Raw genomic sequence first — 56,728 nt, 5'->3', positions numbered from 1 at the left:
CGGGTCGGCGTCGACCACGGCCGCCGTGTAGAAGCCGGAGACCGCCCGCGCGGCCTCCACCTCACGAGTGAAGCGGACCCGGAACAACTGGTCCTCGGCGAGCTCCGTCCTGACCGTCTTGATCGCCACGCGCCGGCCCGAAGCCGAGCGCGCGAGATAGACCAGCCCCATGCCGCCGGCACCCAGCCGTCCCAGCACCTCGAACGGCCCGATCCGCCGCGGATCGTGCTGCGTCAGCTGATCCACCACTTGCCTGCCACCTCCCCGTACGAACCACGTCATCCACATATGAACGCGGCCCCGTGCAGCGTCTCACCACCGCACCGCCATGGCGGCACGCACCCCGATTCTTCCTGTCCGCGCCACAGGTTGCGAACCCGGGGGCGGATCGGGGTGTCTCCGGACAAACCGGAGTGTCAGTTCGGCGAGTCACCAGCGATTCACCATGGAAATACGACGATCCGCCCTCGGAAATGCGGCGATTCGCCCTTGAAGCACGGCCATTCACCGCTGGAGTACGGCGAACGACGCCCCTTGATTGTCCGTGACGACGGCCACTCTTCCGTACGAGGTGTCGAAGGGGGGCACCTGGACACGGCCGCCGAGCCGGTTCACCGTCCCGAGTACCGCCCCGCAGTCCTCGACGCCGAAGTGGACGAGGAAGTGCGGCGGCATCTCGGCCGGGAAGACATCGGAGACCGGCGCGCGGCCGAAGTCGGGGGCCGCGTCGGGGCCGAAGAGGGCGTCGTGGAAGAGGCTGCCGTAGAAACGGTCGACGGCCGCCGGGTCCCGCGCGTACAGCTCGGCCCAGCAGAAGGAGCCCGGCTCGTGCCGCTTGCCGAAACCGGCGTGGGTACCGGGCTGCCAGAGACCAAAAACCGCCCCCTCGGGGTCCGCCGCGAGGGCCGCCGTACCGAAGAGGCCGATCCGGGTGGGCGCAGAGATCATCTGGCCGCCCGCCACCTCGATCCGGCCCGCGAGCGCGGCGGCGTCCGGGGTCGCGAAGGACACCGTCCAGACGGTGGGCATCCGGCCGTCCCACTTGGCGGCGAGGGCGGCGACGGGCTCCCCGTGATGGCGCGCGCAGACCCCCGCCTCCCGCGGCCCGAAGCCCTCGCCGAAGGTCCAGCCGAAGAGCTCGCCGTAGAAGCGCTTGCCCGCGTCCAGGTCGGGAAGCTGCGCGTCGACCCAGCAGGGGACGCCCTCTGGGTAGGTACGGGGCGCATCGGATGCGTCAGATGCCCGGGATGCGGCCATGCAGCCAAGTTAATGCCCTTTAACCCATCTCGCGCGGCGACCCAGGGCGCCACGCGGCGCACGCACACCCCATTTGCAGTCGGCCGAATCGCGCTCCGATCACCCCTCGGTAAGCTGACGGCATGACAGGACAAGTACGCACCGTCGACGGCCGCGTGGCCGGACGGCGAGGGCAGGCGACCAGGCAGAAACTGCTCGACTGCCTCAGTGAAATGCTCAGCTCGTCGCCCTACCGGGACGTCAAAGTCATTGATGTCGCCCGGAAGGCGGGCACGTCCCCGGCGACTTTCTACCAGTACTTTCCGGACGTCGAAGGCGCCGTCCTGGAGATCGCCGAGCAAATGGCCATAGAGGGCGCCGGGTTGACCCAGCTCCTCGAAGGCCGCTCCTGGGTCGGCAAGGCCGGCTGGGGGACCGCGCAGGAACTCGTGGACGGTTTCCTGGAGTTCTGGCGCAAGAACGAGGCGATCCTCCGGGTCGTCGACCTGGGTGCCGCCGAGGGCGACAAACGGTTCTACAAGATCCGTATGAAGATCCTGAACTCGGTGAACAACTCCCTCGCGGACTCGGTCGCCGAGCTGCAGTCCAAGGGCAAGGTCGACAAGGACGTGAACCCCGCGGCGATCGCCGGTTCCCTCGTCGCGATGCTCGCCGCGGTGGCCTCGCACCAGAAGGGCTTCCAGACCTGGGGTGTCAAACAGGCTGAACTCAAGCCGAACCTGGCGCTGTTGGTCCATCTCGGTGTAACCGGGAAGAAGCCGACGAAGTAGCGCATCCGCGCGCCACGCCCCTTGGGGGCCACTCGGCCCAACTCCTGTCATGCAGGCGGTAGTTCACTCCGGCAACCGATCGATCACACAGATGGTCGATCACCCCGGTGGGCTGCCGCCCGCCGCGCTATGTATGGCGCTGTACGATCCGGAACAGCCGGATCTCGCGATCGATCCGCGCCTGGTACGTGGCGTACGGCGGCCAGAACGCCAGCACCGCCTTCCAGGCCGCGTCCCGCTCCTCCCCCGCCAGCAGATGAGCCGTTACGGGGATGTCCTCGCCCTTCCAGTTGATCTGGGCGTCCGGATGAGCGAGGAGATTGGCGGTCCAGGCCGGGTGATCGGTGCGCCCGAAGTTGGACCCGATGAGAATCCAGCTGCCCGCCCCCTCCGCCCCCTCCGGTCCCTCGGGCATGCAGGCCAGTGGCGTACGCCGCTCCAGCCCGCTGCGGGCGCCCCGCACGGTCAGCACGATCCCTGGCAGCAGCTGCGCACTGAGCAGCACCTTGCCGCGCGTCAGCCGGTGCACCGCGCGGTCCAGGCCGGGAATGAGGTGCGGGGCGACGCGGGCGAAGACCCGTGTCGAGGACACCTTCTGCACGCCCCGCACAACGGCTCGCGAGCGGATTCCCGGGGCCATCAGACCGCCACCTCCACACCGTCGAAGAGCCGGGCCGCGTCGGCCGCGTACGCCCGCAGCCGGTGCACGGGACCGAAGAGCAGTTCGTCGCCGGAGGCCCGCTTGAAGTACAGATGGGCCTCGTGCTCCCAGGTGAAGCCTATGCCGCCGTGCAGCTGGATCGCCTCGGCCGCGGCGGTCCGCAGCGCCTCCAGGCCCTGCGCGAGCGCGAGCCCCCCGACCCGCTCGCCACCGCCGGACCCGGCGGTGGCCCAGGCCGCGTAGTACGCCGCGGACCGCGCCGCCTGAATCTGCACATACACATCCGCGAGCCGGTGCTTCACGGCCTGGAAGGACCCGATCGCCCGCCCGAACTGCTCGCGCTGCCGCACGTAGGCGACGGTCCGCTCCAGCGCCCGGTCGGCCGCGCCGACGGCTTCGACGGCGAGCACGGCGGCGGCGGTGTCCCCGACGGAGGCAAGCGCGCCGAGCACGTCATCGTCTTCCCCGCCGAGCAACGCCGCCTGTACGTGGCGCAGTTGAATGCGCCCCTGCGCCCGAGTCTCGTCCAACGACGTCTGCCGCGCTCGCATGAGCCCCCGCGCGCCCTCCGCCACGAGGAAGATCCGTGTCCGCGACCGGGCGAACCCGCCGGTGTGCGCGGCCACCAGCAGGAGCCCCGCGCTGTGCCCGTCGAGAACCCGTTCCACCTCCCCGTAGAGGCGCCACCCGCCCTCCTCACCCCGGCGGGCCTGCACGCCTCCGGCGCGCCCGCCACCCGCCCAGTCCCCGCCGTTGTCGCCGACCAGGCCGAGGGCGGTGGGGAGCCCGGCGCCCGGTACGGCGAGGGCTGCGGTCAGTTCGCCGGCCGCGATCCGGGGCAGCAGTGCGGCGCGCTGGGCTTCGGTGCCGAGGGCGAGGATCAGCGGGGCGGCGAGTACGGCGGTGGCGAGGAGGGGGGAGGGCGTAAGGGCCCGCCCCGACTCCTCGCAGGCGAGGGCGAGCTCGGCGGTCGAGCAGCCGACCCCGCCGTACGCCTCGGGGAGGGCGAGCCCCGGCAGCCCGAGCCGCTGCGCGAGCGTGTCCCAGAGCCCGGTGTCGTATCCGACGCCGGTCCGCACGGCCGCCCGCACCTCCTCCGGACCGCAGCGCTTGAGCAGGAGTTCCCGCAGGGTGCGGCGGATCTCGTCCTGTTCGGCGGTGAAACGGGCGTCCATGGGCGGGCCAACCCTTCTCCCAGATCTGACGGTCCGTCATATTAGGCCGGGGCGAGGGAGATGCACAGAGCGGTGATGCACAGAGCGGTGATGCACAGAGCGGTGATGCGCAGAGCCATGACGGCCTCCCCGGGCCACACCCATCTGATGTACCGTCAGATTCATGATGCCGGGGAAACGCAAGGTGGCCGTCGTGGGTGTCTCCCTCTCCGACTGCGGCCGGGTGGACGACGCGACCCCCTACGCCCTGCACGCCCAGGCCGCCCGCCGCGCACTGGCCGACGCGGGGATCGACCGTTCACTGGTCGACGGCTTCGCCTCGGCGGGCCTGGGCACGCTGGCACCGATCGAGGTCGCCGAATACCTCGGCCTGCGTCCCACCTGGGTCGACTCCACCGCCGTCGGAGGCTCCACCTGGGAGGTCATGGCCGCCCACGCGACGGACGCGATCACGGCGGGCCACGCCGAGGCCGTCCTCCTCGTCTACGGCTCGACGGCCCGCGCGGACATCAAGGCGGGCCGCCGCACCGGCAACCTCTCCTTCGGCGCCCGGGGCCCGCTGCAGTTCGAGGTCCCGTACGGCCACACGCTGATCGCCAAGTACGCGATGGCGGCGCGCCGCCACATGCACCAGTACGGCACGACGCTGGAACAGCTCGCCTCGGTGGCCGTCCAGGCGCGTGCGAACGCGGCACTGAACCCGGAGGCGATGTTCCGCTCCCCCATCACCGCCGACGACGTCCTGTCCGGCCCGATGATCGCCGACCCCTTCACCAAGCTGCACTGCTGTCTGCGCTCCGACGGCGGCGCGGCGGTGCTGCTGGCGGCCGAGGAGTACGTACGGGACTGCCGTACGGCCCCGGTCTGGGTCCTCGGCACCGGGGAGCACGTCTCGCACACCACCATGTCCGAGTGGGCCGACTTCACGGTGTCCCCGGCGGCTGTGAGCGGACGTCTGGCCTTCGAGCGGGCGGGGGTGCGGCCCGACGAGATCGACGTGGCCGAGATCTACGACGCCTTCACGTACATGACACTCGTGACCCTGGAGGATCTCGGCTTCTGCGCGAAGGGGGAGGGCGGGCCGTTCGTGGACGCCGGAAAGGGGCGGCTGACGGTGGGCGGCGAACTGCCGGTGAACACCGACGGCGGCGGGCTGTCGGCCCAGCATCCCGGGATGCGCGGCCTGTTTCTGCTGGTGGAGGCGGTGCGGCAGCTGCGCGGGGAGGCGGGGGAACGGCAGGTGAGGAAGGCGGGCGGAAGGCTCCCGGAGCTGGCGGTGGCCTCCGGCACGGGCGGGTGGTTCTGCTCTTCGGGGACGGTGGTGCTGGGACGGTAGGGCCCCGGCGGGGGTTCAGACGCTGTCGGCGAATCCCGGTCGGCGTGGCGGGCGGTCTGGCCGGTGGCCCAAGGACCACGGTGCCTAGTGCCGTGACAGGCGCTAGCCCGGAGAATGTGACACTTGCGCGGCGAGTGTCACATTCCCGCGGCCGACTACCCAGCCGCAGCGGATTCGCCAACAGCGTCGGGGTTCAGTGCGTGGCCCAGCGGCGTCTGGCCCGGCGCAGGGCGCGGGCGTCGGAGTAGCCGAGGAGACCGGCCTCGCGGTCCAAGGGCGCGGCCGGGTGCCGGTGGAGCCGCGCGAACTGCGTCTGCCGGGCGCGGTCGAGTTCATGGCGCCAGGTGGTGCCCGCCTCGGCGAGCCGGCGCTGGAGGGTTCTGGGACTCGTCGCCAGCCGTCGCGCGACGGCGGTGAGAGAGACCGTGCCCTCCTCCGCGAGCGTCTCGGCGGCCAGCGCCTGCTGGACGCGGTCGGGCCAGTTGGTGGGGCGCGGCTGGATGTGCGGCAGCAGGGCGGCGTGGCGCTCAAGGATGGCGGCGAGGACGGGATCGGCGGTGCGCAGCGGCAGCGCCAGATCGGCGGCGCGCAGGGTCACGCTGTCGGTGTCGGCCCCGTACGCGATCCGGGTGGTGCCGAGGAAGTCTGCGAACGTGGTGGACCTGCGCGGTGCGCGCTGCCGCAGGCTGACCTCCACGGGGCTGATCGGCCGTCCGGTCGCCCAGCGGGAGCGGGAGAGCAGGTCGGACATCCCTGTCTGGATGGCCAACTCCCGCCCCCGGTCCTCGTCCTCGGCCAGTGAGAAGGTGACCCGCACGACCCTCTCTTTGGCGGCCATGACGGCGTACTGCCCCACGCCGGTGATCAGGTCCACATGGCGCCCGCTCGCCGCGTAGCCCTCCCCGAGGGTCCGGGCCGTGGTGAACAGGTAGTCGTAGACGCCGAGTTGACCGACGGCGAAGTCGGCGCCGACGCGCAACCCGACGTCCGGTAGATCGTGGTGGTGCTCGGCCAGTACCAGGGTCCGCAGGAAGCAGTCGTTGGCGACGGTGATGTCGTCGCTGTCCATGGCCCACGCCGGGATACCCGCTTCCCGGGCAAGGCGGCCGGCCTCGTGTCCGGTCCGCATCGTCCTCGCGAGCACCATCTTCGGCAGGGCAACACTGCACAAAACAGGCACCTCACAACACCGTGGCGGCGACTGGCGTGTTCAGCCGCGTCGCTGACACGTTCGGTCCTCCCGCGCAGGCCATTTCGCGCCACATCTTAGACGCAGGTAAAAATGCGACGGCTTCTTCCGCTCCCTGGTGCCACGGGGGTGCGCCAGGGATGCGGGAGGTCGGGGCAGGACGGTGACGGTGGCCGTGTCATTGCCGGGGGCCACCTGTTGTAGGCGCCGCCGATGTGACAGATGACCCGTGCGGTGTCACATTCGCGCCGGGCACCTCTCTTGCGCAGGCCCACCGCCTTCAGCCGTACGACGTCCTCGGCGGCGAGGGGGAGCAGGAGGAAGGCCGTCCAGGTGGGCGCAGCTCTGCCGGACCCGCGAGTGATACCGAGTGATACTCGGGGCATGGGAACGGGAACGGATCTTCACGAGCTGCTCAGGTCACTGCGGGTGTGGGACGTCGAGCTGCCCTCCTTCGAGCCGACAGCCGCGCCCGCCGAACCACTCCCCCTGTTCACGGAGTGGTTCGCGGAGGCGGTGGCGGCGGGGCAGAGCGAGCCGCACACGATGTCGCTGGCGACGGCGGACGAGGACGGTCTGCCCGACGTCCGGATCGTGATGCTGCACGGCGCGGACGCGGACGGCTGGGCTTTCGCGACCCATGCCAGCAGCCGCAAGGGACGCCAGCTCGCGGCCCGCCCGTACGCGGCGCTCGGCTTCTACTGGCCCGCCCAGGGCCGCCAGATCCGACTGCGCGGCCCGGTCACGGTCGCACGGGCTGAGGAGGGCCAGGCGGATCTGCACGCCCGCTCGACGGGAGCGCTGGCCGCCGCGCTCGTGGGCAGACAGAGCGAAGTGCTCGGTTCCGTAGAGGAGTTGGGACGGGCCTCGGACACGGCCTGGGACCGTGCCCGGGACGAACCCGGCGCCCCGGCTCCGACCTGGACCCTCTACCGCCTCCAGCCGGAGGAGGTGGAGTTCTTCCAGGGGGACGCGAGGCGTCGGCATGTACGGCTCGTCTACCGCCGTACGGAAGACCGTACGGAAGACTGCGCCGCGGACGGTTCGACGGGAGGCTGGCGCAAGGAACTGCTCTGGCCCTGAGACGGGGGTGACGCCGGTGTGGCGGCGGTCGCGAGCACGACGTGGCTCGATTCGACGCCGAGCAGGGGGACCGCGGTTACTTGGATTCGACCCGTCCGAGCGGGTCGGGGCCGGCTGTCAGCGCGTCACGCGCGGCCTGTCAGGCGGAATCCCCGGGGTAGAGCTCGGTGCGGAGGTAGGACCAGGTGAGTCGCCCGACCGCGGACACCCGCACGGGGTTCTCGTCCGTGGTCTCGGCGACGTCATATCCGCAGACCCCGCCGAGCCCGTGCTCTGCGTCAAAACGCCCCCGCCGATTGGTCGAACTGCTCCTCCAGGGACTGCAGCGACCGCGGTCATCCTGATGTCGACGGTCAGCCCGTATGCGGCGACAAGAAATCGTAGACGGCGAAGTCGGCGACGGGACGGTAACCGATGCGCTGGTAGAGGCCGTTGCTGGTCGGATTGGCGAGGTCGGTGAAGAGGAGCACCTCGTCCGCGCCGGCGGCCAGCGCGGCCCGGCTGACCTCGGCGGTGGCGGCCCCCGCGTAGCCGCGTCCGCGCAGGGGTGCCGGGGTGTAGACGGGGGCGACCCGGATCTGCCCGGCGATCAGGGGGGTCACTCCGGCCATGGCGACCGGCGTACCGTCCGGCGTCTCCCAGAGCGTGACGCCGCCGTACGCGAGCCGGCTCTCGGTCCAGCCCTCCGGGTCCTGTCTCTCGTTCTGTCCGAAGATCTCGGCGAACTCGGAGTACCAGCGAGCGACGAGCGCGTGGTCGTCCTCGCCGGCCACCCGGGCCCGGCCGGGCGGGACGGGCGTCGGCGGCGTGAGCGTACCGAGCCGATACAGCCGCTCGCTTCTCCTGAGCTGGGCGTGCGCCCCGACGCGGCGCTCCCAGGCGGCGGCGAACTCCGCGGCCGTGTCCACCGGGCCACCGATACCCGGAAACGAGTACCCCTCGTCCGCGAGCCGCTCCGCCAGCGCGTCGACGGCCTCCGCCGGGAGGTCGGTGAGGTTGAGCTGGTACGGCGGCGTGTGGAACAGCACGGCCGACACCCCACCGACTCCGGACTCACCCCCGTCCCCGTCTCCGTCCCCGTCCGCGAGCCGGCCGAAGAACGGCGCCTCCTGCCCGTACACCCCCGGCCCCCGCCGGCGCAGCGCATTGGTCACCGACAGCGCCACCGTGTGCAGCGCGGGCCGCGAGCGCAGGAAGTCCCCCGCACTCGTGAGGAATTCGTCCAGGTCATGGGTGAACACCCAGTCGTGCGCGTCACGAGTCATGCCGGGCATGATCCCGCTCTCGGCATGCCCGGCGCCTCCGGTTTTCCGGGCGACGCCCGGGCCTACGGGCCTACGACCGGCAGCGTCGGCTCCGGGTCCGTCGCGATCCGTGCGTGCAGGTGGACGTCCCGGAACGCGTCGTGCCGCCCCGCCTCGAACATCGCCTCCCGCAGCGTCCCCTCGTACGGGAACCCGCACCGTTCGGCGATCCGGCAGGACGCGTCATGGCCGAGAGCGTGGCCCAGTTCGAGGCGGTGCAGGCGGACGGCGCCGAAGCCGTAGCGGGCGGCCAGGGCGAGGGCGCGGGTGGCGACCTGGTGGCCGCGGGCCTCCGGCAGGACCCAGTAACCGACGATGCCGACGCGTATGACGTGGTTGATGTCGTTGATGCCTATGTGACCGAGGGTCGTACCGGTGGCCGCGTCCGTGATGCAGAAGGAGACGGCGGTGCCGTCGGCGACACTCTGGGCGCGCGAGCGGAGCGAGTCATGGGCGCTGTCCAGATCCCGGACGATCTTGACCGGGGTGTTCCAGCGCTGGAACTCCGGGTCGGACAGCCCGCGCAGCCAGGTCGCGACATCGGCGTCGGATTCCGCGTCCCAGGGGCGCAGCCGCAGACCGTGGCCGTCGAGCACGGGGAAGGGGTGGTCGAGGGACTTCTCGTGGACTTCGGACATCCAGCCATTGAAACCCGTCGGCGCGCAGGGGTCACGCCCGGGGCGCCCGGCGCTCGCCACTCTGGACAGCCGTGCGCCGGGGCCGGAAAACGGGCACCCCTTCCCGGAACGCGACCTCCAGTTCCATCCCGATCCGCAGCGCGGCTCCCTCGCACTCCACCACCTCGGCCATCATCCGCGGCCCCTCCGCGAGGTCGACGACCGCGGCGACGTACGGCACGCGCGCGCCGAACGGCGGGAGGTCGTTGCGGTGCACGACGGACCAGGTGTAGAGCGTGGCGTGCCCGCTCGCGGGCTGCCAGCGCACGTCCTCGCTCCAGCAGTACGGGCAGAACTCACGGGGGTAGTGGTGGGCCCGGTCGCAGCAGGCGCAGTGGCGGATCAGCAGCCGCCCCTCGGCCGCAGCGTCCCAGTAGGGCCGGGTGAAGGCATCGACTTCGGGCAGATCGAAACGCGCCGCCCCGGCCCCCGCACGCTCCCCGCTCACGAGCACACCCCGATCGACCGGCACCTCACGAGAACAGCCCGATCGTGTCCATGGACTCCCCTGCTGTCGGCGAGATCTGACGGTATGTCAGTTCAGCGGATGAGGAAGCCCTTGACAAGACATGCGCGGCCAAGAACTCCCCCGCCGGGAACCGGGCCTCTCCCGAAACGGGCGCCGACGAGCCTCCGCACGGCGGGGACAGCAAGAGGTTCTCACCGCAGCTCTTCGCCGCGGCCGGGGCGCGTGGACCGCGGCGCGGGACGTGAGCGCCGCGGTCCACGGCTTCATGGAAGGAACTTCACCTCTGGGAAGGCCGCGCTCGGGCCGTCGAGCAGATGCCCTCGGCGGTGCCGCAGGTGCAGGTCGAAGAAGGCGAGCGGGTAGGCCTGTTGGATCCGTACCGACCGGGCCGGGTCGAGGGTGCCGATCCAGTCCTGGATCTGCTGGTCGGTCATGCCGAGGATCTTGCCTGCCTGCGGGATGAGCGTCGCGTTGTCGCCGTATGAGTTGTGGATGGCCCCGTCGGCCTGGATGTCCAGCCGCCAGCCGCGAAGGTGCGTCCAGAACTCGGCGACGTCCGGCATGGCGGCCCGGGTGAACACGGCGGTCATCATCATGAACGGCCGGTCCAGGTCGGCGGTGATGGTCGGCTGCATCGGGCCGTCGATGCTGAGCCCGGCCCTGACGCGCTGGTCGGCGAGCATGGTGAGCGCGGTGGCGGTGCCGCCCTTCGACCAGCCGAACGCGCCGATGCACCGCGGGTCGAGGGCGCCGAGCAGGCCCGGGGGCAGTGCCTTGCCGTCGACGTCGGGGTTGCGCCCGGCGGCGAGCCCCTCCACACAGTCGAGCAGGAACCGGAGGTCCGCGGCGAAGTCCCTCGGGAACATCGGAACGTCGCCCGGGGTGACCACCCGGCCGTCGGGGAACTCGGTGAACGTGTCGTGGGTGTGGTCGACGGTGACCACGGCGTAGCCGTGGCTGGCGAGTTCCTGGACGATGATGGTGTGGTCGGCGCGGTGGCTGCCCGCGCCGTGCGAGTACACGATGACGGGCAGGCGGTGGCCAGCACGGTGCACGGGCGCGCCCGCATGTGCGGCGGTGAGCGGGCCGAGGGCGGGGTCGAGGGCGAAGCCGGCGTCCGCCAGGAGCGCCCGCAACGCGCCCTCGGTCATCCAGGGGGCGCGCGGCAGGTCCTCCGCCCTGCGGGCGGGGTACCAGACGCTGGCCATCAACTCGCGGTGATGCCCCGGGCCGGCCACGGGATCCGGGCGTGAGGTGTCGACGAGGTGGAGCGGCACCGTGCCCACCGGGTGCGGTCCGGTGGGCGGAGGCAGTGTGAGTTGCACCGGGCTGGAGGCGGTCGGAGCCGCCCACGCGCGGGATGCGACGCCGAGCGGCACGGCAGTCCCGAGCCCAGCGATCAGCGTTGCCCCGAGCGTGCGACGGCGCGTCATTGGTTTTCGGCTGTTGGACGCCGTGACGGTCATGAATCCTCCCGAGTCTGGGTTTCTTGGACGGAACCGGGCTTGCAGCCCGTGGCGCTGGGTGTGGCGTGGCATCGTCATGGCCTCGCGCTGCTGCAGGTGCGGCTGGTTACGTTTGGCGGCCGGCAGGCGCGGCGGGCGACCGCATGTCGGTGTGCCCCCGTCGGGTGTGTCACGCGTCGGCGATGCCACAGTGCGGGGCAGGCCCTGCCGGTCCGGGCCGTTCGCGGTGGCGGGCGGTGACATGAACCATCCGCAAAAGCCGGCCCGGCATGGCGCCCGGCTGGGCAGGGAGGGCCAGGGTGGCCCGCGGTCGCAGGGGTGACCGCAGGGCGCGCCACCGGCGCGGGCCGCGTCGAAAAGACCTGGAAGACCTCACACAAGACCCGGCTGCCAGGAGACCCGACAGAAGCCCTGACCCGATCCGGGCCGCCGACCGGGCCCCGGATCCCGCTATGCCGCGCTCAGTGGGGTTACCTGGGCGCGGCGCCGGCGCGCGCGCAGGAGGGAGACCGCGCTGCTGAGCAAAACCACGAGCAGGGCGCCCACGCCCGCGGGGGAAAGCGGATAGAGCAGCGACGCCGTCATCTGCAGCGCGATGGGAAGCAGGGCCACCGACAGACCCGCGGCAAGCAACCGGTCACGCCTGCTGAAGAGCAGAGCGACCGCGAAGGCCCCGGCCCAGAGCGTATGGGTGATCGGCGGGCCCGCCGTCAGGGGGTAGTAGACGCTGACGAGCAGCGCCACCCACAGCGCGACGGCCAGCGCGGTGGTGCCCGCGATCGCGGCGCGCTGTGGCTGGGAGGGGCCGAGCAGGTCCCTGGGTGCGGCGAGGACGACGGCGCCGGTGAGCAACGGCACGGTCAGGTTCAGCGCAGCGCCCGCGTAGGTGCCGGCGAAGAGGTGCGCGAGCAGGAGCAGGGGGAGGTCGGCCAGCCGCAGCACCGTCGCCGGCACGACCAGTGCCCGGGCCGCACTCCAGCGCCCGGTCCAGACGGCCGCGAGTGCCGCCAGCCAGAGCAGCGGCATGAGGCCCTGGTCGGCCAGGGAGAGCAAGCCCGGGAGTGAGGACGAGCGCGGGGTCCGGATGCCGGGGGCGAAGAACCACAACAGGTTCGCCACGCTGCCGCCCGTCGCGACGGCGACCGTCAGCGGTGCCGCATGCGCCAGGACCTGACCGGCAGTTCGGTCGGAGCCCAGGCCGGTGTGCCGCCGTAGGCCGTGGCCGGCGACGTCGAGCGCCTCTCGCAGCCGGCCGAGGGGGCCGGCGTCCTTTGTGGCCTCGGCGTAGATCGCGCTCAACTCGGCTTCGTGCTCGGCACGGTAGGCGGCCGGGTGGAAGCGCAGGGCCCAACGGAGGGGGCGCGGCGGGTGCTGCTCCGTCATGCCAGGGCACCTTTCGGGCGGATGGCGGGGACGTTGCGGGCGGCCATCCGGCGCTCCGCCTCGGCGACGACGGCGCGCAGCCGCTCCGTCTCGGCGGCCAGCACGGAGCGGCCGGCCTCGGCGAGGGCGTAGACCTTGCGGGCCCGGCCGTCGACGACCTCCTCGCGCTCGACCCGGATCAGGCCCTGCTGGAGCAGCCGGTCCAGCGCGCCGTAGAGGGTGCCGGTGCGCATCCGCACGCGGCCCTGGGAGATCGCGTCGATCTCCTGGATCAGTCCGTAACCATGCCTGGGCTCGTCGGCCAGGGCGGTGAGCAGGAGCAGCGTCGGCTCTTGAAGCGGTCGGTCACTCATGCCGCCAATATATATCGGTGACCGACATATATTGTCGAGTGGCGCATCCACTCTGCAGCTCATAAAGCCCGATCCGCCGCCTTGGGGACTGCGGCGTATCCCGGCGGCCGTCCGCTTCCTGTCCCTGGAGCCGCTGCTGGGCCCGGTACCGTCGCTGCCTGTGCCGAGCAGGAGGGCCGGCTCGGTGAGATCGAGGGCATCGACCTCACCCTCGCCTTCCTCCGCCAGAAGCGCGAAGAGAGCCGGCGGCCGGCTCGCATCGCGCCGGTCCACCTCGGCATGACGGGTCTCCGGCCCGCAGGGTCGTGAACCAAATGGCAACCGGTGCACCGACGAAAGGCGCCGGCCACGTGGATCGACCAGGCGTGGCGAGGCGGACTCTCGTACTCTTGGCGATTGCTTCCCGGTCAGTGGGGATCGGTCCCGGGCGCGGTGCCGGAGTTGGATCGGGCTTCGTGCGGTGCACTGGTGGGCCAGGCGTTGAGAGCGGTTTCGACCACGCGTTCAAGGTCTTCGCGGCCGACCCCGTCGCATGCCTGGGTGGACATGCCCTGGATGACGGCCGCGTAGAACGTGGCCAGCGCGCCGGCGTCGGCGCCTTCGGGCAGGCGGCCTGCGCCGATGTCGGCGTTGATCTTTTCTTCGAGAGCGCGCTTGGTCCCCTCGCGGAAGGCGCGTAGTTCGACCTTGACGTCCTCGGCTGCCGGTGTGCAGTTGGTCGCGCCGTTGATGACCAGGCAGCCCGGCGGGTGGGTGGGGTCGGTGTATTCGGCCGCGGCCAGCCGGAGCAGCGTTTCGACGGCGCCGCGTGCGGTGGGTTCCGCCAGGGCGCGGGTCCCGTAGCTGCCGTAGGTGTGCGCATAGCGCTGGACGACCTCGCTGAACAGTTGCCGCTTGCTGGTTCCGCTTGACATGGCGCAGAGAAGAAGCCGAAACCACCGCAGCAGATCGTGACCGTAGCTCCGGCAGGTCAGCGGGCTCACATCACCAAGCAGCAGATCCCGCAGGTACCGGCTGACCGGCTCGATCTCCCGGCCGGCCCCATCGACCACCACGTACGGCAGCGAGACCGCGGTGCTCTCGATCACCGCGCCGATCCGCCGCAGATCAGCTCTGCCATCCATCAAGTCCCGATGCATACCCCAGAACTCACCACATCCAGACACAAGGAGGATGCTTCATGCCCCCACCTGCTGATCGCCACCGGATCCACCAGACAGTGCAGTAAACGGAGCGATGAGGCACCGCTGCTCTCCTGCGCCCCGATCCGCCGGACAGGCCCTGGGCCGGCCCGGGGCGCCTGAAGGCCGAGCCTCCTCATCCCCACCCCATTCGCCACCGACTCCACACATTCCAAGTGACCTACGCCACCAGCCCCACCCACTCCTCCTACAGCCGTGATCAGTTCGCAACCGATTCCGGGCTTGACCGAGACCTATCAAGTGACCACGTGATTACGCTCGCGCTCATGGCCGACTCGACTGCTTCCTCGACACCCCGCCCGGTGCCGTCCCACGAAGACCGCCCCGTGTACGTGATCGGCGGCGGCCCCGGCGGGCTCGCGGCGGCGTACGCGCTGCGCGCCCAGGGCGTACGGGCCGTCGTGCTGGAGAAGTCCGACCAGGTCGGCGCGTCCTGGCGGCGCCACTACGACCGACTGCACCTGCACACGACCCGCCGGCTGTCCGCCCTGCCCGGCCTCGCGATGCCGCGCTCCTTCGGACGGTGGGTGTCGCGCGACAACGTGGTGCGCTACCTGGAGAAGTACGCCGAGCACCACCAGCTGGAGATCGTCACGGGCGTCGAGGTCTCGCGCGTCGAGCCCGCCCCGGGCGGCGACGGCTGGCTGCTGCACGCCACCGGCGGGCGTGAACTGACCGGCAGCGCCGTGGTCGTCGCCACCGGCCACAACCACACCCCGCACATCCCGGACTGGCCCGGCCGCGACACGTACACCGGCGAACTCCTGCACGCCGGCGACTACCGCAACCCCACCCCCTACACCGGCCGCGACGTCCTCGTCGTCGGCGTCGGCAACACGGGCGCCGAGATCGCCGTGGACCTGGTCGAGGGCGGTGCCTCGCGGGTGCGGCTGGCGGTCCGTACCGCGCCGCACATCGTGCGCCGCTCCACGGCCGGCTGGGCCGCCCAGTTCACCGGAATTCTCGTACGACGGCTACCGGTGCGCCTCGTCGACGCCCTCGCCGGGCCGATGGCCAAACTCAGCGTCCCGGACCTGTCGGCGCAGGGGCTGCCCCGCCCCGACACCGGCCTCTACTCCCGCGTCAACGACGGCTCCATCCCCGTCCAGGACGTCGGCCTCATCGACGCCGTCCGCAAGGGTCGGGTCGAGATCGTCGCCGCGGTGGAGGGTTTCGAGGAGGGCAAGGTCGTCCTCGCCGACGGGAAGCGGATCGACCCGGACGTCGTGATCGCCGCGACCGGGTACGTACGCGCCCTGGAGGGCGTCGTCGGGCACCTCGGCGTCCTCGACGGCCGGGGCCGCCCGGTCGTACACGGCGCCCGCACCCCGAAGAAGGCGCCCGGCCTCTACTTCACCGGCTTCACCAACCCCATCAGCGGCATGTTCCGCGAACTCGCCCTCGACGCGGAGAAGATCGCGAAGGCCGTCGCGAGGACGGCGGAGAAGGTGACGGAGAAGGCGGAGAAGACTGCGGAGAAGGCTGCGGCGAAGGCGAAGAAGACTGCGGCCAAGACGGCCGCGCGCGACGCGGGTCCGACCCGCGCCGCGCGCTGATCTCCCGTCAGTTGACGTTCAGGGACGCCGTGTTGTTCGTAGCGTCCGGGTCGAAGGCGAAGTTCCCGAACTCGGGGTGAATGCTGACCTCACCGGTCGTGCCGGGCCCCACCGCGTCGATCCGCAACTGGAAGGCCCTTGGCGGCCGGGTCGCCGGAGCCGAGGTTCGCGAACCAGGCCGGGCCGTTGTTCTTGAAGGTGAGCGGGGCGGTCACCTTCTGGCCCGCCGTGCCGGTGACCGCGGCGCCGGTCACCGAGAAGTCGGCGGTGTTCTCCGCGCCGATCTGCAGGGCCACATAGTTGTCACGGTCCGCCAGTGTGCGGCACTCCGACAGGTTCCCCTCCCACGCGTGGCGGGTACGAACCAGGTGCCCGCCACGCAACGTCCACGCGACCGGCGAAGCGGCAGCCGTCCCTGCGGGAACCGCCCGCCGCACAGCCTTTTGCTTGCACAACGGTTCCTGACGCGGCGTCAGTTAAGTAATCTGACAGAGCGTCAGTTAATTGGCTGTCACACAGGAGCGGGCGGACCGATGCTTGGATCAACCCACGGCACCCTCACCACCGACTCCCGCCGGGCCCGCGTCATCGCCTGCGGCGAGCAGCCCTCACCGGTCGTGCACGGCCGCCCGGCCGACGTCGACGACCTCGACGTGAGCGGCCGTCCGCTGTACGCCGACGCCCCCGATCTGGACCGCTTCTTCCGCCCCGAGTCCGTCGCCGTCGTCGGCGCCTCGGACGCCGAGGGCCGGCCGAACACCGGCATCACCCGGCAGCTGATCGCCTGGGCCGAGCGGGTCGGCGCCCGGCTGCACCCGGTGCACCCCACCCGTCAGTCCGTCTTCGGCATCCCCTGCTCCCCTTCTGTCGCGGACCTGCCCGAGCAGGTCGATCTGGCCGTGCTGCTGGTCGGCGACCCGCTCGCCGTGATCGGGGAACTGGCCGAGGCCAAGGTGAAGTTCGCGGTCGCCTTCGCCTCCGGGTTCGCCGAGACCGGAGCCGAGGGCGCCGCCGCACAGGCCCACCTCGCCGCCGCCGTCCGCCGCTCCGGGCTGCGACTGCTCGGGCCCAACACCAACCTCAACGCCTTCGAGAAGTTCCGCGACGACCTCGACGGCCCCGCGATCGCCCTCATCACCCAGTCCGGACACCAGGGCCGGCCGGTGTTCGCGATGCAGGAGCTGGGTGTGCGGCTCTCCCACTGGGCGCCCACCGGCAACGAGGCCGACCTCGAGACCGCCGACTTCATCTCCTACTTCTCCGAGCAGCCCGAGGTCGGCGCCATCGCCTGCTATGTCGAGGGGCTCAAGGACGGCCGCTCCTTTCTGCTCGCCGCCGACCGCGCCGCCCGTCGCGGGGTGCCCGTCGTCGCCGTCAAGGTCGGCCGCACCGAGACCGGAGCGCGCACCGCCGCCTCACACACCGGCAAGCTGACCGGCGCCGACACGGTGGTGGACGCGGCGATGCGGCAGTACGGCGTGATCCGCGTCGACGGGCTCGACGAACTCCAGGACACCGCTGCCCTGCTGGCCCGCGCCCGCGCCCCGCGGGCCGACGGGGTCGTCGTCTATTCGATCTCGGGCGGCACGGGCGCGCACTTCGCCGATCTGGCGACGGCGGCGGGGCTGCGGCTGCCGGACCTCTCCGCCGCCAAGCAGGCCGAGCTGCACCAGTGGATACCCGAGTACCTGAGCGTCACCAACCCCGTCGACAACGGTGGGCACCCGGTCGGCGACTGGCGCGGGCGGAAGATCATCGACGCGATCCTCGCCGACCCGGCGGTCGGGGTGCTGATCTGCCCGATCACCGGGCCCTTCCCTCCCATGAGCGACAAGCTCGCGCAGGACCTGGTGGACGCGGCGGAGCAGACGGACAAGCAGGTGTGCGTGGTGTGGGGCTCGCCGGTCGGCACCGAGGCCGCGTACCGCGACACGCTGCTCGGGTCGTCCCGGGTCGCCACCTTCCGTACGTTCGCCAACTGCATCACGGCCGTGCGGGCCTACCTGGACCACCACCGGTTCGTCGCCGCCTACCGCTCCCCCTTCGACGAGGCGCCCCGCACCCCCTCGCCCTCCTTCCGCAAGGCGCGGGCGCTGATGCGGCCCGGGCAGCAGCTGAGCGAACACGCGGCGAAGCAGCTGCTGCGCGCCTACGGGATCCGGGTGCCGCGCGAGCAGTTGGTGACCAGCGCGGCGGCCGCCGTCCGCGCGGCCGGTCTCGTCGGCTACCCCGTGGTCATGAAGGCGTCCGGCGCCCAGATCGCCCACAAGACCGAACTGGGCCTGGTGAAGATCGGACTGACCTCCGCCAGCCAGGTCAGGGACGCCTACCGCGAGCTCGCCGACATCGCTCGCTACGAGGGGATCTCCCTCGACGGGGTGCTGGTGTGCCAGATGGTCGAGCGGGGCGTGGAGATGGTCGTGGGCGTCACGCACGACCGGCTCTTCGGGCCGACCGTGACCGTCGGGCTCGGCGGCGTCCTCGTCGAGGTGCTGCGGGACGCGGCCGTCCGCGTGCCGCCCTTCGGCGAGGACCAGGCGCGGAGCATGCTCGGCGAGCTGCGCGGGCGGGCCCTGCTGGAGGGCGTACGCGGGGCTCCGCCCGTGGATGTGGACGCGCTGGTCGAGGTCGTCCTGCGCGTACAGCGGATGGCTCTGGAACTCGGGGACGACATCGCCGAGCTCGACATCAATCCGCTGATGGTGCTGCCCAGGGGGCAGGGAGCGGTGGCGCTGGACGCGCTGGTCGTCTGCCACTGAGCCCCGGCGCCCCAGCCGCAGCCCCAGCCGCACCACCCCCCGTAAGAACCGGAGCATCCCCATGACGTCCTCCCCCGAGAAATCTGCCGATCCCGTCGACTCATTGGTACTGCACGCCACTGACAATCACGTCTCGTGGATCACCCTCAACCGCCCCGAAACCCTCAACGCCATCACCCCTGACCAGCGCGAACGCCTCATTCAGCACCTCGCCCACGCCTCCGCCGACCCGGACGTACGAGCCGTCGTGATCACGGCGACGGGCCGCGGTTTCTGCGCGGGCGCCGACCTGCGCGGGGGGCCGCCGGCCGGGGAGCGGGTGGCCGGGGACGTGGCCCGCATGATCCGACTCGGCGCCCAGCGCCTGATCACGGCCGTCCTCGACTGCGAGAAACCCGTGATCGCGGCGGTCAACGGCACCGCGGCCGGTATCGGCGCCCACCTCGCCCTCGCCTGCGACCTCGTACTCGCCGCGGAATCGGCCAAGTTCATCGAGGTGTTCGCGCGCCGCGGCCTGGTCCCCGACGGCGGCGGCGCTTATCTGCTGCCCCGCCTCATCGGCCCGCAGCGCGCCAAGGAGCTGATGTTCTTCGGCGACGCGCTGCCGGCCGGGGAGGCGCTGCGACTCGGGCTCGTCAACAGGGTCGTACCACCGGACGAGTTGCGGAAGACCGCCCGCGAGTGGGCCGAACGCCTGGCCACCGGCCCCACCCGTGCCCTCGCCCTCACCAAGCAGCTGGTCAACGCCTCCCTCGACACCGACCGCGCCACCGCCTTCGCCGCCGAGGCCGCGGCCCAGGAGATCAACATGACGACGGCGGACGCGAACGAGGGCGTGGCGAGCTTTGTGGAGCGGCGGAGTCCGCGGTACCTGGGCCGCTGAGCCGGTCCCGCTCCACCCCTTCCCATCTGACACCCCGTCAGCTTCAATGGTCGATGTGATGGGACACGCAGGAATGGCGGCCGCCGCCGTCCGCTACCTCAGGTCGGCCGGGGCCCCCACCGTCGCGAGGCCGGGACCCGTCGAGGCGCTGCCTCGCCCGGAGCTGCGCGCGGTCGGGGACGATGAGCGCGCGCCGGTCGAGCAGGCCGAATTCCGGCGGGTGCTGGGGAACTTCGCGACCGGCGTCACCGTCATCACCGCCCCGGCCGCCGAGGGCGAGGCGGGCACCGGGGGCCCGGCCGGTTTCGCCTGCCAGTCCTTCGCCTCCCTCTCGCTCGACCCTCCCCTGGTCTGCTTCATGGTCGGGCGTACGTCGACGACCTGGCCGCGGATCGCTCGCGCGGGCGTCTTCTGCGTCAACGTGCTGGGGGCGCATCAGGGCGAGTTGTGCCGCGGGTTCGCGGTGAGCGGCGCGGACAAGTTCGCCGGGGTCGTGTACGACGCGGCGCCCGTTTCCGGCTCGCCCCGTCTCGCGGGCACCGCGGCCTGGGTCGACTGCACGATCCACGCGGTGCACACCGGCGGAGACCATCTGATCGTGGTGGGGCGGGTGGACGCGCTCGGCACCGGCGACAGCGACAGCATCGCGCCGCTGCTGTTCCACAAGGGGCGGTTCGTCTAAGCGCTTGCCGGGATTCGACGTGTTGCTTCCCGGCAAGCCCTTAGGGGGGTTCCTCCAGGGCACCCGGCGCCCGTACGCCAGGCGGTTGCGTCAGGCGGTGGCCGCCGTCGCCACCCGTACGGCCACCGCCGGCCGCCGCCGGATCACCAGCGCCATCAGCGCCGCCGCCGCGCACAGCGCGCCCGCGGCGTACCAGACCACGTCGTACGAACCGAACGCGTCCCGCGCGACACCGCCGAGGAAGGCCACGAGAGCGGCGCCGACCTGGTGGGAGGCGAGGACCCAGCCGAAGACGATGGCGCTGTCCTCGCCGTACTGCTCGCGGCACAGGGCCAGGGTGGGCGGGACGGTGGCGACCCAGTCGAGGCCGTAGAAGACGATGAAGAAGATCATCGGGGGGTGCACGCTCGCGGCCAGGAGCATGGGGAGGAAGAGGAGCGAGATGCCGCGCAGCGCGTAGTAGACCGCGAGCAGGCGGCGCGGTTCGAAGCGGTCGGTGAACCAGCCGGAGGCGACCGTTCCGACCACGTCGAAGACACCGACGACCGCGAGCAGCGAGGCCGCCGCCGTGATCGGCATCCCGTGGTCGTGGGCCGCGGGCACGAAGTGCGTCTGGACCAGTCCGTTCGTCGAGGCGCCGCAGATCGCGAAGGTACCGGCCAGCAGCCAGAACGGGCCCGTGCGGACCGCGGACCGCAGGACCGACACCGCGCGCCGGGCGGCCCCCGGGACGGGCTCGGGCTTCGGTACGAACTCCTGCGCCCCGTACGGCTTCAGGCCCACGTCCGCCGGGTGGTCCCGCAGCAGCAGCCAGACGAAGGGGACGACCGCGAGCGCCGCGAGGGACACCGTCACCGCGGCCGGGCGCCAGTCGTGCTCCGTGACGATCCAGGAGAGGAGCGGCAGGAAGATGAGCTGGCCGGAGGCCGAGGCCGCCGTCAGGATGCCCGTGACCAGGCCCTTGCGCGCCGTGAACCAGCGGTTGGTGACCGTCGCCGCGAAGGCCAGCGCCATCGAACCGGACCCCAGGCCCACCAGCAGGCCCCAGCAGAGCAGCAGTTGCCAAGCCGCCGTCATCCACACGGTCAGACCGGAACCGAGCGCGATCACCATCAGGGCGACCGCGACCACCCGCCGGATGCCGAAGCGGTCCATCAGCGCCGCCGCGAACGGCGCCGTGAGCCCGTACAGCGCGAGGTTGAGGGACACCGCCGCGCCGATCGTGCCGCGCGACCAGTGGAACTCCTGGTGCAGCGGGTCGATCAGCAGCCCCGGCAGCGAACGGAAGGCCGCCGCGCCGATGATCGTCACGAAGGTGACGGCGGCGACGAACCACGCGCGGTGGATGCGGTGGGTGGAGGGACGGGTGGGTCGGGGTTCCTCTGCGGCTGCGGCGCCCCCCGGGGAGGCGGCTTCGGTTGTCTGGGTCACGTCATAGAGCTTCGGGCCTTCGGTCCCCGCGAACGAGTGGCCCGAAGGACAGCATTCGCTAGGATCGGGCCATGGCCACTCAGAGTACGTTCCGCCGGCACCGCGTCGTGGTCCTCGCGCTCGACGGGCTGCTGCCCTTCGAGCTCGGCATCCCGCAGCGCATCTTCGGCAAGGCACGGGACGCGGACGGCCGTCCCCTGTACGAGGTCGTCACCTGCTCGATCCGGCCGCCCGGCCCCGTCGAGACGGACGCCGACTACGCCGTCCTCGTCGCGAACGGGCCGGAGGCCCTCGCCACCGCCGACACCGTCGTCGTCCCCGCCTCGTACGAGCTCGGCCCGGTGCACGAGGAGGGCGTCCTCACCCCCGAGCTGGCCGCCGCCCTCGCCCACATCCGCCCCGGCACCCGCCTGGTCTCCATCTGCACCGGCGGATACGTGCTCGCCGCCGCCGGCTACCTCGACGGCCGCCCGGCCACCACGCACTGGATGCACGCCGAGCACTTCCAGCGGCTCTTCCCGAAGATCAGGGTCGACGCCGAGGTGCTCTTCGTCGACGACGGCGACGTCCTCACCTCCGCGGGCGTCGCCTCCGGGATCGACCTGTGCCTCCATCTCGTACGCCGCGACCACGGCACCGCCGTCGCCAACGAGGTGGCCCGCCGCACCGTCGTACCCCCGCACCGCGACGGCGGGCAGGCACAGTACATCCAGCGACCCGTGCCCGAGCCGCAGGCGGCCACCACGACCGCCGCCCGCGCCTGGGCGCTGGGCCGCCTCGGCGAGCCGATCCAGCTGCGCGACATGGCCGAGCAGGAGGCCATGTCCGTACGCACCTTCACGCGCCGCTTCCGCGAGGAGGTCGGCGTCAGCCCCGGGCAGTGGCTCACCCAGCAGCGCGTCGAACGGGCCCGGCACCTGCTGGAGTCCAGCGACCTGTCGGTCGACCAGGTGGCGCGGGACGCCGGTTTCGGCACGGCCCAGTCGATGCGCCAGCACCTACAGGCGGTGCTCGGGGTCACCCCCACCGCCTATCGCCGCACCTTCCGGGCCGAGAACCTGGGCGGGCGTGCCCCCGCCCACCCGCAGCCGACAGGACTCCCCTGGTAGTCCTCAAACATCAGTCAAGACGTCAGTCAAAACGTCAGCACCGCCCTCGCCACCCTCCCCTCCCCCGCGTCCTGCGCCGCCTTGTCGAAGTCCTCGATCGGGTAGGTCCGCGTCACCAGTTCGTCCAGCAGCAACCGCCCCTCCCGGTACAGCTCGGCGTACACGGCGATGTCGTGCTGCGGCCGGGAGGAGCCGTAGCGGCAGCCCAGGATGGACTTGTCCAGGTACATGGAGGAGACGAGGAAGGTCGCCTCGGCGGTCGCCGGGGGTACGCCCAGCAGGACCGCCTGACCGTGGCGGTCCAGCGAGTCGATGGCCTGGCGGATGAGTTCGACACGGCCTACGCACTCGAAGGCGTGGTCCGCGCCCGTGGGCAGGATGTCCTTCACGGCCTCCGTCGAGGTCAGGAAGTGCGTCGCGCCGAAGCGGCGGGCCACGGACTCCTTCGCCGGGTTGGTGTCGACCGCGACGATCTTCAGGGCGCCCGCGATCCGCGCGCCCTGGAGGACGTTGAGCCCGATGCCGCCCGTGCCGATGACGAGGACGGTGTCGCCCCGGTCCACCCGTGCGCGGTTCAGGACGGCTCCCACTCCCGTCACCACACCGCATCCCATCAGCGCGGCGGAGGGAAGCGGGATGTCCTCGGGGATGCGGACCGCCTGGACGGCCTTCACCACCGTCCGTTCCGCGAACGCCGAGTTGGACGCGAACTGGTACAGCGGGCGTCCACCCCACGTGAACGGCTGCCGCGGCATCCCGATCGCCTTGCTGCACATCGTCGGCCGCCCCCGGTCGCACTGAGCGCACGCGCCGCAGTTGGCGAGCGTGGAGAGCGCGACATGATCGCCGGGCCGGACGTGGGTGACGCCCGCGCCCACCGCCTCGACGACCCCCGCGCCCTCGTGGCCCAGCACCACGGGAACGGGGAAGGGAATCGTCCCGTCCACCACGGAGAGGTCGCTGTGGCAGAGTCCGGCCGCCGAGATCGCGACCTGCACCTCGCCGGGTCCTGGATCCCGTATCTCCAAGTCGTCCACGACCTGGGTCTGCTTGCCGTCGAAGATCACGCCTCGCATCGCGACTCCCTCAGCCCTTCGGCTCCCTAGGCAGACCGAGCACGCGCTCGGCGATGATCGTGCGCTGAATCTCGTCCGAACCGCCGTAGATGGTGTCGGCCCGGCTGAACAGGAACAGGTGCTGGAACGCGTCGAGTTCGTACGGCGCCGTCGGCGTCCAGTCCGCAGGGCCGGTCGCGGCCTCGGCGCCCCCTACCTGCACCGCCAACTCGCCGAGCCGCTGGTGCCAGCGGCCCCACAGCAGTTTGGCGACACTGGGCGCGCCCGCGTCTCCCGAACCACCCAGCGTCCGCAGGGCGTTCCAGCGCATCGTGCGCAGCTGCGCCCACTGGCGTACGAGGCGGTCGCGGACAACCGGGTCGGCCGCCGCGCCCGTGGCGAGGGCCGCCTCGATCACCCGGCCCAGCTCCTTCGCGAAGCCGATCTGTTGGGCGAGCGTCGAGACTCCCCGCTCGAAACCGAGGAGGCTCATGGCCACCCGCCAGCCGTTGCCCTCACCGCCCACGACGTGCTCGGCGCGCGCCACCGCCCCGTCGAAGAAGACCTCGTTGAACTCGCTCGTGCCGGTGAGCTGGCGGATCGGACGGACCTCGACGCGGCCCGGCTGGTCCATCGGGACGAGGAGGAAGGACAGCCCGTGATGGCGGGTCGACTCCGGTCGCGTACGGGCGAGGACGAAGCACCAGTCCGCCTCGTGGGCGAGCGAGGTCCAGATCTTCTGGCCGGTGATCCGGTATGTGCCTCCCGCGTCCCCCGTGCCTCCCGTGTCTCCCGCGTCTCCCCCGTCCCGTACGGCGGTTGTGCGTAGACCCGCCAGGTCCGAGCCCGCGCCCGGCTCGCTGTAGCCCTGGCACCAGAGTTCCTCGCCGCGGGCGATCGGGGGCAGGAAGCGGGCCTTCTGTTCCGGTGTCCCGTGGGCGATGAGGGTGGGGGCCAGGAGGTTCTCGCCGATGTGGCCCGAGCGGGCGGGAGCCTTGGAGCGGGCGTACTCCTCGGCCCAGGCGACCTGCTGGGTCAGACTCGCCCGCCGGTTGCCGTAGCCGTCCTCCGCCCATCCGAGGCCGATCCAGCCGCCCCGGCCGAGTTCCCGTTCCCAGTCCTGGCGGGTCGGCTCCCCGACCAGGTGTGCCGCCAGCCAGTCCCGTGCCGTACGCCGGAAGGCCTCGTCCTCGGCGTCGAATCCGAACTCCACGCGTCCTCCTCCCACCCGACCCGCACCGCGATACCCGCACCCGCACCCGCACCCGCACCTGCTCCCACACCCGCACCGGCGCCGGCACCGGCACCCTCACGCGTTCGGCCGCGCCTTCTCCGCCGCCGCCCGCGCCATCGCCTCCAACTGCTCCAGCAGCGGCATGGGATCCACGCCCACGGTCCCCGGCAGGAAGTCCGCGATCTTCTCCGGAGTCCAGGAGCCGTCCGCGTACCCGGCCCGCAGTTCCCGCGGCTGGGCCCAGACCGCGATCTTCGGACCGGCGATCGTGTACACCTGCCCGGTGATCCGTTCCTCGCGGGCGCGGTCCGAGAGGAGATAGACCACCAGCGCGGCCACGTCCTCGGGGTCGCCGATCTCCTTCAGCTCCATGGGGACATTGGCCGACATGCGCGTACGGGCGACGGGCGCGACCGCGTTCGCCGTCACCCCGTACTTGTGCAGGCCCAGCGCCGCGCTCCGTACCAGCGAGATGATCCCGCCCTTCGCCGCGCTGTAGTTGGCCTGCGCGACCGAGCCCTGGTGGTTGCCGCTGGTGAAGCCGATCAGTGTGCCCGAGCCCTGTTTGCGCATGACCGCCGAGGCGGCCCGGAAGACCGTGAACGTGCCCTTCAGGTGGGTCGCGACGACCGGGTCCCACTCCTCCTCGGACATGTTGAAGAGCATCCGCTCGCGCAGGATGCCGGCCACACACACCACTCCGTCGATCCGCCCGTACGAGCTCAGCGCCGCGTCGACGACCCGCTGACCACCCGCCATCGTGGAGATGTCGTCGGCCACCGCGACCGCTTGCCCGCCCGCCGCCTCGATCTCCTTGACCACGGCGTCGGCGATCGAACTGGTCGGCTCGGCGCCCTCGATGGACACCCCGTAGTCGTTGACGACGACCCGTGCCCCCTCGGCCGCCGCGGCGAGCGCGACGGCGCGGCCGATTCCACGGCCCGCCCCCGTCACGGCGATGACCTTGTCTGCCAAGAAGTTCCCCACGCCCGGCCCCTTCCCGCAGTTTCTGACGGTCCGTTAGATTCAGCACCTCGGATTCTACGACCCGTCAGATACCTGGAGACAAGCCCCGCGGAGGACTCATGTCACTGCCGACGCTTCGTCCGGAGTTCCACGACATCGCCAAACGCGTGAACAACTGGGGGCGTTGGGGCGCCGACGACGAGATCGGGACGCTGAATCTGATCACGGACGAGGTCGTACGGGAGGCCGCCGCCTGTGTCCGCTCCGGGCGCCGCGTCCCTCTCGCCCTCCCCCTCCAGCAGGACGGCGTGCAGACCGGGATGATCCCGGGGCGGGTCAATCCGCTGCACGTCATGGTGCAGATCAACCAGGAGATCTTCGGGCCCGGCACGGTCGCGTGCAGCGACGACGCCGTGACCCTCGGGCTCCAGGCGGCGACCCACTGGGACGCGCTCACCCACGTCTCGCACTCCGGGAAGCTCTACAACGGCCGCCCGGCCGGCACGATCACCCCGCACGGCGGCGCCGAGTTCAGCGGCATCGACAAGCCCCGGCACATCGTCTCGCGGGGCGTGCTGCTCGACGTCCCGCGCGCGCGGGGCCTCGATCGCCTCGACGGCGGGCACGCCGTGACCCCCGAGGACCTGGACGCGGCGGAGGAGTTGGCGGGCACGCTGGTGCGGTCCGGGGACATCGTGCTCGTACGGACCGGGCAGATCCAGGTCTATCTGGCGGGCGACAAGCATGCGTACGGGTATCCGTCGCCGGGTCTGTCGATCCGTACACCCGAGTGGTTCCACGCGCGCGATGTCGCGGCCGTCGCGAACGACACTCTCACCTTTGAGATCTTCCCTCCCGAAATCGAAGACCTGTGGCTGCCCGTGCACGCGCTCGATCTCGTCGAGATGGGGATGCTGCAGGGCCAGAACTGGAATCTCGAAGAGTTGTCCACAGCCTGTGGACAAGAAGGGCGCTACACCTTCCTGCTGTCCGCGATGCCGGAACCCTTCGTGGGCGGCACGGGCACGCCGGTGGCCCCCGTGGCTCTGCTGTAGTCGTGACCGCGCGAGAAAGCCACGCAAGAGAGCCGCGCAAGGGAGCTGCAGCTGAAGTCACGAAAGCGCGAAAGCGCGAAAGAGGGCTCGGCTGGCGGCGCGCCGCTGCTCGCCCCGAGCGCGGCACCGCGCGCCGCCATCCGGCTCCGGCGTACCCACCCTGCTCCTGCCGGCCTGGTAGGAGCCGACGCCGAATCGCGACCCGCACACGACGAGGACTCCCGTCACCGAAACCCTCGTCGTCCCCTCGCGGCGCATCGCTGAACACAAGCGTGATCAAACGGACACGTCACGTCAACACCCGTTCGGGGAATTATCACTTACGCGCCCTTTGCGACGGCGCGCACGGAAGCACACCCCGGCGCACCCGGTCATGCCCGAGGCCACGCAAGCGGAATGCGTGCGGGCATGCTCGAACCGTGCTCCCCGCACCAGCGCTACGGGCCCAGGAGCGGGCGCGACCCCAGGAGCGGGCGCGGGGGCGAGAGCGAACTAGACCGCCTCGTACGCCTCGTACGCGAAATCCTCGTACGAGGATGCCGTGTACGCGGCCCCGGCCGTGGCGCCCGGCGCGCAGCGGTCCAGCTCGCACCAGATGCTCTTGCCGACACCCTCGGCGTTCCAGCCCCAGCGGTCCGCGAGGCCGTCGACCAACTCCAGGCCGCGACCGTTGGTCTCGTCACCCTCGGCGTGCCGGGGCACCGGGGGGCGGGCGCTGGAGTCGGCCACCTCCAGGCGGACGGTGCCCAGAGACTCGCCGAGAACGCCCGGCAGGGAGAGCCGCAGCACGGCCGGACAGCCGGTGTGCACCACGGCGTTGGTGACGAGTTCGGAGACGAGCAGGATCAGTGTCTCGGCGAGCGGTTCATCGGCACCTATCCCGGACCCGGCGAGCCGGGAACGGGCCCATCTCCGAGCTCGCCCCACCTCCGCGGGGTCGGGCCGGATCTCCAGCTGCACTTGAAGCACCTGCACCGCTCACACCATCCGAACCGGCGGACACATCGCCTCGCGCCTCACGAGGGCCACGATTGTGGCCATGACCTGCATGACCAGAATCAGGATCACGGAACGTGATTCCCTTGCGAGACAGCATGGTTGACGTACAGTCACCCCAACAAGCGCTTCGGGCATATTCCAGCGCGAAGGAGTACGCGTGCGGCATACTGTGCGACGCTCGCCGTGGGGAGTCGAACAGGCAGTCGCGGGGGTCCGCACTGCCTTGCGAGCGGCGAGCATCGCCGGATCCGGCGCGGCCTCAGGGGCAACACCGGGATGGCTCGATCTCTGAACCACTCGCATCTCACACAAGGTACCGGAGCTCACCGCCGACTCCAGGCCGTGACAAGTCACGCGTAGGACACAACCCGATATCAACGCTCCGTAATTCCGGTATGCCACGATCCGCGACATTCATTTCACATCATCCCGGACTGTGCCTGCACAGCGCCCTGTCGGCCCACTCCGGCGGCCAGATCGCCCGCCAACAACTCCTCACTCTCCGTAGTCGAGCCCGCACGTTGGGTCCGCGTCCACGCCCGCTTCAGATACAGATGCACGTCGGACTCCCAGGTGAAGCCCATGCCGCCATGCACCTGAAGGCAGTCGCGGGCGCCGTGCACGGCGGCGTCGTCGGCGAGCAGCCGGGCCGCCGCGATGTCCACGGGGTCGGCGGTCACGGCCGCGGCGTAGACCGCGGCGCGGGCCAGCTCCACCCGCACCAGCATCCGCGCACACAGGTGCTTGACCGCCTGGAAGGCCCCGATCGGCTGCCCGAACTGCTCGCGGGTCCGGGCGTGTTGCACCGCCATCTCGCAGGTGCGGGCGGCGGTGCCGAGTTGCTCGGCGGCGGTGAGAAGTACGACGAGAGGGTCGGCGGGGCGATGATCGGCCGGGGAGTCGCCAGGGGGACGTGCGACTGAGGAGTCAGCGCCGGGGTCGGTCGACGAGGGCCCCGGTACCCGGTGCAGCGGCGTCAGCGGATCCACCGACCTCAGTGGTACGGCACCGGTCGCGTCCCCGCGTACGACATCCGCCTGCGCCAGCCACTCCACCAGGCCGCCGCCGTCGACGGCCGCCACCACGGTCCGACCGGTGGCCGCCCCTTCCACGGCGCCCGCCGCGAGGTGTGTGGCGATCAGCGGGCCGGGCAGCAGGACCCGCCCCGCCTCCTCGAAGGCCAACACCGTCTCCGGGAGGCCGAGTCCCACCCCGCCGTCCGCCTCCGGCAGCCGCAGCGCGAAGAACCCCGCCTCGCCGAGCTCGCGCCACAGCGTCCGGTCGAGCCGCGGCCCCTCGTCCACGGCGGCGCGCAGCCGCTCGCGGCCGAACCGTGCGGCCAGCAGCTCCCGCACACCCGCCCGCAACGCCCGTTGATCATCCGTGAGTTGGAAGTCCATGCGGCAGCACTCACCGTCCCTTCGGCAGGCCCAGAATCCGTTCGGCCACGATGTTGCGCTGGATCTGCGAGGTGCCGGCCGCGATGGTGTACGACAGGGAGCTGAGCCGGTCGAGGGTCCACTCCCGGCCGAGGTCCAGCGCCTCGGGGCCGAGGACCTCGGCGGCGGCGTCGTACAACTCCTGGCGCGCGTGCGAGTACCGCAGCTTGAAGACCGAACCGCCGACGCCCGGTACTCCCCCGGTCTTCTGCGACTCGCTCACGTTCCACTGCGTGAGCCGCCACAGCGCGCGGAACTCGGCGTTGAGCCTGCCCAGCCGCCGCCGGAGCACCGGATCGTCCCAGCGACCGTTCTTCCGTGCCTCGCGCGCGACCTCGCCCAGCGTCCGTCGGCAGGCCACGACCTCGCCCACGAAGGCGGTGCCGCGCTCGTACGACAGGGTCACCATGGTCACGCGCCAGCCGTCGTTCTCGGCACCGACCCGGTGGGAGACGGGCACCCGCACCTCGTCGAGGAAGACCTCCGCGAACTCGGTCGAGCCCGCGAGCGTGCGCAGCGGCCGGACCGTGATGCCGGGCGCGTCCATGGGCATCGCGAGCCAGGAGATGCCCCGGTGCTTGGGAGCGGTGGCGTCCGTGCGGACCAGCAGTTCGCACCAGTCGGCGACCTCCGCGTGGGAGGTCCAGATCTTGGACCCACTCACTACGTAGTCGTCGCCGTCCCGCCACGCGCGCGTGCGCAGGGCCGCGAGGTCCGAACCCGCGTCCGGTTCGCTGAACCCCTGGCACCAGACCTCCTCGCCGCGCAGCACGGGCGGCAGCCAGCGCGCCCGCTGGGCGGCGGTCCCTTCGGCGGCGACGGTCGGCCCGGCGTGCAGCAGTCCGACGAAATTGGCCCCTACGTAGGGGGCGCCCGCGTTTTCCGTCTCCTCCAGGTAGATGAGGTGCTGGGTCGGCGTGGCTCCCCGACCCCCGGCGTCGACGGGCCAGTGCAGCCCCGCGTACCCGGCGTCGTACAGCATCCGCTGCCACCCGAGGTCGTACGCCCGTCGGCCCGGCCAGTCGTCCGGGGACGGTTTCGGGGGCAGGGACGGCAGCACCTTGGCGAGCCACTCGCGCAGCCGGGCGCGGAAGTCCTCTTCTTCGGGGGTGTAGGAGAGGTCCATTGCTCGTCGGGGCCCCTACTTGTCGAGATCCAGATCCAGCATGCGGATGGCGTTGCCGCGCATCAGCTTGTGGACCGTCTCGTCGTCGAGGCCCTTCACATGGTCGAGGGCGACCTCCTTGGTGTGCGGGAAGGTCGAGTCGACGTGCGGGTAGTCGGTCTCGAAGGTCGCGTTGTCCCTGCCCACGACGTCCAGCGACGCGACCCCGTGCTTGTCGCGGAAGAAGCAGCAGAAGATGGGCAGTTCGGTCATGAGTCCCCTCCGCCTGGCGGACTGATCCGGTCTGGTTGATCCGGCCGATCGGGCTGATCCGGTTGATCCGACGACTTATCCGATGGCCTTATCTGATGGCCGTGTCCGATGGCCGTAACTGATGGTCCGTCAGATTTTTTTCCACAAGCAGGCTAGCCCCGCGCCTATGGACCGACAAGGCGCCGAGCCCTACGCTCTCCACGATCTGACTGTCTGTCAGCTAGAGCAGGGGGTCGACGTGGACGACACCGCACACGCGCTGGGCCGCGCGCGCACGCTCTGGGAACTGGTGGCCCGCCGCGCCGACCTCTCCCCCGAGAGGCCCGTCCTCCTCCAGGACGACCGCTCCCTGACCTTCGGCGCCCTGCGCGACCGCGCCGAGCGGGTGGCGGCGGGCCTGTACGACATGGGTGTACGCCCCGGCACGGTGGTCGCCTGGCAGTTGCCCACCCGGATCGAGACCGCCGTGCTGTCCTTCGCGCTGGCCCGCCTGGGCGCCGTGCAGTCCCCGGTCATCCCCTTCTACCGCGACCGCGAGGTCGGTTTCGCGCTCCGGGAGTCCAAGGCCGAGTACTTCGCCGTACCGGGCGAATGGCGCGGCTTCGACCACGCGGCGATGGCGCGGCGGCTCGGCGTGAAGGGTGTCTTCGAGGCGTACGACGTGCTGCCGGACGGCGATCCCGCCGTGCTCCCGGCGCCCCCTGGCGACGGCACCTCCGTCCGCTGGATCTACTGGACCTCGGGGACCACCTCCGACCCCAAGGGGGTCCTCCACACGGACCGTTCGCTGATCGCGGGCGGGTCGTGTCTCGCTCACGCCCTGCGCCTGTCGGCCGACGACGTGGGCTCGATGGCCTTCCCCTACGCGCACATCGCCGGGCCCGACTACACGGTGATGCTGCTGCTGTACGGCTTCCCCGCGGTGATGTTCGAGCACTTCGCGCTGCCCGCCGCCCTGGAGGGCTATCGCGAGCACGGGGTGACGGTGGCGGGCGGTTCGACGGCGTTCTACTCGATGTTCCTCGCCGAGCAGCGCAAACAGCCGGGGGAGCCGGTCATCCCCACCCTGCGGCTGCTGGCGGGCGGCGGCGCACCCAAGCCGCCCGAGGTCTACCACTCCGTCGTGCGGGAGATGGGCGTGCAGCTCACCCACGGGTACGGGATGACCGAGGTCCCGATGATCACGATGGGGGCGCCGGACGACACGGCGGAGAACCTGGCGACGACGGAGGGCAGGCCTCCGGAGGGCATGGAGATACGGATCGTGGACGGGGAGGTGCGGTTGCGCGGGGAGGCCGTCTGCCAGGGCTATCTGGACCCGGCCCAGACCGCCGAGGCCTTCGACGCGGACGGGTTCCTGATCACCGGTGACGTGGGGCATCTGACGGAGAGCGGGCACCTGGTCCTCACCGGGCGCCTGAAGGACGTCATCATCCGCAAGGGCGAGAACATCTCCGCGAAGGAGATCGAGGATCTGCTGCACCGGCATCCGGCCGTCGGGGACGTCGCGGTGATCGGGCTGCCGGACGCCGAGCGCGGGGAACGGGTCTGCGCGGTGGTCGAACTGTCGGCGGGGGCCGACGAACTGACACTCGCCATCGTGGTCGCGTATCTGCGCGCGGAAGGGCTGTCCGTGCACAAGCTGCCGGAGCGGCTTGAGGTGGTGGACGCCCTTCCGCGCAACGAGACACTGCGGAAGGTACTGAAGTACAAGCTCAGGGAGCGGTTTTCGGAGGGTACGGAGCGCACGGAGGGTGATGGGGGTCCGGGCGGTGATGGGGGCCCGGGGTGCGTACGGCCTACTCCGGCACCGTGAAGTAGCGGGCGAACCCGCTGACGATCTCCGCCTCCCCGACCCGGCCGTCGGCGTCCGTGTCGAGGGTCGCGGCCGCCGCGGCGGCGATGTCGTCGGGCACGCCCAGGGCCTTGAGGACGCGTACGGTCTCCTCGACCGTGGCCGCGCCGTCCCCGTCGGTGTCCGCGACGGCGAGGGCCGCGTGCAGGAAGGGGCGGGCGATCTCCCCGAACCGGTCGGGGTTTTCACGCAGCCGCTTCACGGCGCCGTTCACGAACTCTTCCCGGGTGATCCGCTGATCGCCGTCACGGTCCGCTATCCCCGCCATGCCCTGCCAGAACGCCTCCGCGCCGACGTACAGGGCCTGGCCCTTGTCCGACCGGGCCGTCACACCGAACTCGGCGAGGACCGCCTTCGTCGCGGCGTTGAAGTCCCCCCGGTCGATATAGCCGTTGCCGTCCTGGTCGAAGCCTGCGAAGCGGGCGGCAATCCTGCGCTCGTACTCGGTACTGACCATGGTCTTCTCGGACCGCCTTACCAACTCAACCGGACTCTCGGCCGGACTGCGTGTTCATCTGGCACGGAGCGTACGACGCCCAGGCCACCGAGGGCGGGGGAAAACGACGCTTGTGCCAAGACCGCTGGAATTCCGGGACAACTGTGCCATGCGGGCTCACGCCGACAGGGGGCTCGACTGCTCGTCGACGGCCGCGACGACGTCCGGATAGACGTCGAAGAGGCGGCGGACGCCGAGGGCCCCGAGGACGCGGTTGACGTGGGAGCCGTCGGCGGCGCCCTGGGCCGGCAGGATCAGGCGCAGGCGGCCCTGGCAGGAGCGGACCAGACGGCGGGTGGCGATGAGCACGCCGACGCCGCTGGAGTCGCAGAAGAGGACCTCGGAGAGGTCGAGGACCAGACTGCGGCGGCCCTCCGCCACCGCGTCGTGCACCCGCTGGCGCAGCACCGGCGACGTCACGAGATCCATCTCGCCCGACACCCGGAGCACGGCCCACTCGCCCGATTCGCCGTCGGTCACCTTGAGCGTCACCGCAACGCCTCTCGCTCGCCTCGCCCACCGGAAAACGGAAGCAATTCCTACGCTTCCTTTCAGCGCGGCTGCCCCGCCCTCGTCCCATGAAACACCGGTCCGCCATGGATGAAACGTCGGTCTACGGTCGAAAATGCTGGACGAGCGAGCCGTTTCGGTCGTTCGATGGTCAAGTGCGGTCCGATTCGATCGAATCCAAGGGGGTAAGTGATGGGCTTCTACCATCCGAGGCCCGTCCAGGGGCGCACATTGACGTAAAGGGGCGTGCGCTGTCAGACGTGCCGACTACATTCGAAACAACGACGCACACAGGCTGGACCGGTATGCCGGGCACGGGCAGGGGTGAGGGGGCCGCATGGCGACAAAAGACGCACCGCCCCGCTGGGACCGCAGGATGCAGCAGCGGCTCGCACGCGGGGAGGCGGCCGCGCTCGGTGAGCTCTACGACCGGTTCGCCTCGCTCGTGCACGGCCTCGCGCACCGCGTGCTCGGCGACGACCGGGCCGCCGACGGCATCACGCGCGAGGTGTTCGCGCACGTCTGGGAGAACCCCGAGTCGTACGACCCGAAGCAGGGCCCGCTGCGCTCCTGGGTCGCCACGCTGACCCACCGGCTCGCCGTGCAGCGGCTGCGCGCGACCGAGACCGCCGCGCTCGCCCTCGACGGCGGGGGCAGTACCGAGGAGTTGGAGCGCAAGGTGCGCAGCGCGTCCGTCGCCGCCCGCGCGGACTACATCGTCACCTCCATGCCCACCCCGCTGCGGGCCGCCCTGGAGCTGGCGTACTTCCAGCGCCGTGACTACCGCCAGGCCGCCGCCGACCTCGGCGTCACCGAGGACGAGGCCCGCCGCCGGCTCCGACTCGGCCTGCAACTGCTGTCCACCGCCCACGACGCCGGGTCCGCCGGCACGCCGCCCGGATACGGGGGTGCGCGGTGAGGGGAGGAGGGGACCGGTTCGAGGCCTTCGACGAGCATTTCAACGAGCACGGGGAACACGGGGAGCACGGGGAACAGGGCGGGGAGGAGAAGGGCGGGGAGGAGACGCACTTCGAGGAGAGGGACGGGGCGGAAAAGCGGTCCGCGGCGACGTGGGGGCCGGGTCGTGAGCCCGGCGCGCCCGGGGACCGTGACGGTGATGGTGGCGGTGGTGGCGGTAGCGGCGGTGGTGGTGGTGGTGGTGGTGAGGCCGCCGGTCCGGGGCAGCCGCCGCGCATACCGATGCCACGTTCCTCCGTCGAGGACACCGGACTGCCGCTGCCCGCGCCCGCGCCGCTCCTCCTCGAACACCGGGTGCTGAAGTCGCTGCTCGGCGCGTGGGCGCTGGCCGCCTGCTCGGCGCAGGAGACGGCGGCGGTCGAGGAGCACCTCGGGGAGTGCGGTTCCTGTGCGGACGAGGCGCTGCGGCTGCGCGAGGCGGTCGGGCTGCTGCACCGTCCGGAGAGCCTCGACCTCGACCCGACGCTGCGCACCCGGGTCCTGGAGGGCTGCCTGGACCGGCGCCCGCCGCGCATCCCGGTGCCGGAGTGGGCTGCTCCGTACGACGCGGAGACCGCGCGGCTCGACGCGCTGCTGCAGGACATAGGGGATGCGGAGTGGCACGCGCCGGTGCGGCTGCGCTGGTTCGAGGGCGACCGGCCCGTGAGCCGGCGTACGACCGTCGCCGGGGTCATCGCGCATCTGCTCACCGTGGACGGGCTGGTGGGGGTCGCGCTGGGCCTGGAGGACCCGCTCGGCGCGGCGAAGACCGCGGAGAACGGCACGGCTCCGGACGCCGGCACCCCCACCGGGCGCACCGAGGCGTACTGGCGCGCCTCGCACTTCCCGCCGACCCGGGCCGTGCGCGGACCCTGGCGGGAGCAGAGCCACAACCTCGTCCGTACCGTGTCGTTCGCGGGCGGGGCGTCCGGGCAGCTCGGCGTGTCGTACGGCGGTTTCGATCTGCCGCTCAGGGACTCGATGCTGGACCGGGCCTTCGAGTGCTGGGTGCACGCGGGGGACATCGCGGACGCGGTGGACTATCCGTACGAGCCGCCCGCGCCGCGTCATCTGCACAAGATGATCGACCTGGCGGCGCGGATGCTGCCCGGCTCACTCGCGGAGCGCCGCCGGGCGGGCCTTTCGGCTGCGCCGGCCCGGCGTCTCGTCGCGGCGGGTGCGCCCGGGCGCAGCCTGCGCCTGGAGATCGAGGGCTTCGGCGGCGGCGAGTGGCTGATCCCGCTCGACTCCCCGGCCACCGTCGCCTCCGCCGAGCACGAGGTGGCGCATGTTGCGCTGGACGGGGTGGAGTTCTGCCGGTTGGCGGCGGGGCATGTGTCGCCGGAGGAGGCGGCCGCGGGGCAGGTCGGTGACCGGGAGGCCATCAGGGACGTACTGTTCGCCGCCGCGTCACTGAGCCGGATGTAGGTCGCCGCGGGGGGATCTCGCCCCCGCCGCCCCTGCCCGCCCCATCCCTGCCTGGGGGCTTCGCCCCGTAAGCGGACGCCGTTGGTGAATCCGCCACGGGTGGGGTGCCGGCCGCGGGAATGTGACACTCGCACGGCAAGTGTCACATTCCCGCGGCCACATACAGGGGACCTCGTGCCGAAGGCCGGTCGCCCACGCCGTCGACGGGATGCGCCAACAGCATCCGTAAGGGGCGCGGGGCTGTGACATCGTGCGGCTCCGCCGCGTGGGCGCGACCGGCCCCCACCGTCCCGCAGCCGAAAACGGACCCCGCTGCCCTACGCGAACACCACCGTGCGGCGGCCGTTCAGGAGGATGCGGCGCTCGGCGTGCCACTTCACGGCGCGCGCCAGCGCCTGGCACTCCACGTCACGGCCGATGGCGACGAGCCCGTCGGGCGTCACGTTGTGGCCGACGCGCTCGATCTCCTGCTCGATGATCGGGCCCTCATCGAGATCGGCCGTCACATAGTGCGCCGTCGCGCCGATCAGCTTCACACCGCGCGTGTGCGCCTGGTGGTAGGGCTTCGCGCCCTTGAAGCTCGGCAGGAAGGAGTGGTGGATGTTGATGATCCGGCCGCTGAGCTGCTTGCACAGGTCGTCCGAGAGGACCTGCATGTAGCGGGCCAGAACGACCAGTTCCACCCCTTCGGAGCGGACCAGTTCGAGCAGCTGCGCCTCGGCCTGCTCCTTCGTGTCCTTCGTCACCGGAATGTGGTGGAAGGGGACGTCGTACGAGGCCACGAGCTCGGCGAGTTCCGTGTGGTTGGACACCACGGCCGCGATCTCGACGGGCAGCGCACCGGTCCGCGCACGGAAGAGCAGGTCGTTCAGGCAGTGGCCGAACTTGCTGACCATCAGCACGACCCGCATCTTGTCCTCGGCCCGGTTGATCTGCCAGTCCATGCGGAAGGAGTCACCGATCGCCGCGAAGCTCGCACGCAGCTTGTCCACGGTCACCGGCGCGTGCGCCGAGAAGTGGACGCGCATGAAGAACAGTCCCGTGTCGTGGTCGCCGAACTGCTGGCTGTCCTCGATGTTGCAGCCGGTCATGAAGAGGTAGCTCGACACGGCGTGCACGATTCCCTGCTTGTCCGGGCAGGAGAGGGTGAGGACGTACTGTTCGGCGGGCGCGGCGGCGCTGACGGACTGCTCGTTCATGCAGGACAGGGTCCCATACGAGGTGCCCGGCCCGGGCGACCGTCCCGCCACGCGGACGCCCTCACACGGACACACACGGACGCACAAAAGGCCCGGGACCGGCGCCTTCAGGCCCCGACCTTCAGCCCGGCCCCAGTTACTCCCCGCCCTTACACCCCGGCCTTTACGCCGACCGGGTCAGAATCCGCAGAACCTCCAGCGTCCGCGGCGGAACGTCGGGATCCTCTCCGTCGCTCACCGAGAGGCGTACGTGCGCGTCGCGTGCCGCCCGCAACGCCTCCGGCCACGCCTGGTGGTCGAGGTACGCGGAGACGGGCGCGTCGGGCCCGACCTGGTGCATGATCCGCAGAACGCGGAGCACGGCGGTGTCGACAAGGGCCGCCTCCTGGGAGTCCCGGAAGATCGTGCCGACGTACTTCTCGGCGGACCAGCTGTCCAGCCAGGTGTCCTCGACCAGGCGGTACACGGCGTCGGTGACGTCCCCGTACCCGTCGGTCCCGGCGAGCCAGACGTCACGTTGGAAGGCGGGGTCGGAGAGCATGTGCAGCGCGGAGCGCACATTGCTGCGCCAGCGCCACCACGGCATGTCGTTCAGTGGCATGCCGCCCATGGTGGAGGAGCGACGGCCGCGACGGGAAGAGTTCTCCGAACCTTGCACAGTCGACGATCGTACGTTCTTCGCGAAAATGCGATCATCTGCCCCCGCAATTCACCTCTGCGTCACCTCACGTTGACCACGGGTCACACGCAGGTTAGTGATGTGACGGAATCGTGCGTGTCCATGACCGGTAGTCGACGCACCCGCACCACCCCACCCGTCCTCCCCCAGCGCATCAGGACCAGGGTCAGGACCAGAGTGCTGTTCGCGGGCGCGGTGGCCGCGTGTGCTTCGATCGTCGTCGGCTGCGGGGTCGTCCCCGGTGTCGGAGGCTCCGGGGACGCTCCCATCACCGTCATGACCTGGGCACCGCAGGACACCGCCGCGACCAACAAGCCCGGCATGCCCGCCATGGCCCAGGCCTACGCGCGCTGGGTCAACGCGCACGGCGGCATCAACGGCCACCAGCTCAAGGTCCTCACCTGCAACGACCACAACGACACGGTGTACGCCGCGAAGTGCGCCCGGCGCGCGGCCAGCGAGAACGTGGTCGCGGTCGTCGGCTCGTACAGCCAGCACGGCCGCTCCTTCCTGGCCCCGCTGGAGGGCGCCGGCATCCCGTACATCGGCGGCTACGGCGTCACCGACGACGAATTCACGAGTCCGCTCTCGTATCCGATCAACGGCGGCGAGGCCGCCCTGCTGGCCGGACTCGGGGAACAGCTCGGCAAGAAGTGCGGCCCGGTGGCGCTCATCCGCCCCGACACGGTCGCCGGCGACCAGCTCCCGGTGCTGCTCGACTCCGGTCTGAAAACCGAGGGCCACGCGTCCGCCACCGACCAGCGGGCCGCCGACGACGCCACCGAGTACTCCGGGCAGACGAAGATCGCGCTCGGCCGCGCGACCTCCGCCCCGGCGAACCAGGGGTGCGTGGTGACCGCGCTCGGAGACCGCACGGCCACCTTCATGGACTCCTTCCGGCGCATCCGCCAGAACTATCCGCAGGTCGGTACGGGCACGGTGCTGAGCAGCATCGACCAGTCACTGATCGACTCCAGCGGCGGCGCGTCGAGCCCGTACGAAGGCGCGTACGTCACCGGCTGGTACCCGGTGGCGACCGACGCGCGCTGGGCCCCGATGCGCAAGGCGATCAAGGAGCAGGCCTTCGGCGACAACCGGATCGACCCCGCGGACGCCGGTGTGCAGACCACCTGGATCGCGTACAACGTGTTCAAGGCGGTCGTCGAGTCGCTCGGCGACGGCAAGGTGACCGCGCTCACGGTCCGGCGCGCCCTCGACAACGGCCTCAAGGTGTCCACGGGCGGTCTCACCCCGACCCTCAGCTGGCGCTACGAGGATCTGATCGCGGCCGTCGACTTCCCGCGCCTGATCAACGCCAACGTCACCTTCCAGGTCGTACGCAAGGGGCAACTGACGTCGACCCGCGGGGGGTTCGTCAACATGGCGAAGACACTGGAGAACGCGGACTCGAACTGAGCGACCCCCGACCCGAGAGGCCCTCAGCGGCTCCCGGGGCATACGGCCCTCGGCGAGCCCCTGGAGTCCGAGGGCCCCAGGGACTCACCGCGGGGGCTCACAGCTGGGTCGGCGTGCGCTGCGTCAGTCCGTACTTGGAGGCGATGGAGTTCCACAGCTTCGCGGCCTTCGCCTTCTGCTGGCTCGCGGTGCCGCTCGCCTGGTTGGCCGCCAGGGTCTGGCCTGTGGTGCGGGCGTGGCCCTTCCTGCAGCCCTTCTTGCCGCCCGCCTGGTCGGCCCAGGCCGCGTAGTGGTTGTCCGCCGACGCGGAGGCCTGCCAGGCGTTGTTCAGCGTGGTGGTCAGCTCGGCGTTGTTCGGGAGCTTGTCGACCGAGAGGCCGGAGAGCCGGGTCACCAGCTCCGTACGCTGCTTGGCCGCGTCGCGCAGATCACTGGCCGCCTGGTCCAGGTTGTTGCACGCCTTCACGTTCTCCACGGCCCTGATCACCGAGTCGCGGCTGCTGTTGCTGTCCGCCAGGAGCTTGTCCAGCGCGACGGCCTGCGCCTTGACCGGGGCGGCGGCCGCCGACGAGCCGTCCGTGGCAGCGGCCGTCGCCGACACGTTCTTGCTGCTGTCGCCCTGACTGTCACCGCTCCCGCCGCCACTGCTCAACAGAGCGCCCGCGCCGACGCCGAGCACGACGATGCCGATGCCGACGGCCGCGATCAGCGGGACGCGCGAACCGCCACGGCCACCGCGGCCACGTCCACCACTGTCGCCGTCGTCGGGAGCGCCGCGCCGGGTGGCGGCCCGCCCACCGGGCACTCCGGGCATCCCCGGGGCCTGCGCGGCGTACGGGGCATGAGGTGCGTGCGATGCGTGCGGAGCCGCGGCCTCGAACCGCGGCAGCTGCTGCGTGGACGCGGGCCCTTCCGGCGCACTCGGCGCACCGGCCGCGCCGGGCCCACTGCGGAACAGGTTGTCGAACTCCGCGGGCGGCTGCCGGTCCTCCGGCGCGCCCGGCCGTATCCCGTACGGCGCCGCGCCGGGCTCGGCGGGCACGGGAGCGATGAACTGCGTGGCCTCGGCGTCGGGGTTCACGGCGGACGCCAGCGGTCCGGCCCCGGGTCCACCCTGCGGCGTATACCCCAGGAACTGCGTCGCTTCCGCGGGCGCCTCGGGCGGCAGCGCGCCCGGGCCGACCGGCGGAATGTACTGGGTGGCCCCCTCGTCGGCGGCCGGGACGGCCGGAACGGGCGGGATGTACTGCGTGGCGCCCTCGTCGACGGCGGGCGGCATCGACGCGCCGGCCGGTACGGCCGGGGGCAGGGCCCCCGCGGGCCCGGCGAGCCCGGCGGCACCGTAGGCGCCGGGCGCCTGCGCCGCCGCGTGCGCGCCCTGATGCTGCTGCGGTACGCCGCCGCCCTGGCCGCCGTACGACGGCGGCTGCTGCTGCTCTCCGTACGACTGCTGATCCCCGTACGACGGCGGCTGTGCGCCCTCGGCCGGGAGCGGTCCGGCGCCGGGGGCCGGCTGCGGCGCGAAACCCTGTGGCTGCTGGGCCGGGGCGGCGCCCCAGCCCTGTGCCTGTGCCTGTCCCTGTGCCTGTCCCTGCCCCGAAGGCGCGGCCCAGGTCTGGGTGGACGGGTCCTGGCTGCCCCAGGCCGGGCCGGGAGCGCCGGACGGGGACGGCTCGGGGCCGCCCCAGGTCTGGGTGCCGTTCACGGCCGGGCCCCAGCCCTCGGCCGGCTGCGGGGCCGGTGCCGCGGACGGGTCCGGCCCCCACGGCCGGTCCCAGGTCTGACCGCCCGCCGGGACCGCCTCAGCGGCCCGCTCACCCGCCATGCCCGGCAGCAGCGGCTCGCCGCCGTCGGAGGGCAGCACGATGCCTTCGCGCGCGGGGCGCGCCGAGGGCTGCTCGCCCTGTCCACTCTGCGTCACCGGGACTCCTACTAATGGGGGACCTTCGGAATCGTCGGCTCACGCTACCGGGTCCCCAGGAGCCCGTGCCACGCAGCACAGGGCGTTACCCCTGCCCCGTGTGACCGGAGTAACGAATACGCCCCGCTGTGCGCTGTATTTGTCCCCTTCCCCTCCGGGCGCCGTCGTTTACCCAGCGTTCACGCCTGTTCACGCCCATGCGCGCCGTGTGTTCACCGGCGCGCACACGCTTCGCCCACGGGCGCGCTCACGATCCGCTCACGCCCCGTTCACGCCGCCGCCTGCAACTCCAGACGCGCCCCGAACTCCCGTACCACCGCCTCGTCCCGGTACGGCTCCAGGCGCTGCTGGAAGTCGTCCAGGTACTCGGCGCCGCGGTTGGACCGGAGCGTGCCCAGCAACTCGACGGCCCGCAGGCCCGTGTGGCACGCCTGCTCCACCTCGCGCTGCTGGACCTGCGCGGTGGCGAGCAGCACATAACCGATGGCCCGGCGGCGGGCCCGCGACTCCGGGTGCCCGGCGAGGGACTCCTCGGCGCACCGCGCGGCGGCCTCCGCCTGCCCCAGGTCCCGGTGGCAGTGCGCCAGTTCGTCGGCGAGATACGCCTCGTCGAAGTGCGCGATCCACGTCGGGTCGTCCCCGGAGGCCGCGTCGGCCCCCTCCAGGGCGGAGACCGCCCGCCCGGACGCCACCTGGGCGGCGCGCGCGTCGCCCATCAGCGCGTGCCCGCGCGCCTCGGCGGCGTAGAACATCGACTCCGCGCGTGGAGTCACCCGCCCGCGCGCGCCCTCCTGCGCCGCGCGCGCCAACTGCGCGATCTCGCGCGGGTTGCCGAGCTGCGCCGCCAGATGGCTCATGGACGCGGCGAGTACATACCCGCCGTACCCCCGGTCCCCGGCCGCCTGGGCGAGCCGCAGCGCCTGGATGTAGTACCGCTGGGCGAGGCCCGGCTGACCGGTGTCGATGGCCATGTAGCCCGCGAGTTCCGTCAACCGCGATACGGCCGCGAAGAGTTCACGGCCGACGCCTTCCCGGTACGAACCCGCGAGCAGCCCGGAGACCACGCTGTTGAGATAGTGCACGACGACCGGGCGCACATGCCCGCTGCCGTACTGGTGGTCCAGGTCCGTGAGCGCCTGCGTCATCGCCTTGACCGCCGCGACGTCCGAGAGGCCGACCCGCGGGCCCGCCGCGCGCGCCACCTGCGAGTCCGGCGCGGAGATCAGCCAGTCGCGGCTGGGCTCGACGAGCGCGGAGGCGGCGACGGACGAGCCGGACAGGAAGTCCCGGCGGCCGACGTCACTGCGCCACAGCTCACACACCTGCTCGATGGCACCGAGGACGGTCGGCGAGAACTGCAGCCCGACGCCCGACGCGAGGTTCTTGCCGTTGGCCATGCCGATCTCGTCGATCGTGACCGTACGGCCCAGCTTGCGGCCGAGCGCCTCGGCGATGATCGCGGGAGCGCGTCCCCGCGGCTGCTGACCGCGCAGCCAGCGCGCCACCGACGTCTTGTCGTACCGCAGATCGAGGCCGTGCTCCGCGCCGCACATGTTGACCCGGCGGGCCAGGCCGGCATTGGAACAGCCCGCTTCTTGGATGAGCGCCTGCAGCCGTTCGTTCGGCTGCCTGGCGACGAGAGGCCTTGCGGCCATGGCGTACCCCCTGTGGCTGCGGTGCCTGCCCACGCACCGAGTTGACGTGTCCTCATCGGCCAACCACAGCTAGGGAAGTCGGCCATGAAGATCAATGCCCCGCCGACATACCGAAGATGCGAGACATGTGAGGATTGCCGGGGTAAAGGCGGTTGCCCGACCCCTCCCCTGGTTACCCACCGCCCGCTGTCGTTCCCCGTGCGCGCCCCCACCCGTGCATCCATGCGCCCCACACGGGGAAACGATGCCCCTCCCCCGCGCATGTGACGCCCGTAACCGTCCCAGGCAACTAGAGTTGTCTTCATCGTGGAAGAGACCATCGCGGGGCCCGAGGCCGCCCAAATCCCCCAGCAGCGCGGCGAATCACTGTTGGACACCGCCGTGCGATATGCCGAAGAGCGCCACTGGGACGTGTTCCCGGGCGCCTGGCTGGAGGCCCTCGACGGGATGCAGCGCTGCTCCTGCGGTGAGGCCACGTGCGCCGCACCCGGCGCACACCCGGTGCGCGAGGACTGGGCGACGCAGGCGACCGGCAGCGCGACCGTCGCCCGCCGCATGTGGTCGAAGCAGCCGAACGCGTCGATCCTGCTGCCCACCGGGCGTACGTTCGATGCGATCGATGTGCCGGAGACGGCCGGGTTCCTCGCGCTCGCCCGCATGGAGCGGATGGAGCTGACGCTGGGGCCGGTGACGTGCACGCCGGACCGGCGCATGCATTTCTTCGTGCTTCCCGGCGCGGCGGCGAAGATCCCCGACCTGGTGCGGAGGCTGGGCTGGCCGGCCGCCTCCCTCGACCTGGTCACCCTGGGCGAGGGCTCGTACGTGGCGGCTCCGCCGACCCGGTTCGGGTCTCGGGGCGCGGTGCAGTGGGCCTGCCGGCCGACGCCCGCGAATCGGTGGCTGCCGGATGCGGAGGAGTTGATCTCGCCGCTCGCTTATGCGTGCGGGCGGGATCGCTGACGCTGGTCTGCGCCGTATTCGTCTGCGGGTGCGCTGTGGCTGGTCGCGCAGTTCCCCGCGCCCCTAAAAACCAGGGCGTTCCCCCTTAGGGTGCTTACATGACCCAGCGAGTAGCCGTACGCGTGCAAGGGCTCTGGAAGCGGTTCGGAGAGCAAATCGCCGTCGGCGGGATCGATCTGGAGTTGCCCGCGGGGCGGTTCATCGGGTTGGTAGGGCCCAACGGCGCGGGCAAGACGACGACCCTCTCGATGGTGACCGGGCTGCTCAGGCCCGACCAGGGCAGCGTCGAGGTCGTCGGCCACGACGTGTGGCGCGATCCGGCGGCGGTGAAGGCCCGCATCGGCATACTCCCCGAGGGCCTGAGGCTCTTCGAACGGCTCTCCGGACGCGAACTCCTCGCCTACACAGGCCGGTTGCGCGGTCTGCCCGGCGCCGAGGTCGACAAACGCACCACCCAGCTCCTCGATGTCCTCGACCTCGCGGGCGCCCAGCACAAGCTCGTCGTCGACTACTCGACGGGCATGCGCAAGAAGATCGGCCTCGCCGCCGCTCTCCTCCACAACCCCGAAGTCCTCTTCCTCGACGAGCCGTTCGAGGGCGTCGACCCCGTCTCCGCGCAGACCATCCGCGGTGTCCTGGAGCGGTACACGGGATCGGGCGCCACGGTCGTCTTCTCCTCCCACGTCATGGAACTCGTCGAATCGCTGTGCGACTGGGTGGCCGTCATGGTCGCGGGGCGCATCCGCGCGCACGGCCCGCTCGCGGACGTCCGCGGCAGCGCGCCCTCCCTCCAGCAGGCGTTCCTGGAACTGGTCGGCGCGCAGGGCCGCGACCTCGGGTCCGACCTGGACTGGCTGGGCGGCGGGGCGACGCGATGAGCACGGGTGGCTCCGGGGCCTCGATCACCCCCGTCGTCGTACGACTGAAGCTGTCGCTGCTGCGCAACGGGCTGCGGCAGTCGGCCGGGCGGCGGGCCGCGTACATCACCTCGGTCGTCCTCGTCCTCCTCTTCGCCGCCCTCCAACTGCTCGGCCTGATCGCCCTGCGCGGCAACGCGCACGCCGCGTCCGTCGCCGTCCTGCTCGTGGCGATCATGGCGCTCGGCTGGGCCGTGATGCCGCTGTTCTTCCCCAGCGGCGACGAGACCCTCGACCCGACACGGCTGGTGATGCTGCCGCTGCAACCGGGCCCACTGGTACGGGCGCTGCTCGCGGCCTCGCTGGTCGGCATCGGGCCGCTGTTCACCCTGTGCCTGCTCGTCGGTTCCGCCCTCTCCGTGGCGCACGGCACGGCGGCCTACGTCACCGCCGTCGTCGCCGTGGCCGTGGCCCTGCTCGTCTGTGTGGCCCTCGCACGGGCCGTCGCCGCCGCCAACATCCGGCTGCTGTCCAGCCGCAAGGGCCGCGACCTGGCCGTACTGAGCGGCCTCGTCGTCGCGATCGGCACGCAGCTCGTCAACTTCGGGGCGCAGCGACTCGGTTCGGCGGGCGGGCTGTCCCAGCTCGACCCGGCGGCGGACGTGCTGCGCTGGGTGCCGCCCGCGTCGGCGATCGGCGCGGTGGATTCGGTGAGCGAGGGGTCGTACGGCGTCGGGGGCGCCCAACTGGTCCTGAGCGTGGCGGCGCTGGTGGGGCTGCTGGCGCTGTGGGCACGGCACCTGACACGGCTGATGACCTCGCCGGACGGATCGACCCTGCAGGCGGGCGAGCCGGTGACGCGGAAGCGGGGTACGGCCGGCCTGAGCCGGTTGCTGCCCGCGGGGCGCACCGGGACCGTGATGGAGCGCAGTCTGCGGTATGTGTGGCGCGATCCGAAGACGAAGGCCGCATGGGTGACCTCCCTGGCGATCGGGCTGATCGTGCCCGTGTTCAACGCCTTGCAGGGCACCGGCTCGATCTACTTCGCGTGCTTCGCCGCCGGGATGCTCGGGATTCAGATGTACAACCAGTTCGGACAGGACACGTCCGCGTTCTGGATGGTCGCAATGACGATCGCCTCCCCGCGCGACGCGTACATCGAACTGCGCGGGCGTGCGCTGGCGCTCCTGGTCATCACCCTGCCGTACGCGACCCTCGTGACCGTCCTGACGACGGCGATGCTCGACGACTGGCCCCAGCTGCCCGAGGTGCTCGGGCTGTCCTTCGCGCTGCTCGGCGCGATGCTGGCCACCGGCGCGTGGTCGTCGGCCCGCTTCCCCTACTCGATCCCCCAGGAGGGCTACAAGAACGTGGCCCCCGGGCAGACGGGCCTCGCCTGGATCTCCATCTTCGGCGGGATGGTCTCGGCGGCGCTGCTGAGCGCCCCTGTCATCGCCCTCACGATCTGGCTGAACGTGACGGCGGACGGGGATCGGTGGAGCTGGCTGGTGCTGCCGTTGGGAGCGGGGTACGGGGCGCTGATCACGATGTTCGGGCTGCGGATGGCGGCGCCGCGGACGGCCCGGCGGCTGCCGGAGATCCTGGCGGCGGTCAGCAAGGGCTGAGGGCTCAGGGGGATGCGCCCAAGGGCTGAGGGCTCAAGGGGATGACCCTCAGATGAGACTCGGAGACTCGGAGACTCGGAGACTCGGAGGATGAGACTCAGGGGATGCGACTCAGCGGATGAGGACCCCGTCGAGGAACGGTTCGATCGCCGCGCGCCAGGCCTCCGGCTGGTCGTAGTGCACAAGGTGGCCGGCGTCGGCCACCTCCGCGTACTGGCCGTGCGGCAGGACGCGGACCATCTCCTGGGACTCGGCCCGGCCGAGCTCGCCGTCGAGGCCCCGTACGACCAGGGCGGGGCACTGGACCTGGGCGAGCTCCTCCCAGTGCGCGTCGTACACCCAGGTCTCGCGGGACTTCAGCATCTGCTCGGGTTCGAACACCGGGCGCCAGCCGTCGGCGGACTCGTGCATCACCTCGGCGTAGAACTCGCCGCGGGACGGGTTCGGGCGCTCCACCCAGGGGTCGTCCTCGCCGAACCACTTCCGTACGTCGGCGAGCGTGGCGAAGGGCATGGGCCAGGCCTTGAACCAGTCCTCCCACTCACGCTGCGACGCGGCCCCTAACGCCGAGGCCCGCATGTCGCAGATGATCAGACCGCGGACCAGGTCGGGGCGCTTGGCGGCGAGCTGCCAGGCGGTCAGCGCGCCCATGGCGTGGCCGATGAGGACGGCCGGGGCGAGGCCGAGCTGTTCGAGGGCGGCCTCGGCGTCCTCGATGTACGCCTCCCGGGTGTAACCCTCCTCCGGCGCCTTGTCGCTCTGGCCGTGGCCGCGCTGGTCGAGCGCGACGGCGCGGCGCCGCTCGGAGAGCCAGCGGGCGGTGGATGCCCAGTGGGAGGCGCGGCCCATGAGGCCGTGCAGGAGCAGCACGCCGGGCGCCTCCGAGGCCTCCGAGGCCTCCGAGCCATCCAAGCCCTCCGAGGCCTTCGGCGGGTCGGTCTTGGGAGGATCGGCGAACTCCCATGCGGCGAGGCGTAGGCCGCCCGCGCCCGTCACGTCGATGCGCCGCACCATAGGTCTGGCACCCCCCTAGCTCGCTCGGACCGCTCGCTCCTGCTGATGTGTTGCGCTACGTGTACTCCTGGTACCCCTGCCCCACCGCCACGCTATCGAATGAGTATTCGAAAATGGGCTTCTCGGCGGTAACACCCCTCAATCGAGTGACCATGCTCGGGGATTGACCGCCGCCGCCGCGGGGAGATCTTCAGCGGGAGGCGGACCGCTCGGGGAAACCGGTCCGAAGGGGATGACCCTGGGAGCTCGGGGCTCCGGGTCAGCACAGGGGAGGACAGGCCCCGGCGCCATCTGGCGCCGGGGCCCTCTCCATGTCTACGGCACATCATGTCTACGGCACATCCTCCCCGCCCCCTCCCCGACCGCGCGACATCCCTCTCGGACACGGTCAAGAGCCCTCAGGTCATATGCCTCACGCGACAGCCTGGCACGCAAATGGTCCCGGCGCTGCGATTCCGCGCACTGAATCTTCGTTTCGGTGACGTGGCGAAAGCTTCACAACTGCCACTGTGGTCACGAGAGTTGACATGTACGAGGTGAGTGGGGCGGGGGTTCGGGACGGGTCCGGCGACGGCGACCAGCGCAAGCATGTTCGCACCGGCGGGCTCCCGGGGGCGGGACCCCGGGTCCGGCGGATGCCGGACCCCGTGGCCCGTCCCCGGGAGCTGCCCCTCGCGGGCTCAGGGCCGGGAGACGCGCACCGGAGTGTCGGCGCCTACCGGGGGTCGGTGGGGCGTCAGCGCTTCGCGACGAACACGTGGGACGCGATGCCCGACTCCAGCTCCGCCGCCTCACCGCCGCTGCCGACGAGCACGCCGCCCGCCGACTCCGTCACGCTCACCACGGAACCGGGCTGCACGCCCGCCCGCCGCAGCGTGTACATCAGCTGCGCGTCCGTCTGGATGGGCTCGCCGATCCGACGTACGACGACGGTCTTGCCGTCCAGACCGGGGTCGAGCTCGGCCAGCGACACCATGCTCTCGTCCAGGAACGGGTCGGCACCGTCCTTCTCGCCCAGCTCTTCCAGGCCGGGGATCGGGTTGCCGTACGGCGACTCGGTCGGGTGGCGCAGCAGCTCGAGCACGCGCCGCTCCACCGCCTCGCTCATCACGTGCTCCCAGCGACACGCCTCGGCGTGCACCTGCTCCCACTCCAGACCGATCACGTCGACGAGCAGGCACTCCGCGAGCCGGTGCTTGCGCATCACGCGGGTGGCCAGGCGACGGCCCTCCTCGGTGAGCTCCAGGTGCCGATCCGTGGCGACCGCCACCAGACCGTCGCGTTCCATGCGCGCCACCGTCTGGCTGACCGTCGGCCCGCTCTGGTCGAGCCGCTCGGCGATCCGGGCGCGCATGGGGACCACGCCTTCCTCCTCCAGCTCGAGGATGGTGCGGAGATACATCTCCGTGGTGTCGATCAGTCCGGACATACGTGCCCCTCGATTAGCTCTGCCGGAGGCTCGGTGGCCCACCGGCGTGTGCGCTGGCCCTGAACTCAATTCTGACGCATACCACTGACAACCGTGCCTCGCCGTTGAAACCACAGGATGAAGACTGCCTCTGCGGCGGCATGGACCCGAGGCTCGGCCGGGTCGGAAGTGACGGTCTGATGTAACGGTCGGACGCAACGGGCGCCAGGGCGATGCCCGCGCCCCCAGTGTCGCCCCTGCGGGCCGTATTGACAGCGCACTGGTCCGGACCGCAACGTGATCCGCGACACGACGGGAGTACCGCCGTGCCGGGCGACCGGTTCAGCCGCTCCAGACTTCCGAAAGGGGCTTCGCCGATGAGCGACAGCACGCTGGCCGGGCAGTTCTTCGACGCCGCGATCGGCCTGCTGCGGCGGGTGCGGGACGAGGACGCGGGGGACATCGCGGCGGCCGGGACGCTGATCGCCGACACCGTCGCGGACGGCGGCCGGCTCTTCGCCTTCGGCGCCGGGCACTCCTCGCTCGCCGCGCAGGACGTCGTCTACCGCGCGGGCGGCCTCGCCCTGATGAACCTGCTCGCCGTGCCGGGCGTGGTCGGCGTCGACGTCATGCCGGCGACGCTGGGTTCGGCCCTGGAGCGGGTCGACGGCCTCGCGAGCGCGGTCCTGGACTGCAGCCCGCTCCGCTCCGGGGACGTACTCGTGATCATCTCCCTGTCCGGCCGCAACGCGCTCCCCGTCGAGATGGCCATGAACGCCCGCGCGCTGGGCGTGAAGGTCATCGGGGTCACCTCGGTCGCCTACACCTCGGAGACCACCTCCCGGCACGTCTCGGGGACCTACCTGAAGGACCACTGCGACATCGTCCTCGACTCGAAGATCGCGGTCGGGGACGCGGAACTGACCCTGGAGACGATCGACGCCCCCTTCGCCCCCGCCTCCACGGTCGTCACGACGGCCCTCCTCCAGGCCGTCATGGCCACCGCGGCGGGCGCCCTGGCCGAGCGCGGCATCGAGCCGCCCCTCCTCCGCTCGGGCAACGTCGACGGCGGCCACGAATGGAACAGCCGGGTGATGACGGAGTACGGCGACCGGATCTTCTACCACCGTTGAACCGAGGGTCACCCGATCGGCCGGCCGTCCCGGCGGCACTCCCGTACGGCTACGACGGCTACGACGGCTACGACCGCTCCGCCAACCCCACCAGTCCCACCAGCCCCTCCAGGTCCAGCGCCATGGCTATCCGTACGGCCACATCCTCCGCGTACGTCGCGTCCGTACGCTCGAACTGGCTGCGCCCCGACCCCCGCAGAAACGTCACGACGCCCAGCGTGCGCCCCCGGCTGCGCAGCACCGCACACAGGGCGTGCACCGAGTCCGGCGGCCACTGGCGGGCCGTGGCCCACTCCCGCACCCGCTCGGGGGCGGTCTCGCCGCAGCTGGCCCGTACCGACCCGGCCCGCTCGACGCACTGCAGCGCCGGGTGCCCCTCGGCGTACCGCACAGGCAGTCCGGCCTTCCCGGTGAGCAGGCTCGGCCCGGGGGCCCCGGCGGGCGTGGCGGCCACGCGTACGAGCCGTACCGGCCCCTCCCCGTACCCGACCGGGCCGCCCGCGACCCGGTCGATCAGCGCGTGATCGGCGAACCCGGCGAGCGCGAAGTCGAGGTGGACGGTGGCGGCCTCCCCCGGGTCCTCACACTCGGCGGCGGCCCGCGCCGCCCGGTGCAGCTGGTTGGCCCGGAAGCGCAGCAGCGCGGCCTCCTGCTCGGTCTGCTTGGCCTCCGTCACGTCCTGGAAGAGCCATCCGACACCCAGCGGAACCGGTTCTTCCGTGAGCGGCGAGGCAAGCCTCAGGAACCCGCTCCGCCAGCACCGCCGTTTCTCACCCTCGGCCGACCGCACGCTCACCCACATCTCGGCGGGAGCGGGCGGCGCGCCCTCGGCGAGCACATGTGTGAGCGCGCCCTCCAGCTCCTCGACTCCCTGGGAGAGCAACTCCCCCAGCGGCCGCCCGAGCACCGCCGTACGCCCGATCCCCAGGGCCCGAGCCGCATGGGCATTGACGACGGCGGGCCGCAGATCCGCGTCCACCAGCACCACACCCCAGCTGGCGTCCTCGAACAACGCCTCGCTCAGGGCGATGGACCGCTCCAGATCGATCTGCGCGTGCACCTCGCTGAAGGCGCAGTACACCCCGGCCGGCTTCCCGTCGGGCCCGCGCACAGCGGCGGACTGGGTCCGTACGAGCACGCGCCCGCCGTCCTTGGTCAGCAGGGCGAACTCGTTCACCTGCCGCCCGGGGGCCTCCATGGCGGACAGCAACCGCGCCTCGACCTCCTCGGCATCGGCGGTCCGCACGGCCCATCCGGCGAACCCACGCCGCCCCACGGCCTCGGCCGCGGTCCATCCGAGTATCCGCTCGGCCTCACGGTTCCAATGCGTGACGACCCCGTCGGCGTCGAACGCGCACAGTGCCGCGTCCATCCCGTCCAGCAGGGCGGCAAGCAGATCGGAACCATCGCGCTCGGGCTCATCCGGCCCCAGCTCGTCGGTGGTCCCACTACGCCGGGAAGCACTCACCTGGACCCCCTGCAGGCTGCGTCCGCACGTACGGCGCGACAGTTCGCTCACTCGCCTTCATTCAACTCGAACGTGACCCAGCCCACATCCTGTTCCCCAAAGATTGGACGAAATCGTTGTACGCAGGGATTCCGTCCCGGCAGCCCCAGGAATCGCAGGACGACAGGAGAGACGCCGAGTGAGCGCCGGAGGGGAGCTCCGGGTGCTGGAGTGGCCTGGGCAGCAGCAAGATCGGCTGTGCGTTCGGGAAATTGGAGTTATTCGCACGGATGGGCGCTTTCGGATGAGTTCGGCTCCCTCGCGGTACTTGATCGCTAGCGTCAAGCAAGTACCGAAGAAAGGAGGTCACTCGCTCCCCGACCTGACGGTTGTCGAGTGACCAGCCCAAGTCATCACGATCCGAAAGATCAGGGAGGTGCCCCCGATGACTACGTTTCCTGCAGGTGAGCAGACCCACCCCGGCGTACTTCCTCAGCGCCGGGCTCTGGAATCCGTGGGAGCAGACACCCCTGGGAGCAGGGACGAAACGGCTCACGGACACCCCGCCCCCGCGCGGGACACCGACAGGGAACATGGGCGAGGGGAGACCGGCGGGCGCGGCACCAGGCCCCGTCGGCGTCACGCCGTTACCGCACCTCCGGGGGCGATAACGGCAGAGAACGGGAGCGGTGACGTTCCCACGCATGACCACGCGTACGCGGGTGGCATCGGCGCGAGCAGGGTCTTCGTCCTCTCCAAGGACGGCCACCCCCTCATGCCCTGCCACCCCGCCCGCGCACGGGAACTCCTCCGCAAGGGGCGAGCCGTGGTGGCCCGGCAGGCCCCGTTCACCATCCGGCTCGCAGACCGCACGCTCGCCGAGTCTGAGGTCGACGGCGTGCAGTTACGCATCGACCCCGGTTCCAAAGGCACAGGTCTCGCCCTCACCGACGAGAAGAAAGAGGCCGACGGAAGCGGGGCCACCGTCACCGTCAGACGCGGCCTGATCTCGATCGAACTCCAGCATCGCGGCGACCAGATCCGCATGTGCATGCAACAGCGCGCCGGCTACCGGCACAGACGACGGTCGGCAAACCGCCGTTACCGAGCACCCCGTTCGAAGAACCGCACTCGCCCCGAAGGCTGGCTCCCTCCCTCACTGCACCACCGCGTCGACACCACCCTGTCCCTGGCAAGACGCATGTGCCGATACGCGCCCGTCACCGAGATCCACATAGAACGCGTCGCCTTCGACACCCACTCCATGAGCGCAGGCAGACCCCTCGCCGGAACCGAGTACCAACAGGGCACGCTCGCCGGAACCGAGGCCCGCGCCTACCTCCACGCCAAATGGAACCGCGCCTGCGCCTACTGCGACGCCACCGGCATCCCCCTGAACATCGACCATCTCCGGCCCCGCAGCCGCGGCGGCTCCGACCGCATCTCGAACCTCGTCCTCGCCTGCGCCCCTTGCAACCAGGCAAAGGGCAGCACGCCCGTCGACGCCTTTCTCGCCCACCGCCCCGACCGCCTCGCCAAAATCCTCCAGCAGGTCAAGACACCGCTCCATGACGCTGCCGCCATGAACGCGACACGCTGGCGGCTCACGGAAGCGCTGGAAACCCTCGGCAGACCGGTCCACGCATGGTCGGGCGGCCGTACCAAGTGGAACCGCACGGCGATGGGGCTCAACAAGACCCACACCCTGGACGCCCTGTCCGTCGGCCGCCTGGATCACGAGAACGGCGACGCGATCGTCCGGCTGCCCGAGCACGTCCTCATCGCCAAGGCCACCGGGCGCGGCTCGTACGCCCGCACCACGCCCGACCGGTTCGGGTTCCCTCGGCTCCGGCGGGCCCGGGCGAAGCAGCACTTCGGCTACGTCACCGGGGATCTCGTGCGTGCCATCGTGCCCGCCGGCAAGTGGAGGGGCACGTGGACGGGGCGTATCTCCGTACGAGCCAGGGGGCAGCACAGCCTCACGACGGCGCGAGGTCGGATCAACGTCTCTCACTGGAATCTGCGGCTCGTACAGCGGGGCGATGGCTACGGGTACTCCATCCGGCGGGAGCCAGTGCCACCAACATTTCGAAAAACCGGTTGAGCCACGTTCGATCGGTTCTTAGGGTGGGTTCCACGCTAGGAAAGGAGGTGATCCGGCAGATGTATGGAACCCGGACGAGCGAGGTGGCTGCGGGCTAGCAGCCCGTCACCACACGTAGTGCGGTGCCGGACCAGCGCGCGAGTTCAGCGTGCGACCGGCCGAAATTCCACGCAGTCACCCGACCCGCGAGCTCGCCGGTACGTCCGGCCGGCTCCTCCGCCGCGAGGCGGGGGGACCCGAGCTCGCGGGTCGTCTGCGTTCCCGGAGTATGTGTCCTCCGCGTTCCCGGGGTGGTGTGAGGCAGGGCACATGCGTATCGAGCGCCCCGCAGTACCCTTGCCGCATGCTTCCGATGCTCGTTCGACGCCGGCACGTGGACTTCGTGCGCGTCACGAGCATGGGCTGTCAGATCACTGTCTGACCTCGGCCCTTCACTCTTCCCCTTGGCACCCGTGGCCCCCGCCCCACCCCCGGCGGCCGCCCGGGCACCCGTACACCCTGCGGACGCATCTCATGACGACGAACACGTCTTCTGCTCAGTACCGGCAGCACCGGCAGTACCGGCAGAGCCAGCTGCACCAGCAGCTTCCGATCATCGATCTCTCCGCGGCCGACCGCGGTCCCCAGGCCCGTGCCCTGCTGCACGCGCAGTTGCACAGCGCCGCCCACGACGTGGGGTTCTTCCAGCTCGTCGGGCACGGGGTGAGCGAGGGTGAGACCGCCGCCCTGCTCGACGCCATGCACCGGTTCTTCGCGCTGCCCGAAGCCGACCGGCTCGCCCTCGACAACGTGAACTCGCCGCATTTCCGCGGGTACACCCGCACCGGCGACGAGCGGACGGGCGGCAGCCGGGACTGGCGGGACCAGCTGGACATAGGGGCCGAGCGGCCCGCGCGAACACCGGGGACGGATGAGCCCGCGTACTGGTGGCTGGAAGGGCCCAACCAGTGGCCGACCGCGCTGCCGGAACTGCGGACCGCCGCGCTGGCCTGGATCGACCGGCTCAGCTCGGTCGCGGAGCGGCTGCTGCGGGAGCTGCTCACCGCGATCGGCGCCCCCGCCGACTTCTACGAGCCGATCTTCGGCGGCCGGGCCCATCCGCATCTGAAGCTCGTGCGGTATCCGGGGAGCTCGGGGGACGGCGCCGACCAGGGGGTGGGCGCGCACAAGGACTACGGGTTCCTGACGCTGCTGCTCCAGGACCAGGTCGGCGGTCTCCAGGTGCAGCGGGAGGACGGGCTCTTCCACGAGGTGCCGCCGCTGCCGGGGGCGTTCGTGGTCAACCTGGGTGAGCTGCTGGAAGTGGCCACCAACGGGTACCTCGTCGCCACCAACCACCGGGTCGTCAGTCCGCCCGGGGCCACCGAGCGGTTCTCGGTGCCGTTCTTCTACAACCCGCGGCTGGACGCGCGGGTCGAGCCGCTGCCCTTCCCGCACGTGTCCGCCGCGCCCGGCGTCACCGACGACCCGGCGAATCCGCTGTTCGCCGAGTACGGGTTCAACGAGCTGAAGGGCAAGCTGCGGGCCCACCCGCTGGTCGCCGCCCGTCATCACGCGGAGCTGCTCACCCCCGCGTGATGACCGGCACGGGCCCCTTGGGGCCTCATCGGGGGCTCAGTGGGCGATGTCCTCGTAGCCCTTGATCTCCTGGGGGCTCCGGGCGCTGGGGCCCACATAGCGCGCGGACGGCCGGACGAGCCGTCCCGTGCGCTTCTGCTCCAGGATGTGCGCCGACCAGCCGGCGGTACGGGCGCAGGTGAACATCGACGTGAACATGTGCGCCGGGACTTCGGCGAAGTCGAGCATGATCGCGGCCCAGAACTCGACGTTCGTCGCCAGGACGCGGTCCGGGCGGCGCGCGTGGAGCTCCTCCAGGGCCGCCTTCTCCAGGGCCTCGGCGACCTCGAAGCGGGGGGCGCCGAGTTCACGGGCGGTGCGGCGCAGGACGCGGGCGCGCGGGTCCTCGGCGCGGTAGACGCGGTGGCCGAAGCCCATGAGGCGTTCGCCCTTGTCGAGGGCCTTCTTGACGTAGGCCTCCGCGTCGCCCGTGCGCTCGATCTCCTCGATCATGCCGAGGACGCGGGAAGGGGCGCCGCCGTGCAGTGGGCCGGACATGGCTCCTACGGCGCCGGAGAGGGCGGCGGCGACATCCGCGCCCGTCGAGGCGATGACACGGGCGGTGAAGGTGGAGGCGTTCATGCCGTGCTCCGCGGCCGACGTCCAGTAGGCGTCCACGGCCGCGACGTGCTTGGGGTCGGGCTCGCCGCGCCAGCGGATCATGAAGCGTTCGGCGATCGAGTGCGCCTTGTCGATCTCGCTCTGCGGGACCATGGGCCGGCCCTGGCCGCGCGCGGACTGGGCGACGTACGACAGGGCCATGACGGCCGCGCGGGCGAGGTCCTCGCGGGCCTGTGCCTCGTCGATGTCGAGGAGCGGTTTGAGGCCCCAGACGGGGGCGAGCATGGCGAGCGCGGACTGGACGTCGACGCGGATGTCGCCGGAGTGGACGGGGATCGGGAACGGCTCGGCGGGCGGCAGACCGGGGTTGAAGGCGCCGTCGACGAGGAGGCCCCAGACGTTTCCGAAGGAGACGTGGCCGACCAGATCCTCGATGTCGACGCCTCGGTACCGGAGTGCGCCGCCCTCCTTGTCCGGTTCGGCGATCTCCGTTTCGAACGCGATGACTCCTTCGAGTCCGGGTACGAAGTCGGACATCAGGCGGCTCCTCGTGATGTGTACGACAGTGGATTTGTTGGGGTTGATCTGCGTTTTTCGTGCGGTTGGCAAGCAGGGCCGGCGATGGATGGTTGGTTGGTCGACGTCCGGTTCCACGGTCGCTCATGGACTCGCGGTCCGGTACGTCATCCCGGTGATGCCCCGTACGGCCGGCGGTCACCCCAACGGGACGGCAGCAGCACGATATCCCCGAGTGCCACCTTTGGGGAGAGTGCGCGGCACTCAGTGCCACTCAGTGATGAAGGCCACCCCGCCGGGTGGGGGCCTGAGTGCGGCAAAATGGCCGCGTGACCGACCGCTTCCCGGATGAATCCGCCGCCGAGCCCCTCGTCCAGCGCGCGGCACAGGCCGCCGCCGAAGAAGGGACCGAGGGCGCCGCCGACGAATTCGCCGCCGACCCCGCCGCGATGCGCGCCCACTACCGCGCCGAGGGGCTCGTCGAGGGCGATCTGGCCGC

The 56,728-nt window shown here is 71.3% G+C and carries 50 protein-coding genes and 2 pseudogenes (2 of these 52 running past the window's edge); 20 read left to right on the top strand and 32 right to left on the bottom strand.

The features are described from left to right. Together OG747_RS25130 and OG747_RS25125 are read right to left on the bottom strand one after the other, a co-directional pair. On the bottom strand, positions 1–249 hold the 5' end (the start) of the coding sequence (locus OG747_RS25130) for a PQQ-binding-like beta-propeller repeat protein (protein ID WP_405881606.1). The gene continues 2,082 nt to the left of window position 1, outside the view; 249 of the gene's 2,331 nt are visible here — the first part of the coding sequence; it begins with the start codon at positions 247–249; its stop codon lies beyond the left edge, outside the window. 255 nt (positions 250–504) lie between these two features. Next, positions 505–1,257 (bottom strand): VOC family protein, encoded by a 753-nt coding sequence (locus OG747_RS25125; RefSeq protein ID WP_405881605.1) that lies wholly within the window; start codon positions 1,255–1,257, stop codon positions 505–507. A 122-nt stretch (positions 1,258–1,379) separates the two neighbouring features. Between OG747_RS25125 and OG747_RS25120 the strand changes: the two genes are divergently transcribed. Beyond that, a complete protein-coding gene (locus tag OG747_RS25120; protein ID WP_405881604.1) occupies positions 1,380–2,027 on the top strand; it encodes a TetR family transcriptional regulator in 648 nt (215 codons plus the stop codon). Positions 2,028–2,154: 127 nt separating this feature from the next. On the opposite strand, the gene OG747_RS25115 is transcribed toward OG747_RS25120, so the two are convergent. Both OG747_RS25115 and OG747_RS25110 read right to left on the bottom strand, forming a co-directional pair. Continuing rightward, a complete protein-coding gene (locus OG747_RS25115) occupies positions 2,155–2,667 on the bottom strand; it encodes a nitroreductase family deazaflavin-dependent oxidoreductase (protein WP_405881603.1) in 513 nt (170 codons plus the stop codon). After that, positions 2,667–3,863 carry an acyl-CoA dehydrogenase family protein gene (locus tag OG747_RS25110; RefSeq protein WP_405881602.1) on the bottom strand — a complete coding sequence of 399 codons (1,197 nt, stop codon included), beginning with the start codon at positions 3,861–3,863 and terminating at the stop codon, positions 2,667–2,669. Before OG747_RS25110 ends, OG747_RS25115 begins: the two co-directional genes overlap by 1 nt. A gap of 163 nt (positions 3,864–4,026) precedes the next feature. On the opposite strand from OG747_RS25110, the gene OG747_RS25105 reads away from it, so the two are divergent. Next, a complete protein-coding gene (locus tag OG747_RS25105) occupies positions 4,027–5,199 on the top strand; it encodes a thiolase C-terminal domain-containing protein (RefSeq protein WP_405881600.1) in 1,173 nt (390 codons plus the stop codon). Between the two features lie 193 nt (positions 5,200–5,392). On the opposite strand, the gene OG747_RS25100 is transcribed toward OG747_RS25105, so the two are convergent. Then, the gene (locus tag OG747_RS25100; RefSeq protein ID WP_405881599.1) at positions 5,393–6,370 is read right to left on the bottom strand and encodes an AraC family transcriptional regulator ligand-binding domain-containing protein; all 978 of its coding nucleotides are present in this window, start codon (positions 6,368–6,370) and stop codon (positions 5,393–5,395) included. A gap of 402 nt (positions 6,371–6,772) precedes the next feature. On the opposite strand from OG747_RS25100, the gene OG747_RS25095 reads away from it, so the two are divergent. Continuing rightward, positions 6,773–7,471 (top strand): pyridoxal 5'-phosphate synthase, encoded by a 699-nt coding sequence (locus OG747_RS25095; protein WP_405881598.1) that lies wholly within the window; start codon positions 6,773–6,775, stop codon positions 7,469–7,471. Positions 7,472–7,547: 76 nt separating this feature from the next. Here the strand turns inward: OG747_RS25095 and OG747_RS25090 are convergent. From OG747_RS25090 to OG747_RS25055, 8 genes and pseudogenes are all read right to left on the bottom strand, one after another. Further along, positions 7,548–7,754 (bottom strand): annotated as a pseudogene (locus OG747_RS25090) (chlorophyllase); the annotation flags it as partial. A gap of 70 nt (positions 7,755–7,824) precedes the next feature. Then, complete coding sequence (locus OG747_RS25085; RefSeq protein WP_405881597.1) at positions 7,825–8,736, bottom strand: GNAT family N-acetyltransferase; 912 nt, start codon at positions 8,734–8,736, stop codon at positions 7,825–7,827. Between the two features lie 62 nt (positions 8,737–8,798). After that, the gene (locus OG747_RS25080; protein WP_405881596.1) at positions 8,799–9,413 is read right to left on the bottom strand and encodes a GNAT family N-acetyltransferase; all 615 of its coding nucleotides are present in this window, start codon (positions 9,411–9,413) and stop codon (positions 8,799–8,801) included. Between the two features lie 31 nt (positions 9,414–9,444). Continuing rightward, the gene (locus tag OG747_RS25075) at positions 9,445–9,900 is read right to left on the bottom strand and encodes a Zn-ribbon domain-containing OB-fold protein (RefSeq protein WP_405881594.1); all 456 of its coding nucleotides are present in this window, start codon (positions 9,898–9,900) and stop codon (positions 9,445–9,447) included. A gap of 284 nt (positions 9,901–10,184) precedes the next feature. After that, a complete protein-coding gene (locus tag OG747_RS25070) occupies positions 10,185–11,387 on the bottom strand; it encodes an alpha/beta hydrolase family protein (RefSeq protein WP_405881593.1) in 1,203 nt (400 codons plus the stop codon). 450 nt (positions 11,388–11,837) lie between these two features. After that, on the bottom strand, positions 11,838–12,770 hold the full coding sequence (locus OG747_RS25065; RefSeq protein WP_405881592.1) for a hypothetical protein: 933 nt from the start codon (positions 12,768–12,770) through the stop codon (positions 11,838–11,840). Continuing rightward, complete coding sequence (locus OG747_RS25060) at positions 12,767–13,123, bottom strand: PadR family transcriptional regulator (protein ID WP_405881591.1); 357 nt, start codon at positions 13,121–13,123, stop codon at positions 12,767–12,769. The genes OG747_RS25065 and OG747_RS25060 overlap by 4 nt, the downstream gene beginning before the upstream one ends. 407 nt (positions 13,124–13,530) lie before the next feature. Beyond that, positions 13,531–14,211: a TetR family transcriptional regulator C-terminal domain-containing protein gene (locus tag OG747_RS25055; protein ID WP_405881590.1), complete on the bottom strand. Its 681-nt coding sequence runs from the start codon at positions 14,209–14,211 to the stop codon at positions 13,531–13,533. Positions 14,212–14,591: 380 nt separating this feature from the next. Here OG747_RS25055 and OG747_RS25050 point away from each other — a divergent pair, with 380 nt between their 5' ends. After that, on the top strand, positions 14,592–15,881 hold the full coding sequence (locus OG747_RS25050) for a flavin-containing monooxygenase (protein ID WP_405881589.1): 1,290 nt from the start codon (positions 14,592–14,594) through the stop codon (positions 15,879–15,881). An 89-nt stretch (positions 15,882–15,970) separates the two neighbouring features. Here the strand turns inward: OG747_RS25050 and OG747_RS25045 are convergent, their stop codons facing one another. Next, entirely contained in the window at positions 15,971–16,177 is a 207-nt protein-coding gene (locus OG747_RS25045; RefSeq protein ID WP_405881588.1) for a hypothetical protein, read from the bottom strand. Positions 16,178–16,414: 237 nt separating this feature from the next. Between OG747_RS25045 and OG747_RS25040 the strand changes: the two genes are divergently transcribed. From OG747_RS25040 to OG747_RS25030, 3 genes are all read left to right on the top strand, one after another. After that, positions 16,415–18,640, top strand: a complete 2,226-nt coding sequence (locus tag OG747_RS25040) for an acetate--CoA ligase family protein (RefSeq protein WP_405881587.1) — start codon at positions 16,415–16,417, stop codon at positions 18,638–18,640. Between the two features lie 61 nt (positions 18,641–18,701). Continuing rightward, positions 18,702–19,523 (top strand): enoyl-CoA hydratase/isomerase family protein, encoded by an 822-nt coding sequence (locus tag OG747_RS25035; RefSeq protein ID WP_405881586.1) that lies wholly within the window; start codon positions 18,702–18,704, stop codon positions 19,521–19,523. Positions 19,524–19,581: 58 nt separating this feature from the next. Next, positions 19,582–20,205: a flavin reductase family protein gene (locus tag OG747_RS25030; RefSeq protein WP_405881585.1), complete on the top strand. Its 624-nt coding sequence runs from the start codon at positions 19,582–19,584 to the stop codon at positions 20,203–20,205. 90 nt (positions 20,206–20,295) lie between these two features. Here OG747_RS25030 and OG747_RS25025 read toward each other — a convergent pair whose 3' ends face one another. Then, on the bottom strand, positions 20,296–21,636 hold the full coding sequence (locus OG747_RS25025; RefSeq protein WP_405881584.1) for an MFS transporter: 1,341 nt from the start codon (positions 21,634–21,636) through the stop codon (positions 20,296–20,298). A gap of 71 nt (positions 21,637–21,707) precedes the next feature. On the opposite strand from OG747_RS25025, the gene OG747_RS25020 reads away from it, so the two are divergent. Beyond that, entirely contained in the window at positions 21,708–22,745 is a 1,038-nt protein-coding gene (locus OG747_RS25020) for a GlxA family transcriptional regulator (RefSeq protein WP_405881583.1), read from the top strand. Positions 22,746–22,771: 26 nt separating this feature from the next. On the opposite strand, the gene OG747_RS25015 is transcribed toward OG747_RS25020, so the two are convergent. The 3 genes from OG747_RS25015 to OG747_RS25005 form a co-directional block, all read right to left on the bottom strand. Continuing rightward, a complete protein-coding gene (locus OG747_RS25015; protein ID WP_405881582.1) occupies positions 22,772–23,821 on the bottom strand; it encodes a Zn-dependent alcohol dehydrogenase in 1,050 nt (349 codons plus the stop codon). A 10-nt stretch (positions 23,822–23,831) separates the two neighbouring features. Continuing rightward, positions 23,832–25,013: an acyl-CoA dehydrogenase family protein gene (locus OG747_RS25010; protein ID WP_405881581.1), complete on the bottom strand. Its 1,182-nt coding sequence runs from the start codon at positions 25,011–25,013 to the stop codon at positions 23,832–23,834. A gap of 96 nt (positions 25,014–25,109) precedes the next feature. Beyond that, entirely contained in the window at positions 25,110–26,021 is a 912-nt protein-coding gene (locus tag OG747_RS25005; protein WP_405881580.1) for an SDR family oxidoreductase, read from the bottom strand. Between the two features lie 98 nt (positions 26,022–26,119). Between OG747_RS25005 and OG747_RS25000 the strand changes: the two genes are divergently transcribed. Next, the gene (locus OG747_RS25000) at positions 26,120–27,055 is read left to right on the top strand and encodes a cyclase family protein (RefSeq protein WP_405881579.1); all 936 of its coding nucleotides are present in this window, start codon (positions 26,120–26,122) and stop codon (positions 27,053–27,055) included. 492 nt (positions 27,056–27,547) lie between these two features. On the opposite strand, the gene OG747_RS24995 is transcribed toward OG747_RS25000, so the two are convergent. The 4 genes and pseudogenes from OG747_RS24995 to OG747_RS24980 all read right to left on the bottom strand — a co-directional run. Continuing rightward, a complete protein-coding gene (locus OG747_RS24995; protein WP_405881578.1) occupies positions 27,548–28,030 on the bottom strand; it encodes an ATP-binding protein in 483 nt (160 codons plus the stop codon). 443 nt (positions 28,031–28,473) lie between these two features. Then, positions 28,474–29,454, bottom strand: coding sequence for an acyl-CoA dehydrogenase family protein (locus tag OG747_RS24990; RefSeq protein ID WP_405881577.1), 981 nt, complete (start codon positions 29,452–29,454; stop codon positions 28,474–28,476). 10 nt (positions 29,455–29,464) lie between these two features. Continuing rightward, entirely contained in the window at positions 29,465–30,619 is a 1,155-nt protein-coding gene (locus tag OG747_RS24985; protein WP_405881576.1) for an acyl-CoA dehydrogenase family protein, read from the bottom strand. A 15-nt stretch (positions 30,620–30,634) separates the two neighbouring features. Beyond that, positions 30,635–30,877 (bottom strand): annotated as a pseudogene (locus OG747_RS24980) (amidohydrolase family protein); the annotation flags it as partial. 232 nt (positions 30,878–31,109) lie between these two features. Between OG747_RS24980 and OG747_RS24975 the strand changes: the two are divergent. Next, positions 31,110–32,687 (top strand): class I adenylate-forming enzyme family protein, encoded by a 1,578-nt coding sequence (locus OG747_RS24975; protein WP_405881575.1) that lies wholly within the window; start codon positions 31,110–31,112, stop codon positions 32,685–32,687. Here the strand turns inward: OG747_RS24975 and OG747_RS24970 are convergent. Next, positions 32,671–33,183, bottom strand: a complete 513-nt coding sequence (locus OG747_RS24970; RefSeq protein ID WP_405881574.1) for an EF-hand domain-containing protein — start codon at positions 33,181–33,183, stop codon at positions 32,671–32,673. The genes OG747_RS24975 and OG747_RS24970 overlap by 17 nt on opposite strands. 156 nt (positions 33,184–33,339) lie before the next feature. Next, positions 33,340–33,714: an STAS domain-containing protein gene (locus OG747_RS24965; protein WP_405881573.1), complete on the bottom strand. Its 375-nt coding sequence runs from the start codon at positions 33,712–33,714 to the stop codon at positions 33,340–33,342. A 355-nt stretch (positions 33,715–34,069) separates the two neighbouring features. Between OG747_RS24965 and OG747_RS24960 the strand changes: the two genes are divergently transcribed. Both OG747_RS24960 and OG747_RS24955 read left to right on the top strand, forming a co-directional pair. Beyond that, positions 34,070–34,651 (top strand): sigma-70 family RNA polymerase sigma factor, encoded by a 582-nt coding sequence (locus OG747_RS24960; protein ID WP_405881572.1) that lies wholly within the window; start codon positions 34,070–34,072, stop codon positions 34,649–34,651. After that, complete coding sequence (locus tag OG747_RS24955) at positions 34,648–36,117, top strand: zf-HC2 domain-containing protein (RefSeq protein WP_405881571.1); 1,470 nt, start codon at positions 34,648–34,650, stop codon at positions 36,115–36,117. The genes OG747_RS24960 and OG747_RS24955 overlap by 4 nt, the downstream gene beginning before the upstream one ends. 317 nt (positions 36,118–36,434) lie before the next feature. On the opposite strand, the gene purU is transcribed toward OG747_RS24955, so the two are convergent. Both purU and OG747_RS24945 read right to left on the bottom strand, forming a co-directional pair. Then, complete coding sequence (gene purU / locus OG747_RS24950; RefSeq protein WP_405881570.1) at positions 36,435–37,316, bottom strand: formyltetrahydrofolate deformylase; 882 nt, start codon at positions 37,314–37,316, stop codon at positions 36,435–36,437. A 163-nt stretch (positions 37,317–37,479) separates the two neighbouring features. Beyond that, positions 37,480–37,926 carry a hypothetical protein gene (locus tag OG747_RS24945; RefSeq protein ID WP_405881569.1) on the bottom strand — a complete coding sequence of 149 codons (447 nt, stop codon included), beginning with the start codon at positions 37,924–37,926 and terminating at the stop codon, positions 37,480–37,482. 171 nt (positions 37,927–38,097) lie between these two features. Between OG747_RS24945 and OG747_RS24940 the strand changes: the two genes are divergently transcribed. Continuing rightward, positions 38,098–39,411 carry an ABC transporter substrate-binding protein gene (locus OG747_RS24940; protein WP_405881568.1) on the top strand — a complete coding sequence of 438 codons (1,314 nt, stop codon included), beginning with the start codon at positions 38,098–38,100 and terminating at the stop codon, positions 39,409–39,411. A gap of 97 nt (positions 39,412–39,508) precedes the next feature. Here OG747_RS24940 and OG747_RS24935 read toward each other — a convergent pair whose 3' ends face one another. Together OG747_RS24935 and OG747_RS24930 are read right to left on the bottom strand one after the other, a co-directional pair. Further along, a complete protein-coding gene (locus tag OG747_RS24935; protein ID WP_405881567.1) occupies positions 39,509–41,332 on the bottom strand; it encodes a hypothetical protein in 1,824 nt (607 codons plus the stop codon). Between the two features lie 269 nt (positions 41,333–41,601). Beyond that, entirely contained in the window at positions 41,602–42,987 is a 1,386-nt protein-coding gene (locus OG747_RS24930) for a transcriptional regulator (protein WP_405881566.1), read from the bottom strand. 306 nt (positions 42,988–43,293) lie between these two features. Here OG747_RS24930 and OG747_RS24925 point away from each other — a divergent pair, with 306 nt between their 5' ends. From OG747_RS24925 to OG747_RS24915, 3 genes are all read left to right on the top strand, one after another. Beyond that, a complete protein-coding gene (locus OG747_RS24925) occupies positions 43,294–43,947 on the top strand; it encodes a bifunctional DNA primase/polymerase (RefSeq protein ID WP_405881565.1) in 654 nt (217 codons plus the stop codon). A gap of 98 nt (positions 43,948–44,045) precedes the next feature. After that, positions 44,046–44,825, top strand: coding sequence for an ABC transporter ATP-binding protein (locus OG747_RS24920; protein ID WP_405881564.1), 780 nt, complete (start codon positions 44,046–44,048; stop codon positions 44,823–44,825). Then, a complete protein-coding gene (locus tag OG747_RS24915; protein ID WP_405881562.1) occupies positions 44,822–46,429 on the top strand; it encodes a transporter in 1,608 nt (535 codons plus the stop codon). Before OG747_RS24920 ends, OG747_RS24915 begins: the two co-directional genes overlap by 4 nt. Before the next feature lie 111 nt (positions 46,430–46,540). Here OG747_RS24915 and OG747_RS24910 read toward each other — a convergent pair whose 3' ends face one another. Together OG747_RS24910 and OG747_RS24905 are read right to left on the bottom strand one after the other, a co-directional pair. Beyond that, positions 46,541–47,443 carry an alpha/beta fold hydrolase gene (locus OG747_RS24910; protein ID WP_405881561.1) on the bottom strand — a complete coding sequence of 301 codons (903 nt, stop codon included), beginning with the start codon at positions 47,441–47,443 and terminating at the stop codon, positions 46,541–46,543. A gap of 736 nt (positions 47,444–48,179) precedes the next feature. After that, complete coding sequence (locus OG747_RS24905; protein WP_405881560.1) at positions 48,180–48,872, bottom strand: metal-dependent transcriptional regulator; 693 nt, start codon at positions 48,870–48,872, stop codon at positions 48,180–48,182. Between the two features lie 356 nt (positions 48,873–49,228). On the opposite strand from OG747_RS24905, the gene OG747_RS24900 reads away from it, so the two are divergent. After that, positions 49,229–49,984, top strand: a complete 756-nt coding sequence (locus tag OG747_RS24900) for an SIS domain-containing protein (protein WP_405881559.1) — start codon at positions 49,229–49,231, stop codon at positions 49,982–49,984. Positions 49,985–50,051: 67 nt separating this feature from the next. Here OG747_RS24900 and OG747_RS24895 read toward each other — a convergent pair whose 3' ends face one another. Beyond that, the gene (locus tag OG747_RS24895; protein WP_405881558.1) at positions 50,052–51,452 is read right to left on the bottom strand and encodes a PAS domain-containing protein; all 1,401 of its coding nucleotides are present in this window, start codon (positions 51,450–51,452) and stop codon (positions 50,052–50,054) included. Between the two features lie 646 nt (positions 51,453–52,098). Here OG747_RS24895 and iscB point away from each other — a divergent pair. Together iscB and OG747_RS24885 are read left to right on the top strand one after the other, a co-directional pair. Next, positions 52,099–53,535: an RNA-guided endonuclease IscB gene (gene iscB, locus OG747_RS24890; RefSeq protein WP_405885660.1), complete on the top strand. Its 1,437-nt coding sequence runs from the start codon at positions 52,099–52,101 to the stop codon at positions 53,533–53,535. Positions 53,536–54,048: 513 nt separating this feature from the next. Continuing rightward, positions 54,049–55,113 carry an isopenicillin N synthase family dioxygenase gene (locus OG747_RS24885; RefSeq protein WP_405881557.1) on the top strand — a complete coding sequence of 355 codons (1,065 nt, stop codon included), beginning with the start codon at positions 54,049–54,051 and terminating at the stop codon, positions 55,111–55,113. Between the two features lie 36 nt (positions 55,114–55,149). On the opposite strand, the gene OG747_RS24880 is transcribed toward OG747_RS24885, so the two are convergent. Next, positions 55,150–56,250 (bottom strand): citrate synthase 2, encoded by a 1,101-nt coding sequence (locus OG747_RS24880; RefSeq protein ID WP_405881556.1) that lies wholly within the window; start codon positions 56,248–56,250, stop codon positions 55,150–55,152. 428 nt (positions 56,251–56,678) lie between these two features. On the opposite strand from OG747_RS24880, the gene pdxH reads away from it, so the two are divergent. After that, positions 56,679–56,728: the 5' end (the start) of a pyridoxamine 5'-phosphate oxidase gene (pdxH, locus tag OG747_RS24875; RefSeq protein WP_405885658.1), read on the top strand. Its footprint extends 589 nt past the window's final position; the window shows 50 of its 639 coding nt (coding positions 1–50); it begins with the start codon at positions 56,679–56,681; the stop codon falls past the right edge of the window.

The sequence above is a fragment of the Streptomyces sp. NBC_01384 genome (assembly GCF_045040035.1).
In the GTDB taxonomy this organism is placed as follows: domain Bacteria; phylum Actinomycetota; class Actinomycetes; order Streptomycetales; family Streptomycetaceae; genus Streptomyces.
The sequence above is the reverse complement of the archived record's forward strand: the minus strand, read 5'-3'. Positions and strand labels throughout refer to the sequence as shown.

What these genes read in the sequence shown, in the direction of transcription:
- OG747_RS25095 (WP_405881598.1), top strand. Translation starts at nt 6,773, where the DNA reads ATGGGAACGGGAACGGATCTTCACGAGCTGCTCAGGTCACTGCGGGTG.
- OG747_RS24940 (WP_405881568.1), top strand. Translation starts at nt 38,098, where the DNA reads ATGACCGGTAGTCGACGCACCCGCACCACCCCACCCGTCCTCCCCCAG.
- OG747_RS24920 (WP_405881564.1), top strand. Translation starts at nt 44,046, where the DNA reads ATGACCCAGCGAGTAGCCGTACGCGTGCAAGGGCTCTGGAAGCGGTTC.
- OG747_RS24990 (WP_405881577.1), bottom strand. Translation starts at nt 29,454, where the DNA reads ATGGACTTCCAACTCACGGATGATCAACGGGCGTTGCGGGCGGGTGTG.
- OG747_RS25030 (WP_405881585.1), top strand. Translation starts at nt 19,582, where the DNA reads ATGGGACACGCAGGAATGGCGGCCGCCGCCGTCCGCTACCTCAGGTCG.
- OG747_RS24885 (WP_405881557.1), top strand. Translation starts at nt 54,049, where the DNA reads ATGACGACGAACACGTCTTCTGCTCAGTACCGGCAGCACCGGCAGTAC.
- OG747_RS25035 (WP_405881586.1), top strand. Translation starts at nt 18,702, where the DNA reads ATGACGTCCTCCCCCGAGAAATCTGCCGATCCCGTCGACTCATTGGTA.
- OG747_RS25070 (WP_405881593.1), bottom strand. Translation starts at nt 11,387, where the DNA reads ATGACCGTCACGGCGTCCAACAGCCGAAAACCAATGACGCGCCGTCGC.
- OG747_RS25115 (WP_405881603.1), bottom strand. Translation starts at nt 2,667, where the DNA reads ATGGCCCCGGGAATCCGCTCGCGAGCCGTTGTGCGGGGCGTGCAGAAG.
- OG747_RS24900 (WP_405881559.1), top strand. Translation starts at nt 49,229, where the DNA reads ATGAGCGACAGCACGCTGGCCGGGCAGTTCTTCGACGCCGCGATCGGC.
- OG747_RS24945 (WP_405881569.1), bottom strand. Translation starts at nt 37,926, where the DNA reads ATGGGCGGCATGCCACTGAACGACATGCCGTGGTGGCGCTGGCGCAGC.
- OG747_RS25085 (WP_405881597.1), bottom strand. Translation starts at nt 8,736, where the DNA reads ATGACTCGTGACGCGCACGACTGGGTGTTCACCCATGACCTGGACGAA.
- OG747_RS25120 (WP_405881604.1), top strand. Translation starts at nt 1,380, where the DNA reads ATGACAGGACAAGTACGCACCGTCGACGGCCGCGTGGCCGGACGGCGA.
- OG747_RS25060 (WP_405881591.1), bottom strand. Translation starts at nt 13,123, where the DNA reads ATGAGTGACCGACCGCTTCAAGAGCCGACGCTGCTCCTGCTCACCGCC.
- OG747_RS25125 (WP_405881605.1), bottom strand. Translation starts at nt 1,257, where the DNA reads ATGGCCGCATCCCGGGCATCTGACGCATCCGATGCGCCCCGTACCTAC.
- OG747_RS25065 (WP_405881592.1), bottom strand. Translation starts at nt 12,770, where the DNA reads ATGACGGAGCAGCACCCGCCGCGCCCCCTCCGTTGGGCCCTGCGCTTC.
- OG747_RS24970 (WP_405881574.1), bottom strand. Translation starts at nt 33,183, where the DNA reads ATGGTCAGTACCGAGTACGAGCGCAGGATTGCCGCCCGCTTCGCAGGC.
- OG747_RS25040 (WP_405881587.1), top strand. Translation starts at nt 16,415, where the DNA reads ATGCTTGGATCAACCCACGGCACCCTCACCACCGACTCCCGCCGGGCC.
- OG747_RS25015 (WP_405881582.1), bottom strand. Translation starts at nt 23,821, where the DNA reads ATGCGAGGCGTGATCTTCGACGGCAAGCAGACCCAGGTCGTGGACGAC.
- purU (WP_405881570.1), bottom strand. Translation starts at nt 37,316, where the DNA reads ATGAACGAGCAGTCCGTCAGCGCCGCCGCGCCCGCCGAACAGTACGTC.
- OG747_RS24960 (WP_405881572.1), top strand. Translation starts at nt 34,070, where the DNA reads ATGGCGACAAAAGACGCACCGCCCCGCTGGGACCGCAGGATGCAGCAG.
- OG747_RS25000 (WP_405881579.1), top strand. Translation starts at nt 26,120, where the DNA reads ATGTCACTGCCGACGCTTCGTCCGGAGTTCCACGACATCGCCAAACGC.
- OG747_RS24985 (WP_405881576.1), bottom strand. Translation starts at nt 30,619, where the DNA reads ATGGACCTCTCCTACACCCCCGAAGAAGAGGACTTCCGCGCCCGGCTG.
- OG747_RS24905 (WP_405881560.1), bottom strand. Translation starts at nt 48,872, where the DNA reads ATGTCCGGACTGATCGACACCACGGAGATGTATCTCCGCACCATCCTC.
- OG747_RS25080 (WP_405881596.1), bottom strand. Translation starts at nt 9,413, where the DNA reads ATGTCCGAAGTCCACGAGAAGTCCCTCGACCACCCCTTCCCCGTGCTC.
- OG747_RS25020 (WP_405881583.1), top strand. Translation starts at nt 21,708, where the DNA reads ATGGCCACTCAGAGTACGTTCCGCCGGCACCGCGTCGTGGTCCTCGCG.
- OG747_RS25105 (WP_405881600.1), top strand. Translation starts at nt 4,027, where the DNA reads ATGATGCCGGGGAAACGCAAGGTGGCCGTCGTGGGTGTCTCCCTCTCC.
- OG747_RS24930 (WP_405881566.1), bottom strand. Translation starts at nt 42,987, where the DNA reads ATGGCCGCAAGGCCTCTCGTCGCCAGGCAGCCGAACGAACGGCTGCAG.
- OG747_RS25110 (WP_405881602.1), bottom strand. Translation starts at nt 3,863, where the DNA reads ATGGACGCCCGTTTCACCGCCGAACAGGACGAGATCCGCCGCACCCTG.
- OG747_RS24880 (WP_405881556.1), bottom strand. Translation starts at nt 56,250, where the DNA reads ATGTCCGACTTCGTACCCGGACTCGAAGGAGTCATCGCGTTCGAAACG.
- OG747_RS24910 (WP_405881561.1), bottom strand. Translation starts at nt 47,443, where the DNA reads ATGGTGCGGCGCATCGACGTGACGGGCGCGGGCGGCCTACGCCTCGCC.
- OG747_RS24915 (WP_405881562.1), top strand. Translation starts at nt 44,822, where the DNA reads ATGAGCACGGGTGGCTCCGGGGCCTCGATCACCCCCGTCGTCGTACGA.
- OG747_RS25050 (WP_405881589.1), top strand. Translation starts at nt 14,592, where the DNA reads ATGGCCGACTCGACTGCTTCCTCGACACCCCGCCCGGTGCCGTCCCAC.